This is a genomic window from Candidatus Pantoea carbekii (assembly GCF_000971765.1).
In the GTDB taxonomy this organism is placed as follows: domain Bacteria; phylum Pseudomonadota; class Gammaproteobacteria; order Enterobacterales; family Enterobacteriaceae; genus Pantoea_A; species Pantoea_A carbekii.
Genome location: NZ_CP010907.1, coordinates 1,002,501 through 1,060,171 on the forward strand (window position 1 = coordinate 1,002,501; position 57,671 = coordinate 1,060,171).

The window sequence follows — 57,671 nt, forward strand, 5'->3', positions numbered from 1 at the left end:
GCACATTATATTAGTGTGTGACTGCGTACCTTTTGTATAATGGGTCAGCGACTTATATTCTGTAGCAAGGTTAACCGTATAGGGGAGCCGTAGGGAAACCGAGTCTTAACTGGGCGTTGAGTTGCAGGGTATAGACCCGAAACCCGGTGATCTAGCCATGGGCAGGTTGAAGGTTGGGTAACACTAACTGGAGGACCGAACCGACTAATGTTGAAAAATTAGCGGATGACCTGTGGCTAGGGGTGAAAGGCCAATCAAACCGGGAGATAGCTGGTTCTCCCCGAAAGCTATTTAGGTAGCGCCTCGTGAATTCATCTTTGGGGGTAGAGCACTGTTTTGGTTAGGGGGTTATCTCAACTTACCAAGCCAATGCAAACTACGAATACCAAAGAATGGTACCACGGGAGACACACGGCGGGTGCTAACGTCCGTCGTGAAAAGGGAAACAACCCAGACCGCCAGCTAAGGTCCCAAAATCATGATTAAGTGGGAAACGATGTGGGAAGGCATAGACAGCCAGGATGTTGGCTTAGAAGCAGCCATCATTTAAAGAAAGCGTAATAGCTCACTGGTCGAGTCGGCCTGCGCGGAAGATGTAACGGGGCTAAATCGTGTACCGAAGCTGCGGCAATAGTACACCATGTGTATTGTTGGGTAGGGGAGCGTTCTGTAAGCTGTTGAAGGTGGACTGTGAAGTCTGCTGGAGGTATCAGAAGTGCGAATGCTGACATGAGTAACGATAAAGTGGGTGAAAAACCCACTCGCCGGAAGACTAAGGGTTCCTGTCCTACGTTAATCGGGGCAGGGTGAGTCGACCCCTAAGGTGAGGCTGAAAAGCGTAGTCGATGGGAAACAGGTTAATATTCCTGTACTTGATGTTATTGCGAAGGGGGGACGGAGAAGGCTAGATTATCTGGGCGACGGTTGTCCCAGTTCAAGCGTGTAGGCTGACTTTTTAGGCAAATCCGGAAAGTTAAAGCTGAGGCGTGATGACGAGTCACTAAGGTGATGAAGTAATTTATGCCATGCTTCCAAGAAAAGCCTCTAAGCTTCAGATAATATGAAATCGTACCCTAAACCGACACAGGTGGTCAGGTAGAGAATACCAAGGCGCTTGAGAGAACTCGGGTGAAGGAACTAGGCAAAATGGTGCCGTAACTTCGGGAAAAGGCACACTGGTATTAGGTCAAGGGATGTACTCCTAAGGTCGAAACCAGTCGAAGATACTAGCTGGCTGCAACTGTTTATTAAAAACACAGCACTGTGCAAACACGAAAGTGGACGTATACGGTGTGACGCCTGCCCGGTGCCGGAAGGTTAATTGATGGGGTAAACCGTAAGGGGAAGCTCTGGATTGAAGCCCCGGTAAACGGCGGCCGTAACTATAACGGTCCTAAGGTAGCGAAATTCCTTGTCGGGTAAGTTCCGACCTGCACGAATGGCGTAATGATGGCCAGACTGTCTCCACCCGAGACTCAGTGAAATTGAAATTGCTGTGAAGATGCAGTGTACCCGCGGCAAGACGGAAAGACCCCGTGAACCTTTACTATAGCTTGATACTGAATATTGAGTCTTAATGTGTAGGATAGGTGGGAGGCTTTGAAACATAGACGCCAGTTTATGTGGAGCCGACCTTGAAATACCACCCTTTAATGCTTGATGTTCTAATGTAGACCCGTAATCCGGGTTGCAGACAGTGTCTGGTGGGTAGTTTGACTGGGGCGGTCTCCTCCTAAAGAGTAACGGAGGAGCACAAAGGTTGGCTAATCCTGGTCGGACATCAGGAGGTTAGTGCAATGGCATAAGCCAGCTTAACTGCGAGAGCGACGGTTCGAGCAGATGCGAAAGCAGGTCATAGTGATCCGGTGGTTCTGAATGGAAGGGCCATCGCTCAACGGATAAAAGGTACTCCGGGGATAACAGGCTGATACCGCCCAAGAGTTCATATCGACGGCGGTGTTTGGCACCTCGATGTCGGCTCATCACATCCTGGGGCTGAAGCAGGTCCCAAGGGTACGGCTGTTCGCCGTTTAAAGTGGTACGCGAGCTGGGTTTAGAACGTCGTGAGACAGTTCGGTCCCTATCTGCCGTGGGCGTTGGAGAATTGAGGGGGGTTGCTTCTAGTACGAGAGGACCGAAGTGAACGCACCGCTGGTGTTCGGGTTGTCATGCCAATGGCATTGCCCGGTAGCTATGTGCGGAAAAGATAAGTGCTGAAAGCATCTAAGCGCGAAACTTGCCCCAAGATGAGTTCTCCCTGAGGTTTTAAACCTTCTGAAGGGATGTTGAAGACGACGACGTTGATAGGCTGGGTGTGTAAGTACAGTGATGTATTGAGCTAACCAGTACTAATATCCCGTGAGACTTAACCTTACAACACCAGAGGTTTTTAGTGATAGCAGAGAAATTTTGCTTATTCATATACATTGCAATGGTACTATGTTGACAATTTAGTATATTGCACTTATAATATAAAAGTTAAGTTAAATAAAAATTTGCTTGGTAGATTTAGCACGGTAGACCCACCTGATCCCATGCCGAACTCAGAAGTGAAATGCCGTAGCGCCAATGGTAGTGTGGGGCTTCCCCATGCGAGAGTAGGGAACTGCCAGGCATACAGAAAATAAATTGCTAGTATTGTATTACAAAATCGCTTCATTGTTCTTGTAAAGCATGCTTTACAAGAACAATGAAGCGATTATATTATACTTAAAATATTTGATATAAAATTATTGGGTTTTTAAATAGATCTAAAATGTTATACCTATACCAATCAATTTACGATTTATCTGAAATGAATTGAAAAGATGACCAGTGCTTTATATATTTTAAGTTTTTATTTGTTATCTTTGTTAATTTGAAAAATATATTTTGTTACTTTTGATAAATCAGATCTTCGTCGTTCATCAAACATTTAATCTATCTTTCGTTTAAATAAAATAAGAAAACGATATCATAATCCTCCATCTCCATTAGCATATTTTAGGTAACATTTCTTCTCTATATATTGAATTAGTACTCATAATACTAACATAGATGGAAATATTCTTTTAAAATTTCAGTGTTTTTTATATTAAGTTTAAAATAGACTGACAAATCAAGCTAACACAACATCTTGTATTATGTTCTTTATTTATTCTTGTTAATTTTTTATGAAAATATAGCAATATTTTTCAATTTATTAATTAGTAAATAATGAAACATCCAAACATAAAAACATTCATTTGCATTTTTATAAACCTCCTCTGTTCATTTACATATAGAATTATATGCATAATAAACAAACGTTAATTTATTTAAATAAAAAACACTAAGTATAAAGCATTCAATTAACTTGTTTAAATATAACATGTTACTCTTAATAAAAATTTTATAAAATTTACTAATAGTAAGTATTGTTTTATAAATTGAGTTTACGTTCTAAATAATGAATATCAGTACAACCATGATTAAAATTTTTATCAAACATGATTTTTAATTGCAATTCAATATTAGTTTTAATACCATCAATAATTAATTCTGCTAGAGCATTTTTCATCCGAGAGATTGCTATGCTACGATTTTCGCCATACGTGATTAGTTTGCCAATCATTGAATCATAGTATGGTGGAACACTATAACCGGAATATATATGTGATTCCCAGCGTACACCAAACCCACCTGGTGCATGAAAACGGGTAATCTTTCCTGGACTAGGCAAAAAAGTTTGAGGGTCTTCAGCGTTGATGCGACATTCTACTGCATGACCGCGTATGACTACAGCGTCTTGCTTAATCGATAATGGTTGACCTGCGGCAATACGAAGTTGTTCTTTAATTAATTCTATCCCAGTGATCATTTCAGTGACTGGATGTTCTACCTGAATACGAGTATTCATTTCCATGAAGTAAAAATTATCATTTTCGTATAGAAACTCAAAGGTACCTGCGCCGCGATAACCAATTTTGATACAGGCAGTTGAGCAACGTTCACCAATATAAGATCTCAGATCTGATGTAATGCCTAGAGCAGGTGCTTCTTCAAGTACTTTTTGATGTCGTCGTTGCATCGAGCAATCACGATCTGCTAGATAGATAGCATTACCTTGCCCGTCAGCCAGTATTTGAATTTCTATATGGCGAGGGTTATTAAGGTATTTCTCCATATAAACAATATCATTATGAAAAATAGCTTTTGCCTCTGTTTTAGTTATATGAATAGAGTCCTCCAATTCTTGTTCAGTACAAACAACTCGCATTCCACGACCACCACCGCCACTGGATGCTTTGATAATTACTGGATAGCCAATTTGTTTTGCAAGTGCAAAATTTTTTTTCATATCTTCAGGTAAAGGGCCATTAGAACCAGGGATAGTAGGTAAACCTACTTTTTTCATTGCATCGATAGCAGAAACTTTATCTCCCATTAAACGTATAGTATCTGCTTTTGGTCCAATAAATATAAAACCAGAACGTTCCACCTGTTCAGCAAAATCAGCGTTTTCAGAAAGGAAACCATAACCAGGATGGATTGCAACTGCACCGGTAATTTCAGCAGCAGAGATTAAAGCAGGTATATTGAGATAACTTTTAATTGATTGAGGTGGCCCAATACAAATAGCTTCATCTGCTAATAGTACATGTTTTAACTCGCGATCTACTGTAGAATATACTGCTACGGTTTTAATACCTAATTCTTTACAAGCACGTAAAATACGCAATGCAATTTCACCTCGATTAGCAATTAAAATTTTATCCAGCATGTTTGTACCTCGTTATTCGATGACCATCAAAGGTTCATCAAATTCAACTGGTTGTCCATTTTCTACTAAGATCGATTTTATAATACCTGATTTATCAGCCTCGATCTGATTCATCATTTTCATTGCTTCAACAATACATAAAATATCACCTACATTGACTTTTTGACCAATTTCTATAAAACTTTTACTTTCTGCATGAGAAGTTCGATAAAATGTACCAACCATAGGAGAGCGTACAATGTATTCGCTGATTTGCTGTTGAATTTTTTCACTTACTACAGGAGTGTTTGTTACCGTGCAAGATGCTCGTGGCACTCCAGATGTAGCATAATTTTTTTGTATAATAGGATAATTAAAGTTACCAGATGAACGGCTGATACGAATAGATTCTTGGCCGTCAGAAATTTCTAGCTCAGTAATACCAGATATTTCTACTAATTTAATTAATTTCTTAATTTTACGAATATCCATGAATATGTTTCCATACTCCATTAATAGGAATTTAATAGGCGTTTAATTGCAGTTTCTAAAGCCCATATGTATCCATCACTACCAAGTCCACATATAATTCCTTCAGATATGTCAGAAAGATAAGAATGATTGCGAAATAATTCGCGTGCATATATATTGGAAAGGTGCACTTCAATGAAAGGAATTTTTACTGCTAATAATGCATCACGTAACGCAATACTGGTATGTGTGAATGCAGCAGCATTAATAATTATATAATCTATGTTATTACTTCGAGCTGACTGGATACAATCAATAAGTTCACCTTCAGAATTTGATTGTAAATGAATCAATTTTACATTATGTTGATTAGCTTTGTGGGTTAAATCATTAACTATAGCTGGTAAATTTGTATCACCATATTTATCAGTTTCACGTATTCCGAGTAGATTTAGATTAGGTCCGTTTAAAAGTAATATATGAAATTTGTAAGCCATTTTACTGCTATCTCCTACAATGAATTAAGATAGTAATTAATGATTATAGATATCTTTTTTTACTCTATCTATCTTATTTAAAAGGTTTTTTACAAAATTAAATATTTATGAATTTTGTATTATATTTTACTACTGAATGAGACCTGTGCATATAAAACAAATTCATTGAATCTAATAAATAAATTAATTATCCAAATCATGATAGGTGTAATTTTCATATGCGCCTTATTTATTTTGATAGTAATTCGTCCTAACTATAACAATTTTAACAACTTTATTTAATAAAATTCTTAAAAACTAATTTAATTATTAAATGTAAGTTTAAGCATTCTTATCTTACATATTTTTTAGTAGCTTTAGGCATATCCACAAAATAGCAAGTGTATAATATATTCGCTGTCGTAAAGCATATTTTATTTACTAAACATACAATTTAATATTGGGTTACATAAAATTAATACTGTAATTTAATTTTACATAAAGTAAACGTATGAAAATTCCAGTAGATTAAGAAATTTGAAGTAAGAAACATTTAGCTTTAATTAGTATTATTGCTATTCTATTAATTTATCGGGATTTAAAAATTTTGTATATTTTGTATATCTTTATTAACAATTAGAAAAAAAGGAAGATAGCTGAACCAAATCAATTAGTATTTTTATTAGGTAGTTCACTGTATGTATAATTTCGACTTCATATTTTTGTTAGATATTAGAATATATTGTATTACTTAATATTGACGATTATAACTTATATATTAAGCAATTTATTATACGTTTGATTATAATTTCAATTTTATTTTTTTTATTGATTTTAATTTATTAGCTGATAGTAAAATATCTTAATTAAATTTGAAAATATGTATAATAAATAATTTAACGTTTTTCGTGTCATTATAAATCTTACAGATGCTAATATATAGAAAAAGTGATTTTTTTGTGCTACAATTATCCGGTGGTTTTTTTTAAAATTAAATTCGAAATATTGTTGTCTTTTAGGATCTTAAAGTATATTGTTAACTGATATTACTTATGATTATTTCTGCTAAGATTTATATAGTTTATTTAAAGCGTAATATTGATCTTTAATTTAAGGAATCTCTTTTAAAAATTAAATTGACATGTTAATCAACTTAATAAGGATGAAATGCTAAATATGTAAGTAAACACAACAAATTTTATATATGCTTAGGATATTTTTAAAAATAGCATGCCTTGTAATCACTTTATTTAATGACTAAATAAAGTGGGTTTTTTCTCTGCCAGTTTTTAGGATTATTGGTTAGTATGTTTAAGAAATTTCGCGGCATGTTTTCTAATGATTTATCCATTGATTTGGGTACCGCTAATACCCTTATTTATGTAAAAGGACAAGGGATCGTGCTAAACGAACCTTCCGTTGTTGCTATTCGTCAAGATCGAGCAGGTTCTCCAAAAAGTGTAGCCGCTGTTGGTTATAATGCAAAGCAAATGCTAGGTCGCACACCGGGCAATATTGCGGCTATTCGTCCTATGAAAGATGGCGTTATTGCCGATTTCTTTGTAACTGAAAAGATGCTTCAGCATTTTATTAAACAAGTGCATAGTAACAATTTCTTACGTCCTAGTCCAAGAGTATTGGTATGCGTTCCTGTCGGTGCAACGCAAGTTGAACGTCGTGCAATACGCGAATCTGCGCAAGGCGCAGGTGCGCGGGAAGTTTTTTTAATTGAAGAACCCATGGCTGCAGCAATTGGTGCTGGTCTACCAGTTTCGGAGGCGACTGGTTCAATGGTTGTTGATATTGGTGGAGGCACTACTGAAGTAGCTGTTATTTCATTAAACGGTGTTGTGTATTCTTCTTCTGTGCGCATTGGTGGTGATCGATTTGACGAAGCACTCATTAACTACGTGCGTCGTAATTACGGTTCGCTAATTGGTGAGGCGACTGCAGAGCGTATTAAACATGAAATTGCTTCCGCGTATCCAGGAGATAAAATGCGAGAAATAGAAGTACGAGGCCGTAATCTAGCAGAAGGTGTTCCGCGTAGTTTTACATTAAATTCCAATGAAATTTTAGAAGCATTACAAGAACCATTAAGTGGTATAGTAAGTGCTGTAATGGTTGCATTAGAGCAGTGCCCACCGGAGCTTGCATCGGATATTTCTGAGCGAGGTATGGTTCTAACAGGAGGTGGTGCTCTACTACGTAATTTAGATAGTTTATTAATGGAAGAAACAGGTATTCCGGTTGTAGTAGCCGAAGATCCTTTAACTTGTGTGGCACGTGGCGGAGGAAAAGCTTTAGAAATGATAGATATGCATGGAGGTGATTTGTTTAGCGAAGAGTAATAATTTTTTAGTTGCTTACATTCTATAAAATATATAGGACATCGTGTCTGTAATGATTGTTAAACCATTTTTTAAGAGAGGGCCTTCTTTACAGCGTCTTTTTCTGGCTATAATAATGGCTATTACCATTATTGTTGTTGATAGCCGTGTTAGCTGTTTTACTTACATCCGATCTTTTTTGGGCACATCGGTGAGTATATTTTATTTTTTAGCTAATGGATCAAAACAATTATTTGATATTATTTCTGAGATATTAACTTCTCAACAAGATCTCAAATTGGAAAATGAAGCACTACGACATGATCTTTTTTTGAAAAACAGTGATTTACTTATGCTAAAGCAATATCAACAGGAAAATGCAAATCTTAGAAATTTGCTTGGATTACCTTTACGTCAAGGCGAAAAAAAAATGGTGGCTCAAGTAATTTCTATGAGTACTAGTTCTTCTACTGCTCAGATTATTATTAATAAAGGAAGCATGCATGGCGTGTACGAAGGTGAACCAGTTATTAATGATAAAGGTGTTATAGGACAAGTAGCTGGAGTAAATAGTATAACTAGCCGTGTGTTGTTAATTTGTGATGTATCACATGCATTACCAATTCAAATATTTCGTAATGCCTTTCAAGCTATAGCGGTTGGTAAGGGTTACAATAAAGATTTACATATAGAACATTTACCTAATCATGCAGATGTTCAAGTTGGTGATTTATTAGTTACCTCAGGACTCGGTAGTCGTTTTCCTGAAGGTTACCCTGTAGCTTTTGTTTCTTCAGTGGAAATGAATGATCAAAAAAGTGCTTTTGCGATTATTCATGCACATCCGATAGTTAATTTGCAATGTCTTCGTTATTTATTATTATGGAATCCTAAGCATAGAAATAATGACGCATTATCACTTGATAGAATTCATTAATAGGTATTAAACAATTTAGCAAGAATGATCTATAAAAAATAGATTTTTTTATTTTTTAAAAAAATTATCTAAAAACAATATTCCTATAAACATGTACGGTAATTAGTTTTGACGCAATATTATAATTGTAAAAATTGGGTTATTTGGTTGTCTTTTTGTATTGCTCTAATTTTACAATCTATATCATACCCACAAGAAATTCATATGTTTCGACCTTTTTGGTGTTTGCTAATTCTTATTTATTGGGTCTTAATAATACCACATCAAATCAATGTAGGTTCTGGTTTTTTATTAGGTGTAGTTATTGATTTATTAGAAGGGTCTACACTTGGTATACACGCTTTATCGTTTAGTATTATTGCGTATGTAGTTGCTTTTAAAAATAATGCATTTAAAACTTTGGCGTTATGGCAGCAAGCATTAATAGTGTCATTACTTTCTATTTTAGAAAAAATCATTGTTTTTAGTTCAGAGTTTTTAGTTGTTAATCTTACCTTTCAACCAGAAATGCTTTTAAGTAGCGTTATAAATGGCATACTTTGGCCTTGGATTTTTTTATTATTAAGCAAAATTCTTCATCGATATAACTTATATTAAAAATAAAGCATTTTTTAGGAAGTTTAGAATTAGAAAAATACTACGCATTGTTAAATACGTTTATACATCATATAGTAAAGTTACTATTGTTTTTTTTAACAAACTTAAGATGACATACTATGCGCATATTATGAAATCTAAAATAAAAATCTAATTTCAATTTTTTATCAATTAATATATCAGCATAATGGATAATGGTTATAAAAACTATTTTAAATATTACATATATTTTGATACCTTAATATAGCAATATAGCGCTAATTTAAATTAGGTCAATCAGCTATTTTTATAATATTAGGTATTATTGCGCATATTCTTAGTTTATTTGCACTTAAATGTATATCAAATTACTTATATCAGATAACTGAAATAAGTTAAGCAATATATTATTATATACAATTTGCTACATTTATATGGTTAATTATATTCAATTATGAGTGAAAAAAATGACTTTAAGTTTAGTACATGAACAGTTATTAACTGTTAATAATATTAATAATCACAACCTTTCTTGCTCGCTAGAAAAGCTTGCCGAACGTCGAATAGACTATGGTGATCTTTATTTTCAGTCTAGTTTACATGAATCGTGGGTGTTAGAAGATAAAATTATTAAAGATGGTTCCTACCATCTTGATCAAGGTATTGGTGTTCGTGCTATCAGCGGGGAAAAAACAGGATTTGCTTATTCTGATCAAATTAGCATGCATGCTTTACAAGAGTCGGTCGACGCTGCACGTAGCATTGTAAATGAGCAAGGTGATTCTAAAATATGTGTCTCGCTAGAAAATGTATTGAAAAATTCTCTTTATGCGTCTATTAACCCACTGGATAGTTTACAGTGCGAAGATAAAATTGCCTTGTTATATCGCATTGATAAAGTAGCTCGTTCTATTGATCCATGTGTAAAAGAAGTTTATGTAAACTTAAGTGGTGTATACGAACAAGTATTAATTGCATCAACGGACGGCACATTAGCGACTGATGTACGTCCCTTAGTGCGCTTATCAATTAACGTGCAAGTAGAATATGGCAATAAACGAGAATCAGGTTCGAGTGGTAGCGGTGCGCGAACTGGTTACGAATTTTTTTTGAATGACGAAAATGGTGATGTACGTGCTGATGTGTTAGCACATGAAGCAGTGCGTATAGCTCTAATAAATCTTTCTGCAATTTCTGCACCGGCTGGTCTTTTTCCTGTGGTATTAGGTGCAGGTTGGCCTGGAATACTATTACATGAGGCAGTTGGCCATGGTTTGGAAGGTGATTTTAATCGAAGAGCAACGTCAGTTTTTAGTGGTAATATAGGAAAATTAGTAGCTTCTGAACTCTGTACTATAGTTGATGATGGTACTATTAAAGGTTTATGTGGTTCAGTAGCAGTGGATGATGAAGGTGTACCAGGTCAATACAATGTTCTTATTGAGAATGGTATTTTAAAAGGGTATATGCATGATAAACTTAATGCATATTTAATGACGATGAAACCAACAGGTAATGGTCGTCGCGAATCTTATGCTCATCTACCGATGCCACGTATGACAAATACTTACATGCTAGCTGGTAAATCTACTCCTCAAGAAATTATTGAAAGTGTTGACTATGGGCTTTATGCGACAAACTTTGCTGGTGGTCAAGTCGATATTACTTCTGGTAAATTTGTATTTTCTACATCAGAGGCATATTTGATTGAAAAAGGTAAAGTTACCAAACCAGTTAAACATGCTATGTTGATAGGATCAGGTATTGAAGTAATGCAAAATATTTCAATGCTTGGTAATGATTTAGTATTCGATAAAGGGATTGGAATTTGCGGAAAAGAAGGACAAAGTGTACCAGTAAGTGTAGGCCAACCTACTTTAAAATTGGATAAACTTACGATAGGTGGAACTAATTAAAATGATTCATCATAACTATAATCATTCCAAAATATATCGTTACAAATTTACTATTATATTATGATGGTCTTTTAAAAATCATCTGTTTAAGAAAACATCTTACCTTTATATATAATTTAATACTACCTAAATAAGTACTAATGATGTTATAAAATGATGCTAATTATCTAAAGATATAATTAAATATACCAATATTGATGTTCTGTTGATTATCTTTAATTATATAGCATATATACCCTATACTGTTCAACTATTTTGTTGGAGGATTGAAGTGAAAGTACTAACTCTAGCAAAAAAAATCGCGCGCTACATAATGATATATACTTTAATTATTACTACCGCGGTCATTATCTTTCGAATCTGGATTTTCTACACTGAGTCACCTTGGACGCGTAACGCTAAATTTTCTGCTAAAATCATAGCTATTTCACCTGACGTAACAGGATTTATCACTGATGTAAGAGTCCGTGATAATCAATTAGTAAAAAAAGGGGACACAATATTTTTAATTGATTGTCTTCGTTATCAAAAAGTACTTGATAAAGCTCAAGCTAATGTTGCATATTACCGAGCTTTAGTAAAAAAAAATTTAAAATTAATGCAATCTAATCAAGTTAATCATGCGATTTTATCCTGTAAAAATTTTGAACAGGCTTACAATGATCTATTAGCTAACAAATGTCAGTTACTAAAAGCAGTAGCTACACGTGATTTAGCATTGATTGATCTAAATCATACTACTATTAGAGCACCCTCTGATGGTTGGATAACCAACCTTAACGTCTATCAAGGTGAGTTTATTACTCGTGGTTCCGTTGCCGTTGCATTAATACAACAGCGTTCATTTTATGTGCAAGCATATATGGAAGAAACGAAATTATATGGTGTGCATCCAGGTCTTCGTGCTGATATTATCCCATTAGGTAGCAACATTATACTTCATGGAACTGTTGACAGTATTGCAGCAGGTATAACTAATAGCAGTAGCAGTATAGACAGTAAAGGTATGGCTAATATTGACTCAAATATTGAATGGGTACGTTTAGCACAGCGTGTTCCAGTACGTATTCATCTCGATAAACAATTAGAAAAACATTTTGTGGCAGGGACAACTGCTACTGTAATGATTCATGGTGTCAAAGCTCCTCGAACTAAAATAGTCCCTATGATGATACAATTCTTTAATCGATTACATGAATTTGGTTAAGGATGGAGATTATGTGGTGATAGATTTTTTACGTTTTCCCGTAAAATTAACCTTTTCATTGTTATTATCACTTATATTAAGCCTGTATCTTGATTTTGGAACATCACGTTGGGCACTAATAACTACTACTATTGTAGTAGGAAGTGTTGCTTTCGATACAGGCGGTAATCCTTACTCAGGGACTTTACGTTACCGAAGTATACTACGTATTATCGGCACTATCATTGGTTGCATTGCAGCATTTGTTATTATTATTTTTACAGTTCGAGCACCAGTTGTAATGTTGTTATTATGTTGTTTATGCGTAGGCTCATCTATTTGGCTTGCTTCTTTAATTAAAGTTGAAAATGTATATGCTCTAAGTTTAGCTGGTTATACTGTTCTAATCATTGTTATCAGTGCCAATAGCACTGGCAACTTAACAGTTGCACCACAATTTGTAGTAGATCGTTGTAATGAAATTTTATTAGGTATTGGATCTGCTATGTTTTCGGATAGAATTTTCGCAACTAGATCAATGAAAAAATTTGTTCATCAAGAAATTGATGACTTATTAGTTAAACATTGCAGATTATTTCAACTTTATTTTATAGATAATAAAAATAAAAAAAAAATCAAAGCAGCCTGGTATAGCTTAGCATGTCGTACTATTTCATTAAATGACAGACGGAGTCAACTAATGATGGAATGCATTCGTTGGAAGATTACTAGCCGTCGTCTGAAAATGCTTAATGTACTATCTTTAACTCTTCTTACCCATCTTGCTGAAAATTTTTCAAATCAAAATAACTATTACGTATCATCTTTTTTTTATACCTTATGCACAAAAAAAGTGAATAATATAAATGATGCACAAAAATATATTAAATTAATGTACAAAATGATTTCTATAAAAAGAAACACAATGCCACAAATAATAACAAGCTGGTTTAATACGATAATAAAATATTTGTTTTTTATTGGTAAATTAAAAAATAATAGTAGTATCAATCCGCTAGAAAAAAGTATTTTAGATAATATTGTAATCCTAGAGACAAGATGCCTTGAAAGTCGTCATATAATGATTAACTCGCTGTATGCCTTTTTAATAGTTGCGTTGAGTTTAATATTTTGGCTTTATACAGGTTGGAAAGCTGGTGGCGGATTTGTAGTAATGTTAGCAGTAGTTATTACTCTGGCTATGTGTATGCCAAATCCGATAATGATAGCGAAAGATTTTTTATACGGCATGGTACTATCTATTCCATTAAGCATGCTGTATTTTTGCTATCTTCTTCCTGCTACACAACAAAGCATTTTTTTACTTTTTATTGCTATTGGTATATTAGGTTTTATCGGTGGTATTTTTATACAATGTCGTCAAATTGGTACATTAGGATCGTTAATCGGTATGATTAATTCATTGGGATTATCTAATCCCATGAAATTTAAATTTAATGTATTTTTTAATAATGCAATAGGACAGTGTCTAGGTAGTTGCTTAGCAATAGTAGTCATTATATTAATTTGCAACAAATCTAAAAGATTTACTGATCATCAATTAGTCAACTCATTTATGTGTATTACATTAATGGAAATGATTAATTATAAAATGGTTAATCGTGAAAATCGTTTGATAACCTTATATAAACAATTGTTGCTTTTTATAGAAAATTTTCCTAGAGATCTTAAAAAACACTATATAGCACTAAAATTTATTATTGGATATCAGTATTTTTATAATGTTGAAATGCCAATTAATACTGATTTATCAATTTATCTCTATCAAATTGGTTGTAGGATCAACTACATTACTTCTACTGTTAATTGTAAAAAACGTATTTATCATTTCAAAGTTCTTTTAAAAATGCTAATTCTCTATCAAGAACAATTAAGATACCATAATGCAACCGAAAGTGCAAAAGCAGCGGTACAATATATCGTATTTATATTAAAAAAATATCAAAAAAATCTTATATAAAAATCGTAACTTAATTTTTTATTTAATAATTAATACTTATTGAAATTTTCAATATAATTTAATATTAAATTATATTAAAAGTTATAGATTGTATTTCAATTACTTTAATAATATCTCATGTTGATTACATGATTATAAAAAATTATATATTTCACGAACTCATTAATTACTTTATTTTTTGCTAATCTTGCGTGTTATATATACTCAACATGGTTTATTGTTAATCATCTATTCTTCATAGATTTGCCACGTATAAATATATTATAATTCTTAGATTCTTAGAAAAAGATCTTAAAAAAAATAACTTTGAAATCATACTAACTCTATAAATTAGATAATACTGTAATGAGTTGATTCTGTATTAACATAGTTGACATATAGTAATAAAAATTATGTTTTTATTGCATACAATGTATACAAATCATATCAAAGTAAAAATTTTTTACTAACTATTACAAGTTTAATACTGCTTAACTAAAATTCAACTTCTAATTATATGATTTAATTCTAGAACATGCGTATTTTTTTCTTACTCAATATATTTTAAAAGGCTAACAATGAATTGTGTCATTCTCAACATGCATATTAAATATAAATTTAGTAATTTTTATATTTAGTTTAATACCTCAATCCGTATCTAAGCAAAATATTACTACTAGCATTTATATTAAAAATATTTTTAGAATCAGCAGATAGAATGAACATTCTTCTTAGATTTTCGTATAACTTAGTAAATTTAATTAACATATTTAAGATATTTTGGAAAAATAGATACATATCATTGCAAGTTTTTTATTAGAAATAATAATTATATTTTTAAAATTAAAAATATAATTATTATTTCTAATAAAAAATGTTAAACATCGTTATCAAATTTATCATATTATATGAATAGCATTATAGAAATTGAAGAAGAGACAATCATTACAAAATTTTTGATAATTAAACTAGTATAATTTTATTATTAGTACTATAACTATTTTTTACATAAGTCATTTAATATATGTAATGCTCTCTTTAACCTTATCTATTATGATCAATAATCAAGGGAATTCAAATGAAAATTACTCTTCTCGGTGCTGCTGGTGGTATTGGCCAAACACTTTCTTTATTGCTGAAAATTCAATTACCCTCAGGTTCATCTCTTTCTTTATATGATATTACATCAGTAATTCCTGGTTTAGCTATTGATTTAAATCATATCCCTACAGGGGTCAAGGTTGAAGGTTTTAATGGAGCATATGCTATACCGGCTTTGCGAGATGCAAATATAGTACTAATTTCAGCAGGTATAGCGCGAAAACCAGGTATGGATCGTGCTGATCTCTTTCATGTTAATGCAAAAATTATTTATGATTTAATGAATCAAGTTGCTAGTATTGCACCGAAAGCATTAATTGGCATTATAACTAATCCAATAAACAGTATGGTAGTGGTTGCGGCAAAGGTATTAAAAAAAGCAGGAGTATATGATAAAAAGCGACTTTTTGGTATTTCTACACTAGATATCATGCGAGCAAATACTTTTGTTGCACAGTGTAAGAATAAACAACCAACAGAGATTGAAGTTTCAGTTATCGGTGGACATTCCGGTATTACCATTCTACCATTATTATCACAAATAAAAAATATACATTTTAGCAATCAAGAAGTCATTGATCTCACGAGACGTATTCAAAATGCGGGCAGTGAAGTTGTAAAAGCAAAAGCAGGGGCGGGTTCGGCAACGTTATCTATGAGTCACGCAGCAGCACGTTTTAGCCTCTCTTTAGTCCGTGCACTAAGAGGAGAAAAAAACATAGTAGAATGCGCCTATGTAGAAGGAAATGGAGAATATACAAATTTTTTTGCACAACCGTTATTATTAGACGAAAATGGTATCGCTGAATATCTTCCTATTGGAGTATTAAGTACATTTGAACAACTAACACTTAACAACATGTTAGAAACATTGAAAAAAGAAATTAAGCAAGGTGAAGAATTTGTAAGATAAAAATCTACCTTTTGATTAATTGATAATCATAAACTACCAGATTTAAAAACTTGATTTGTAGAAGATATGCTATTATTAGCAACTCCTGCTTTTTGTTCGATATTTTCAATACGTATTTGAAATGGTGGAAATGGCATTTCAATATTATTTTTTTCAAAACCGTGCAAAATTAATTGATGTAATTCATGACGTAATGGCATTCTATGTCCCATTTCAGCTGCATATACACGTAATTCAAATAATTGAATCCCTTGTTGTAAATCAACAAGAAACACATCGGGCATAGGCGTATTCAGCACATATGTACAATGAGCGGCTGCTTCTTTAAGCAGTTTTGTTATTTTATTACTATTTATATTCGCCGGTGCTGGAATAGTAAGCACTACTCGTGTGACCGAGTCCGAAAGTGACCAATTAACAAATTGTTCTGTAATAAATGCCTTATTAGGAACAATAATTTCTTTTCGATCCCAGTCAGTAATCGTGGTAGCACGTGTATTGATACGTGTAATATTTCCTGTGAGATCGCGAATTGTTACCGTATCATTAATACGAATCGGTTTTTCAAATAAAATAATTAAACCAGAGATAAAATTAGCAAAAATTTCTTGTAAACCAAAACCTAATCCTAATCCTAAAGCTGCTACAAGCCATTGCAACTTTGACCATTCAATACCAATCATTGAAAACCCAATTAAACTACCAAGTAACATTAATAGATATTTAGTCAACGTTGTAATAGCATAACCTGTGCCTGGTGATAAATTAATATGTTGTAACAGAACTAATTCCAATAATGCAGGCATATTACGTACCAATTGAGTGGTAATGATCAGTACTAAAATAGCTATTATGACAGCACCTAGTGTAATAGGTTGCAAACTTTTTACACCTTGAATGGTAGTACTAGCATCCCATAGCTCAATATTATCCAAAAAACTAAAGGCAGAATGGATTTCTGACCATAATGCAATTACGGATACAAAAGCTATCAGTGTGAGGATCGAACGCACAAGACGTAACGATTGAGCACTAATCTCATCAAGATCGATAACCGGCTCTTCAATTTCAATAGTATCAGAATTATTTTGCATTTGCTGTTCTTTTGCTTCTTCACTGCGTGCACGATTTGCTAAGATCTCAGCACGTCGTTGACGAGCACGGTCAAAAGCAATTCGACGTCGTTGAATTAACATCCATCGACGAATAATATAATAGACAATTAATAGAAAAAACCAAATTCCAACAGAGGTTTCCAAACGCGCTAACAATGCTTGTGCTGTTGTTAAATATCCAATTCCAGAGGCAAGTGCTGCAAGAAGTGGAATACCTATCATTATATTCCATAAAATACGGTTAACAAGATTATCGCCATTTCCTTCTTCATCGAGATAGAGTGGTATACCAGAACGTTTCAAACTAACAGTAACAATACTAAGTGCACCACAAATTAGCATAAAACACAGACGACCAAGCGATGCAGAAAATTGTGCATCGTCTAAATGAGCAAAAGTAATTAATAGCATAATTAATGGTACAATCAAGCCAACCGTAAGTGAATAGTAACGTGTAGCACGAACTACACTCATTTGAGGCCAACGGAAATGCACCAAAAATAATCCATCATGACGAGCAAAGGAAGCACTAATCATAAATGCCCAGAGCAATGGCAGGGTAGCAGTAATTCCCTCTCCAATAGCCATAGCAAACGGATAAGGCCAGGCATGTTGTAACCCATAGCCTAGTGTTGCCCAAAGAACAGGTAATGGCAAAGCAACCAAAATCGACCAAAATACAGTACGTAATGTCAGACCGAAATGATCCTGTGTAACTTTTCCCACTCGGTTAGCGGCACGTGCAATAAAATCATTATAATGTCGGCGCGAACTAATACTTATACCAACCAATAAACTCGCACCAATAATTGGAAGCACTGTTTCTTTTCTAGTAAACATCATTACTAAAGATTTACCAACTTGATCTAAGGTATCTAGCGATAATAAACGCCTTAAATCCTGAACAACTTGAACAGGATAATCAAATCCTATTGATCTGACATCTGCTGTCCAAAAAAGATAACGATGCGTTGCTTCTTTAACTTCACTTAATGCATCTTGTAATTGCGTATTTGATACTTTCAGCTTAGTGATTTCTAAAATTAATGTATCACAACCAGAAATCAATGAATTTAATAATTCATGCTGAATTTTAAGTTGAGCTTTAAGAAGCTTTTTTTGTTCTTTGGTAAAAAATCTACCATGATCCTGCTTCTCTTTTTGCAATACATGTTGACGATCAATCAAATTTTCATAACGTAGTCTTTGAACGCGGAGTTCACCCATCTCGTTATCGATTTGTTGTGACTTGGGGACTTCGGGTAAGCGAGATACCTGTGCACGTAATGCTTCACCTAATAGATTAGATGCACTTAAAAACTGCGATTGTTCACGTAGTGTACTTAATACCTGTAATACCTGTAAAATTTGATTTGTGGCTAAGCGCTGTCGAGAGGAAACTAAATCCATACGTTCTGCTTGCTGATTAAGATCAGAAGATAACTCACGATTAACACGAAATTGATCGCCGATTAAATGCGGTAAATTCTTAGTATTCTCAGCTAGTTGTTCAGTACGTTCGAGTGCTAATTCAGCTTCATGTTGACGTTGATTATTAAGTTGATTACGTAGTTTCTGTAAATAGTTGTCTAACTGGACCATTTTTTTTTGATGTACTTCAGAACGCATGCGAGCTAGTTCTTGTCGATTATTTGCTGACAATTGGGCTAATTCCAATGCATCTAAATGTGCTTTATTAGCGGCATTTTCTGCTTGATGTGCGTATATTTTTGCCTGAGCTAATGGTGTATTTAAAGATATTAAGCCTTTTTTTATACGGTGTTCGCTATCTACCATAGCCCGTCGTGCTTCAGTTTGTTGCTGTGGTAATTGCGATAATGAATTACTAATCTCACGTGCGCGATCTTGTTCTTGCTGTGCTTGGCGACTTTCTTCCAAGAGTTGACTGCTTACTTGCAGCATCTCCTGATCTAGTTCTGCATGATTCATGTTATCATGCACTATTTTAGTTTTGCCATTTAAATTAATAATCTGTTGTCGTAATTCACTTATTAATTTAGGAAAATCATCAATGACTTGTTGATACTGTTTAGTAAGTTCAATGGATTCATCTCTTTCAGAAAGAAACTTGAGAGCTGATTCTATAGATTGAATTTGCTCATTTTGAAAAAGAGTATTTTTAGCAGATTTGGCTATGCTTAACTCCTGTTCAAGTTGACTTATACTCGGAACATTTTCGTAAGCAGCAGATGTGCTAAACATAAAAAATAATAGTAAACATAAAAAAGCATACACTAAAGAATTTCTCAAAATTATTTTATGAAACGTGAAGAATGTTAATATGTTGAGATAATGCCACTGCTAAAGGTTGACCAAAATAGATTTTATCTTCTGGTTTCAGATTTTTTATTAGCTTTATAGTATTAGGTGTAAATAAATTAATTACTGTTGAACCAAGTTTGAAACAACCCATTTCATCACCTTTTAATAGAATTATCGCATCTTTATGATCAGCTGTTGGATAATGCCAATGTTTGGCTATATCTTTATGCGGTGAAGTTACAGTTCCAGCCCAAACTGTTTCTATACTACCTATTATAGTCGCTCCGATAAGGATTTGTACCATTAAGCCATAATCAGTATGAAAGACACAAATCACACGTTCATTACAGCAAAAAAGATTGGGGATATTGCGAGTGCTGATAGGATTTACTGAGTATAATCTACCAGGAATATAGATCATTTCGCTCAACACACCTCTACACGGCATATGTACGCGATGATAATCTTGAGGTGAAAGATAAATATTGATAAATATACCATTTAAAAAATGAGATGCCAGTGCGTTATTACCGGCTAAAAGGCCTGCTAAGTTATAGTACAAACCTTTTGCTTGAAAAATTTGATCGCCTTTAATATGACCTAGTTGGCTAATAGAACCGTCCGCTGGCATAACTAAAAAGCAATTATTAGAATTGATACGTCGTGCATCTTTTTTTAACCGACGTATAAAAAAATCGTTAAATGTATCATAACTAGCTGTATTATAATTATCCGCTTCTCTGATATTAATTGCATAAAAACGAACAAAAATATCAATAATTTTTTTCGTAAGCCAGCCACCTTTATAATTTGCTGCCTTTCCCGCAAGTCTAGTTAACCATTTTTTAGGTAAAAAATAATTCAGAACAATACGAAAACGATCAAACACTGAATCCTCCAAGTTTGAGTGACAGATCTTTCAAAAAAATAAATAGACTGTAATATTGATTATGATAAACACCATAAATATTACGTTGGTGTATTAACTTTATCAAAAAATATAAATTTTTTTAATAATGTTTTTTACAGTGTAATATAAGATAAATATCTTTATATTATAAAATATATTTATATATTATTTAACATTCAATATAATTTTAATAGGTTAAATTAGTATGTTGAAATAACATACAAGAACATTGAGGTGTGTATTACAATATTTAGGTACTAATTTAAAGTCTCGATTTTAAATAAAGAACTACTTAAATGCCTAATAATCAGAATTGTTTATTTATAATCTAATTAGATTACTATATTAATTTCGTATCAAATAATAATATCGCATTATTTAGTAATCAATATTCAATAATTTCATTTGCGTAATTCTCAATATTTTTGAAAGGACTGACAGATTTAACGAGTACAATTTTTTTATTAATTAAAAAATTTTTGCTATTTTAAAATGCGTATTAGTTTGTAATTTTATTTTATTTTTAGGATTGAATTACTTAAATTTAGAATGTAATTGATAAAGTGAAATATAAAAAAATTATGAATTAAACTATAATGAATATTATGGTGCATAGCTTATGAGAGGACTATGAAAAATCAAAAAAAAAACAATTTAATTTGGATAGATTTAGAAATGACGGGTTTAAATCCAGAATATGCCCGAATTATTGAAATTGCTACATTAGTAACTAATTCTGACCTCGAAATTCTTGCAGAAGGCCCAGTCCTTGCAGTATATCAATCTCAAGAACAACTAACCATGATGGATACCTGGAATATACGCGTTCATACTAGTAGTGGATTATTAGATCGTGTTGCATCAAGCAAGTATAATATTCATAGAGCAGAAGAAACGACTATTAAATTTTTAAAACAATGGGTTAAAGAAGGAACCTCACCAATTTGTGGAAATAGTGTCGGTCAAGATCGCCGATTCTTATTTAAATATATGCCTACATTAGAAGCTTATTTTCACTATCGTTATCTCGATGTTAGTACTCTCAAAGAATTAGCACGTTTATGGAAACCTCAAATTCTAAAAAACCTTAAAAAATTTAATAATCATAACGCATTAGATGATATACGTGAATCATTAGCTGAGTTGTCTTACTATAGAAAGAATTTTTTACAAATTTAATAAAATTAAATGATGATCACATGATATTAAGGTATTTCAATTTAAAATTTAAAGATATATTAAATATATAAAAATTTTAAGCAATCATTATAAAATAATGCCTAGCATAGTAGCACTCTATTACTACGTATGTAATATTATTAATAATATAAAAATATTCACATTGTCGCATTTACTCGCTTATTTGAGTACTAGACGATGTTAGTAATACAAAACACCTGTGTATATAGTGAAAATATGAGAATATTAACTGGCAGTTTTATTTTATATAATAGATTTTATAATCTATCTCTCATATATAAGATTCGATCTTTCATGTACATAATGATATACTGACTATGAATAACAATATGAAATTTTAGTTATTGAATATTTTAAATTTTTTAAGAAAATTTTCTTTAATTACATTACAATGAAATTCATAATATTTTTTTAAAATTAAAATTAGCAAATTTAAGAAAATAATTAATAACTGATACAGTACATATTATTCATATTTAAGTGTTACTGACATTATGATAAAAATTTATTATTATAAAAACGGCAACATATTAATTTTTATAAAAAACAAGAGATTATCCTGATATGGTAAAGCAATCAATAAATTTTGATAGGAGCAATTTACCACAATCTGTATTTAATGTAAAAACAGTAAAAGAATTAGAGTGTAAAGCGATTGATACTCTAGGCATTACCATGTATGAATTAATGCTACGTGCAGGACAAGCCTGTTATGAATTAGCACGAGCACAATGGCCCGAAGCAAGGCATTGGTTAATTGCATGTGGGCATGGAAATAATGGTGGTGATGGTTATGTCATTGCACGACTCGCACAGGCAGCTGGAATTAACATAACACTACTTTCATGTAACAGTAGTTCTAATCTCGTAAATCAAGAAGCCAATATGGCACGTAACGCGTGGTTATCAGCCGGAGGCATGATTTACGATCCTGATATTATATGGCCTGAAAACATCGATCTTATCATAGATGCATTACTGGGAACAGGTATAAATAGAGCACCAATAGCACCTTATAATCATATTATTAATATGATTAATGCGCATTGTGCACCAGTGCTAGCTGTCGATATACCTTCTGGTCTAATGGCTAACAATGGTATAACACCAGGCGTAGCAGTTATTGCGAACCATACATTGAGTATATTGGCGCTTAAACCAGGACAATTAATTGGAAAAGCTCGCGATTATGTTGGTGTTTTACATTATCATGATTTGGGTTTAGCTATTTTGCTTACGAACATCAAAGCACCTATTATAAGGTATAGTGAACAAGATTTAGTGCGTTGGATTAAACCACGTAGAAGTAGTATGCATAAAGGTGATAATGGTCGTTTGTTGTTAATTGGAGGTGATCTTGGTACAGCAGGCGCTATCCGCATGACTGCAGAGGCAGCTCTACGTAGTGGTGCCGGTCTTGTCTATGTCTTAACACATGAAAATAATGTTACACCTATTCTTACAGCTCGGCCGGAACTCATGGTAGATATACTAAATGAAAAACTTTTAAAAAAGGCATTAGCATGGGCAGATGTAATTGGTATTGGTCCTGGTTTAGGTCAGCGTAAATGGGGTCAGAAAGCTTTGAAAATAGTTTCAGGTAATAAAAATAAAAAGCCGATGATTTGGGACGCTGATGCACTTAATTGGTTAGCCAGAAATCATGATAACCGTCAGAATCGAATCATCACTCCACACATTGGTGAAGCAGCACGTCTATTAAACGTTAGCATAAGTGAAATTGAGAATGATCTTATATATTCTGCCAAAACTCTAGCACAACGATATGGAGGTGTAATAGTGCTTAAGGGTGCAGGTACGGTAATTGTTAGCGAAACAGGCAATGTGGTTATTATTGATGTAGGCAATGCAGGTATGGCTACTGCAGGCATGGGTGATATATTAAGTGGTATAATTGCATCTTTTTTAAGCCAAAAATTAAAATTAATTGAAGCAGCTTATGCTGGTTGTGTCGTTCATGGCGCAACAGCAGATGCAGTTTGCCATCAGCGAGGTATGCGAGGCATGTTAGCCACTGATCTATTAAAACTAATGTGGCAGTTTGTTAATCCAGAGACAGAGATCACTGAAAAATTTCAAATATGAACGCTTGTATTATTACTTTACCTAATGAAATCTCAACGTTAAATCTAGGTATGAAACTAGGTTGCGTTTGCGATAAAGTTTTAATGATGTATCTATACGGCGATTTAGGTACAGGTAAAACCACGTTTAGTCGTGGTTTTCTACGCGCATTTGGCTATAATGGGCATGTTAAAAGTCCTACTTATACACTGGTAGAATCTTACTATTTAGGTAGTATAACATTATATCATTTTGACTTATATAGGCTGAATAATATAGAAGAATTAGAATTTATAGGTATTCATGATTATTTTAATAGTAATGCATTATGTTTAGTAGAATGGCCACAATTAGGAATAGGCATATTACCTGAACCCGATTTAGTATTAACTTTGCGTTACGTCAATACAATACGAGAAGCTGAGATTTTTTCGCTATCAAAAGAGGGAAAAATAATAATAAGAAAATTTAAAAGAATTAAGGATTTGTTTTAATGTTAAGGATAAAAATTTTTCTGTTAATAATCTTATGCTCCTTCTCAAATTCTATTTTTGCTGCTATTTTATACGGTATCAATGTAGAAAATAGTGATACTTTAGCGGAAATAACTTTAAATTTTAAAGGCAAGCCGACATATTTTTTTTTCTTACGAGATCATCCTTATTGCCTAGTATTAGATATGCGCCAAAACGGCATGATTACAGGTTTGCCATATCATTTTAAGGGTAAAAATATCATCCAACGCATTCGCAACAGTCGCTTAAAAAGTAAGCAAAAAATCCGTTTAATTTTTGAACTTACTCACAAAGCAAAGACATATGTCAAAATTATACACAAAAATCATGCTTACCGAATGACATTTAAGATTCACGCTATTGAACGAATTAGACCTAATAGAAAGTTACAAAAGATCTCAAGTAACATAGAACATTTTAAATATCGTAAGATATTCTATAATAAACTAATTTCTACAAGATTTATTGACAATACATTGTATAATTTTAAAAAAAAGGTAAGAAGACATCGTAATTTAGTAATTGTAGCGATTGATGCAGGTCACGGCGGTCAGGATCCCGGTGCTTCTAGCCAAAAAGGTCTACATGAAAAAAATATAACTATTGTCATTGCACGCAAATTGAAAGCGTTGATGGATCGAGATAATATATTTAAGGGAATATTAACGCGCAATGGTGACTATTTTATTTCAGTCAAGGGTAGATCTGAGATAGCACGTAAATCACACGCTAATTTTCTTATTTCAATCCATGTCGATTCTGCACATAATCATTCAGTAACAGGAGCATCAGTGTGGGTACTATCAAATCGTCGTGCTAAAATTGAAATGGCCCATTTGTTAGCAAAAAAAGAAAAGCAATTAAAGTTATTGGGTGGTCTAGGTGCTTTGTTAATAAATAGACAAATTGATCAATATCTTAGCCAGACTATACTCGATTTACAATTTGATTATTCAAAACGGGTCGGTTACGAAGTTGCTTTAAAGGTTTTACAGCAATTAAATTATGTTACATCGTTGCATAAACGTTTACCACAACATGCAAGTCTTGGAATATTACGTTCACCCGATATTCCTTCTTTACTTGTTGAAATAGGTTTTATTAGTAACAGCAGAGAAGCAAGATTAATTAATACTAAGATATATCAGAAAAAAATTGCACAGTCTATTTATAAAGGATTACGTAATTACTTTTTAGTACATTCTATACAATCAATGATTGATAATCCATATTCGTCATTAAACAGCGTATAATTGGTTCATTTTTTTAAGCATGGTATTTAGTAATTTTAAAATCTAAATAAATCACGAATGAATTATATTTCAACAATAATGCAAAAGATATTGTGAAAGATAGTATAGTACTTTAGAATTTTAAATTGTTTTAAGTATATCTTAATAAAAGCAGCAAATAGCAGACATAACTGGATAGAAAATACTAAAAAAGTAAAGAGAATTATTCTTCTAAATTTATGATCGAAATATGTAAAAGGATCATGATGTTACCGATAAAAATCTTATCACCTCAACTAATTAGCCAAATTTCTGCAGGCGAAGTAGTAGATCGTCCAGCATCAGTTGTGAAAGAGTTATTGGAAAATAGTTTAGATGCAGGTGCTACGCGAATTAACATTGAGATTGAAAAAGGTGGCACTAAACTGATTTATATTCGCGATAATGGTTGTGGTATACCGAAATCTGAACTTGCAATGGCGTTAGAGCGATATGCAACAAGCAAAATATCATCATTAGAAGATCTAGAAAATATTATTAGTTTTGGGTTTCGTGGTGAAGCACTTGCCGCTATTAGTGCGGTTTCAAGATTAACTCTTACCTCACGTACATCCGAGCAAGATGAAGGATGGCAAAGTTATATAGAAGGCAATGCAACAAAAATAATGTTAAAACCGGTAGCGCATCCGATTGGCACCTCTTTGAAAATTTTTGATTTGTTTTATAATACGCCAGCAAGGCGTAAATTTATGCGTACTGATAAGACGGAATTTATGCATATAGATGCAGTGATTCGTCATATTGCGTTAGCTCGTTTCGACGTAACGATATCATTATCGCATAATGGAAAATTAATGCGTCAGTACCACTCTGTCAGTGAAACAGTACATTTTAAAAAACGACTCCGCACAGTTTGCGGTATCAATTTTGTAAGACATGCACTGCGTATTGATAGGGGATATAATTCGTTATCATTAAATGGTTGGTTAGCTAATTGGAATACTTTGTATAAATTCATGAATTTAAAATATTGCTATGTTAATGGACGCATGATTAATGATCATGTTATTAATCACGCAATTAAACAAGCATATCAAACATGCTTTGGCGATAATCGTCAAGCGTCATATGTGTTATACTTAAATTTAGAACCAAATCAAATTGATGTCAATGTACATCCTGCTAAACGCGAAATTCGTTTTTATCAAACACGTTTTGTACACGATTTTATCTATCAAGCTATAGTGAAAACACTACAAAGTACAATTGCCACACACTCACCTATCATATACTCTAACAATCAAAAATTAACCTGCCAACCCATAAATCATCCATTAGATATTAAAAATAATGATTGTACTCAATCATTATCTTCTCGTATTTTAGATAGTAGCACAGAAGTAAGCGATCAAGTTTTTAACATTAAAGTTCATCAGCAAAAATTAAATAAAATATTATTATTACCATCTATGCATCTTAAAAAAGATGAAAAAATACCAGAAATATGCTATATACCAAATTTCGGTCGTTTATTAAGTATTGTACAAAAACGTTATGCGTTATTAGAACAAAATGAAATTTTTCAACTACTCTCTCTAGCTACTGCTGCATGTTTATTACAACAGACTCAGTTTCAAATTAAAGGAGTAAAAATAGAAGTATATTATTTACTTATACCTATAACATCAGAAATCACAATCAAGCAACAAGCTATTATAGATATATATACGGAGCTTTTAAGCCTTACGGGTATTAATGTAAAGAAAGAAGATCGCTATATAACTCTTTTTTCTGTTCCTTTCCCTTTACAAAAACAAAACTTACAATTTTTTATTCCAGCTTTGTTGGATTATCTTGAAGAGCAGAAAAATATTTCTATATCCTCTCTGATTGAATGGTTAGCGAATTATGTCAATTTTAAAGATATTCAATGGAATCAATATGAAGCAATTTTATTATTAGAAGAACTATCCTATCTTCGTCCAGAATTACTCATATCACACTCTTCAAATACTTCATGTCTAGTAAAAACAATTGATATTGAAAAAGCAATTAAAGCATTACAAAATGAGTAAAATAAATCATATTTACCTACAGAAAGCAATTTTTTTGATGGGACCAACAGCTTCTGGAAAAACATCACTTGCAATTTCGTTGCATCAAAAACTACCAATAGAGATTATCAATGTTGATTCTGCTTTGATTTATCGTGACATGAATATTGGTACTTCAAAACCATCGCTACAAACACTAAAACTTGTTCCTCACCACCTGTTGGATATTCGTGATCCAGCAGAAATTTATTCTGCTGCAGAATTTCGTCGTGATGCCTTAGCAATAATGGAAAATATTATTCAAAAAGGTAAAATTCCATTATTAGTCGGAGGAACAATGTTCTATTTTAAAGTTTTGCTTGAAGGATTATCTCCACTACCTGCAGCTAATTATCAAATACGTCAGAAAATAGAGAGAATCGCGGCAAAAAAAACATGGTCATATTTGTACCATGAACTATGTAATATTGACCCTCTTACTGCCAATCGTCTTCATCCAAATGATACACAAAGAATTTCCCGGGCGCTGGAAATTTTTTTTGTATCTGGTAAAACTTTAACAGAATTAAAAAAAAACAATATAAAAAAAATACCTTATAAAATATATCAGTTCGCAATTACTCCAGAAAATCGTAAAATATTGCATCAACGTATCGCTCTGCGCTACCATCAAATGTTAGCATCAAATTTTGAAGAGGAAGTTTATAGTTTATTTAAAAGGGGTGATCTACATATTAATATGCCCTCTATTCGATGTGTAGGTTATCGCCAGATGTGGTCCTATTTATCTGGAGAAATTAATCATGATGAAATGACTTATCGTGGAATTTATGCTACTCAACAACTCGCTAAACGTCAAATGACTTGGTTACGCAATTGGCCTAATTTGAATTGGTTAAGCAGTGAAAATATACATTTAGCATGTGATGCAGTGCTACGTGTATTGAATGAAAAGAATGCGTAATTATATCAAATTGATATATATCGATATATTTAATTTAATTCGGTTGTCTGAACTACAATTCTTCTTAAAATAATTAAACAATATACATAATTTAAGGACAAGATGAATGGCTAAGGGGCAATTATTACAAGAACCGTTTTTAAACGCATTACGTCGCGAACGTGTGCCAGTTTCGATTTATTTAGTAAATGGGATTAAACTTCAGGGACAAGTGGAATCGTTTGATAAATTTGTAATCTTATTGAGAAACACAGTTAGTCAAATCGTTTATAAACACGCTATTTCTACAGTAGTTCCTTTGCGTCCCGTATCGCATCATAGCAATTATACAAGCGGATATAGTAATTATCAATATCGCACTATTATAGACAGTTAAAATATTTATGGTTAATAACAATGGATTAAAAATAACTGATGAGATCATATATACTTTGGGTACGTTACTAAAGTTAATTAAATTAAGAGTGGAAAAAAGCATGATAGTTTATTTTTGTTTTTTTTAATATTTTGAAGAGAGGTTATTGCTTGTTTAACCATTTTAATGCGGGTGAACAGACCATACTAGTACATATATGGTTTTCACAAAGTAAAACACCAGAAGATTTAGAGGAGTTTAAAACTCTTGCTGCTTCTGCATGTTTACCAAGCTCTCTCGTAATTACTGGTCGTCGAAAAGCACCGCATCCTAAATATTTTGTTGGTGAAGGAAAAGCTTTAGAAATTGCTGATGCAGTAAAAATGCAAAAAGTATCTGTTGTATTGTTTAATCATGCTTTAACAGCTACTCAAGAACGTAATCTTGAAAGGTTGTGTTCTTGTCGTATTATGGATAGAACTGGTTTAATTCTCTACATTTTTGCTCAGCGTGCACGTAGCAATGAAGGTAAATTACAAGTTGAACTAGCTCAATTAACATATTTTATGAGTAGATTAGTGCGAGGATGGACGCATCTTGAACGTCAAAAAGGTGGTATTGGTTTACGAGGAGGACCTGGTGAAACACAAATAGAAATAGATCGTCGTTTACTCCGTAATCGCATGGATCATATTCTACGTCGTCTTGAACGTGTAGAAAAACAACGAACACAAAGCAGACAAGTACGTAATAAAGCAGATGTGCCAACATTGTCGCTAGTAGGCTACACCAATTCTGGAAAATCCAGCTTATTCAATGCACTAACATCTGATAATGTTTACACAGCTGATCAATTATTTGCTACACTTGATCCTATGCTACATCGTCTAGATGTGGCAAATGTAGGCAAAGTAGTAATAGCAGATACAGTTGGTTTTATTCGGGATCTTCCCCTTGAATTAATTGTAGCATTTAAGGCTACATTAAAAGAGATCAGTCAATCAATGTTATTATTACATATTGTCGATTCGGTTGATCCACGTCTGAATGACAAGATTCAGCAAGTTAATAAAATTTTGGCAGAGATTAAAGCTGACAAGATTCCCATGCTCTTAATTATGAACAAAATCGATCTCTTCAAAAACTGTGAAGCACGTATCGATCGTGATGAAAGAAATAAACCCATTTGTGTATGGCTTTCTGCTCGTACAGGTATAGGTCTTCCATTGTTATTTCAGGCGTTGTCTGAACATTTAGTTTCTGAAAAAACTAAATACAATTTATGTTTACCACCACAATTAGGTTATTTGCGTAGTTATTTTTATGCATTGCAAGCAATTGATACAGAATGGGTTAAAGAAGATGGTAGCATGATTTTACAAATACGTATACCGGTTGTCGAATGGTTACGCCTTTGTAAACAAGAACCGTTATTAAATAGTTATCTGATTTAATAAATCACTATTGATTAATAAATTAATATTCATTTATATAACATAAAGATACGATAAAATAAAAAACGGAGTAAGGCAATGTTTTGGAATCAGCCTGGAAATAATATATATCATCGCGACCCATGGGGAAGTAATAATAATCCAGGCGGAAACTCTGGGGGAAAAAATAATCAGGGACCTCGTAATCAAACTCTACCAGATCTAGATGATATTTTCCGTAAGTTAGGAAAAAAAATTTGCGGTCTAGGAATCAGCAAAAATAATAAAAATCAATATGATACTAAAAATAGTAGCAAATTAATATGTATTGTTATTATAACAGTAGTCGTTACATGGATAATGAGTGGTTTCTATACGATTAGAGAGGCAGAACGTGGTGTTGTAACACGTGTTGGAAAATTTAGTTATTTGGTGGAACCTGGTCTAAATTGGAAACCAACTTTTATTGATCTAGTTCATACAGTGAATGTAGAAGCAGTACGTGAACTAGTAGCTTCAGGTGTAATGTTAACATCAGATGAAAATGTAGTGAGAGTAGAAATGAACGTTCAGTATCGTGTGGTTAACCCCGAACGTTATTTATACTCCGTAACTAATGCAGACAATAGTTTACGTCAAGCTACAGATAGTGTACTTCGGAGCGTCATTGGTCGTTCTACAATGGATCGTATTTTAACTGAAGGTCGTACTATAGTACGAAGTGAAACTCAACGTGAGATTGACGAAATTATTCGCCCTTACGATATGGGAATTATATTACTTGATGTTAATTTTCAGGCTGCACGTCCGCCAGAAGAGGTAAAAGCCGCTTTTGATGATGCAATTGCTGCTCGTGAAAATAGAGAACAATATATACGAGAAGCAGAAGCTTATGCAAATGAAGTACAGCCGCGCGCCAATGGTCAAGCACAACGTATTCTTGCAGAAGCTCTTGCTTATAAAGAACGTACAGTATTAGAAGCACAGGGCGAAATAGCACATTTTAACCGCATACTTCCAGAATATAAAGCGGCTCCTTTAATTACGAAAAAACGTCTCTATATCGAAAGTATGGAACGTATACTTCATCTTTCACGAAAAGTGTTGATTGATAACAGTGCAAATCATGTTACATTATTACGGCTCGATCAGTTATTCAATGAAAATAAAAAGATTAATAATAAAAAAACGCGGAACAATATTAACGTGATTAAACAATCTCCATTATCATCTTTAGAACACAATACAAAACGGCAAGAAACTACATCGTACAATGCGAATGATATTATGAATAAACGTCGCATTAATGCCTTGCGTCACGACATATCACGTGAGCCAAGGAAATAATTGATGCGTAACTTAATGATTAGCATTATTCTTTTTCCATTAATAATATTATATTTCTCCTTGTTTATAGTCGAGGAAGGTCAACGAGGTATTGTGCTGCGTTTTGGTAAAGTGCTACGTAATAATCACAATCAATCTGAGGTTTATGCACCAGGTCTTCACTTTAAAATCCCATTCGTTGAAACAGTAAAATCGTTAGATGCTCGTATTCAATCTATGGATAACCAAGCTGATCGTTTCGTAACTAAAGAGAAAAAAGATTTAATTATAGATTCTTATATTACATGGCGTATTAGTGATTTTAGTCGTTATTATTTGACAACTGGCGGTGATGATATTACTCAAGCTGAAATGCTATTAAAGCGCAAGTTTAGCGATCGTTTGCGTTCTGAAATGGGACGTTTAAATGTCAAAGATATTGTAATCGACGCTAGTGGAAGATTAGCAAATAACGTCAAAGATGCTTTGAACTCTGGCAGCGATGATGAACCAGAAAATCAGCCTATAAATGTATTAACTTATGAGCAAAAAATGAGTCTTACAAGTATAAACAATAGTAATGATTTTCATCCTAAATCCAACAGTATGGCTGCATTAGGTATTCAAGTAGTAGATGTACGTATAAAACATATCAATTTACCTACTGAAGTATCTGACGCCATTTATAATCGTATGCGTGCAGAGCGTGAAGCAGTAGCACGTCGACAACGCTCACAAGGAAAAGAAGAAGCGGAAAAATTACGTGCCCAGGCCGATTATCAGGTTACACGCACATTAGCAGAAGCAGAGCGCACAGCACTAATTACACGGGGTGAAGGTGATGCTAAAGCAATGAAGTTATTTGCTAATGCTTTCAAGCAAGACATAGATTTCTATGTTTTTATTCGTAGTTTACGTGCTTATGAGCAAAGTTTTTCTTGTTATCAAGATGTGCTGATTCTAAATCCAACAAGTGATTTTTTTCGTTATATGAAACCACCTTTATAAAATTAATACTATCTATTCGAATTTCTTTTAATATCGATATACTACAAAACCATATCTTATTTTTTATTGAAAATAAATGTTATTTTAAACATTGATATTTATTAATACACTAAGAAATTTTAGGATGGTTTTGTGAACTTGTAATACAAATTTTATCCTAAAAATACTGAAATTAAAAATCTGAGATGGTAAAATCTATTTTTAAGCAATTGGTAATTTTAAGAAATGGGTACAAACGTCGTTATAGTAGGCACACAATGGGGTGATGAAGGAAAAGGGAAAATTGTTGATCTTCTAACAGAACGTGTGAAGTACGTTGTGCGTTACCAAGGTGGTCATAATGCAGGTCATACACTTGTTATAAATGGCAAACAAACTATTCTTCATTTAATTCCATCAGGTATACTACGCAAAAATGTTATTAGTATCATTGGAAATGGTGTAGTGCTATCTCCTGAAGCGCTCATGAACGAAATTAAAAATTTAGAAAAAAGTAATATACCAGTACGCGAACGTTTAGTCATTTCTAAGGCTTGTCCGCTAGTTTTACAATACCATGTTGCAATGGATTTAGCTCGCGAGAAAGCTCGTGGAAATAGAGCTATCGGTACTACTGGTCGAGGGATTGGTCCAGCTTATGAAGATAAAGTTGCGCGTCGTGGTCTTCGGATAATTGATCTTTTTAATAAAAAAATTTTTGCGATTAAACTTAAAGAACTAATTGATTTTTATAACTTTCAATTAGTTCATTATTATAAAGAAGACGCAGTTGATTATAACAAAGTTTTAAACAGTGTTTTAGAAGTTATAGATATACTTATTAGCATGGCGGTAGATGTAAGTGAATTACTTGATCGAGCTCAAAAACGAGGTGAATTAACCATTTTTGAAGGTGCGCAAGGTACGTTACTCGATATTGATCACGGCACCTATCCGTATGTAACTTCTTCTAATACCACTTCCGGTGGTGTTACAATGGGATGTGGTATTGGTCCACGTTATATCAATTATATACTAGGCATTGTAAAAGCTTATTCTACTCGTGTAGGTTCTGGTCCATTTCCAACAGAATTATTTGATGAGATAGGTGAGTGGTTGTGTGTAAAAGGTAAAGAATTTGGTGCAACTACTGGTCGTCGTCGACGAACTGGTTGGCTAGATGGAGTTATTTTACGACATTCAGTGAAAATCAATTCACTTTCTGGTTTCTGTATTACTAAACTAGATGTATTAGATGGCCTAAAAGAAATTAAAATTTGTATAGCTTATAAAATGTTAGATGGTCGTGAAGTAACTACCACGTTAATGTCTAGTGAAGAATGGGAACATGTTAATCCAATTTATGAAATAATGCCTGGATGGCAAGAAAGTACTCTTGGTGTAAAGACTTTAGATGGCTTGCCTGCCGCTGCCCGTAATTATATAAATAGACTAGAAGAGATAACGGGTGTCCCAGTTGATATCATTTCTACTGGTCCAGATCGGAGTGAAACTGTGATTCTTCGTGATCCCTTTAATATATAATATTTCTTGGCCGGATTTTTGCGTCCGGCTTATATTTATTTGATCTACTTGTTACTCTAAGTGAACTAATTTGAATTTTAACGTTTTATAAAGAAGCTAACTCATGAAAAAAAGAGTTTTCAAATAATTATTTGAGAATATATTAAAATTTTAACCATTTAAATATTATAATTTAATAATCTAAAGATATAGATATATCTGCTAGATATAAAATTTAGCCAATCGTGTTCGCATCAATTTCTAACTTTTGCATTTAATTAACAAAATAACGCATTACTAAAGTTAAGAATAGAATATACGTATATCATGATGATACAGTTAAAATCCATTAACTAAGCCAACGGAATTTGTTTAGGCATAGGTTTAAAAAAGTTGTGATTAGTAAGTCGTGTGAGATAATAGAATTATTGTAACTAGTAAATTTTATAAGATATACAATCACGCTAACTCAGTATTTAGTGTGTGTATAAAAAAATATATAGTTGAATTATTTCTCGAAAATTATGTAACTATAAATTGGCCGATTTGGTGAAAATAGTGACTTGCTATACTATGTTATTGTCTAAACCACCGGTGGGAATTGAAATTAAATAACATCGGAAAAATATTATGTCAAAAGATCCTTTTGAGGATAGAGAAATTAAAAAATCCCATCATCCTATTCCAAGTCGGGAATTTATTTTAGCGTTGTTAGAAAAACGCAAAAAATCAGCTACTCGTGATGAAATTGCAAAAGAATTAAATATTACTACTAAAGAACGAGAAACACTCCGACGTTATTTACGTGCTATGGAACGTGATGGACTCTTAGTCTTTACTCGTCCTCAGCGCTATTTTTTACCAGAACACCCTGATCTAATACGTGGTAAGGTTATAGGTCATCGTGATGGTTATGGTTTTTTGCGTGTTGAGGGAGATAAAGATGATTTCTATTTATCTAATAAGCAAATGAAATTTTGTTTACATGGAGATTTTATTCTTGCACAAATTATTAGCACAGATAGCAAAGCTCGTCGTGAAGTAAGAGTAATACGTATTTTAGAACCACGTAATAGCTATATTGTAGGACGTTATTGTACTAATTCCGGTACTAGTTTTGTAGTACCAGACGATAATAGATTGAATTTTGATGTTCTTATTGCACAACAAACAAACACAGATAGTTTAAAGACAGGTTTAATAGTAGTAGTAAAAATCATGCAACGTCCAACTTATCGTACAAAAGCAATAGGTGAAATTACTGAGGTGTTAGGTGACAGTAGCAATATGGGAACTAATTTGATCGTAGATATGGCACTACGTACTTATGAAATTCCATACACTTGGTCAGAGAAAGTAAAAAAAGAGGTAGATAACTTTAAGCTGAATGACGATATACCGGAATGCGAAAAAAAAGATCGTATTGATCTTCGTCATTTACCGTTTGTTACAATTGATGGAGAAGATGCGCGTGACTTAGATGATGCAGTGTATTGTGAAAAGAAATCTGATGGTACTTGGAAATTGTGGGTTGCAATTGCCGATGTGAGTTATTATGTGCGTCCTGGTAGCATGCTTGACAATGAAGCATATAAGCGAGGTACTTCTGTTTATTTTCCGTCTTGTGTAGTTCCAATGTTGCCCGAAGTGCTTTCTAATAACCTTTGTTCTCTTAATTATCATATGGATCGATTATGTATGATATGTGAAATGAATATATCGGCTAAAGGAAAGCTGATTGATTATAAGCATTATGAAGCAGTTATAAAGTCATATGCTTGTCTTACTTATAATAAAGTTTTTAGTATTCTAAAAGGTGATTCAGCATTACGTTCTCGCTATAAGGAATTGGTAAAACATCTTGAAGAACTTTATTGCTTATATCAGACATTAGAAATAGCAAGAAAAAAACGTGGCGGTATTTCATTTAAAACAGAAGAAGCTAAGTTTATTTTTAATGCAGACAAACGTATTGAGCGTGTAGAAAGGACTATGCGTAACGATGTACATAAACTAATTGAAGAATGTATGATTCTAGCTAATATTGCATCAGCAAGTTTTGTAGAGAAAAATGAAGAGCCTACTCTCTTTCGTGATCATGATCGTCCTAGTGTTGACAGCATTAATAGTTTTCATTCTGTATTAAAAGAACTAGGATTAAGTCTTCAAGGTGGTCTCAAACCACAACCTATTGATTATGCGGATTTACTAACAAAAATTGCTGATCGTCCAGATGCGGAAATGTTGCAAACTATGCTATTACGATCAATGAAACAAGCTGTTTACGATCCTGAAAACCGAGGCCATTTCGGTTTAGCATTAACTTCATATGCGCATTTTACTTCACCAATTCGTCGTTATCCCGATTTATTACTACATCGTACTATTAAATATTTATTACTAAAAGAAAAAATTAATTTAATTGGGCAAAATACTACTCCTACAGGCGGTTATCACTACAATTTACAACAGATGTTAAAACTTGGTCAACATTGCTCAATGACCGAACGTCGGGCTGAAGAAGCAACACGTGATGCTTCAGATTGGTTAAAATGTGATTTTATGCAAAATCAAGTCGGTAATATATTTCATGGAATAATCTCTAGTGTAACTAACTTTGGTTTTTTTGTGCGTCTTAATGATTTATTTATTGATGGTTTAGTGCATATTTCTACTTTGAATAATGATTATTATAATTTCGATCAGGTTGGTCAGCGTTTAATTGGTACTTCTGGCGGTAATATTTATCGACTTGGAGATTCAGTAGAAGTAAGGTTAAATGCAGTACACATGGATGAACGTAAAATTGATTTTACGTTAATAACTACCAAAAATCTTGTACATAGAAAGTGCAAAAACATAAACAAACGTGATCAAAAAATTATTAAAAAAGTACATAGAAATTGTAAAAATTTAAATAAAAACATCTTATAAAAAGATTGAATATCATTATTAATTATCTTAAAAATTTTTAAAAAATATAAGTATTATATTTTAATTAAAATTAATTAAGGATAAAAAAATAAATATTTTTGAAAACTAATGAAAACAAATATTTTAAATTCTGATTTAAAAATGCATAAAATAATTTTTAGTATTCATTGCGTATAAATTTTATTAAAAAGACAGTCTCAATAATTTCAAAAAGTTTTTATTATTTAGAGAACATATGGCGCATATTAAAATGACTAAAGATTATCATGAAAATAGATTATTGGAGTTATTAGAATCTATAACAAATCCATTGCTGCTAATTCTTGATTGCATAACTGATCCACATAACTTAGGTGCTTGTTTACGTTGTGCTGATGCAGCAGGTGTACATGCAGTAATTGTACCGAAAGATCGTTCTGCACCAATTAATGCTACAGTGAAAAAAGTTTCTTGCGGTGCAGCTGACAATGTTCCATTTATTCGTGTAACTAACTTAGCACGTACTATGCGTTTGCTTTTAGCACATAATATTTGGATTATAGGCACTACTGAAAAAGCCTCTAGTACTCTTTATCAGAGTAAATTAATCGGTTCTATAGCTCTAGTGATCGGTTCAGAAAGTAAAGGAATACGCCGTTTAACTCGAGAACATTGTAACCAACTTATCAGCATACCTATGTTAGGTAAAGTGTCCTGTTTGAATGTATCAGTTGCTACTGGAATTTGTTTATTCGAAGCTATTCGTCAACGTAATACTTAAGTTTTCTATTTAAGAATAAAAATATAATTATGTATGCACATATAGCTTATTAGTATCAGAATTAAATTCTGAATTATTTTTAATATATGGAGTATGTACATCAATTAACTATATTGATAACTATTCTTATAGTTATTTTGACATTGATACAATATACTCTAAAACTAGAAAATAACTATTATCATGGTATAAATTGTTTAGTAATGAGGTTATTATATTTAATTTATATTAAATTTTATATTTAAAAAGATAAGATTAAATGAGATAATTATTCTCTATAATTTATTTTTTATTATAAATTACACTATAATATGATATAATCACAGTATATTATACTGTAATTTATTTAAAATTAGGCGATAATATTGATGTTTTTCAAATTTGTTTGAAAATTCATATCGGAATAAATATATAATTTGATTTATATTAAAATCATAGGCATAATAAAATTTAATTTTAGACTATTCTTGCAGAATAAATATGTCCTAACATGGAATATTTATGATATTTTTTTTTTAAAGTTCCTTGCTTCCGCTAGTTAAGGTTAATCTTTAACAGAGTAAGCTGCGTAATCCATAAGGAGCACTTAATTTTATGCGTCATTATGAAATTGTATTGATGGTTCATCCCGATCAGAGTGAACAAGTATCAGGTATGATTGAACGTTATAGTAATGCTATTGCCGATACGAAAGGAAAAATTCATCGAATAGAAGATTGGGGTCGACGTCAGCTAGCGTATCCAATCAAAAAACTGCATAAAGCACATTATATTTTAATGAATATAGAAGTATCTCAGAAAATGATTGATGAATTAGAAACTAATTTTCGTTTCAATGATGCTATTATTCGTAGTATAATTATACATGTTAAACATGCGATAACTAATGCTTCTCCGATAGGTAATAAATCAAAAGATGAACGCCGTGAACGTCAGGAAGAGTTTACAACCCACTTCGTTGTGGATGAATTAAATTATAGAGATTCTAAATAGTAGTTAGAATATTCATGTAAAAAAATTATCTTAGTTTGTCTGGTGGAATGTATAAAATTACTATACGAAATATTAGTCAATTAAGAATTCTCCAGCATCATTTTATGTTAGAAAATCATTGAACAAAAAAACTCGTTGTTATAAAAAACTTAGTATAATATTTAATTATTAGCGTTACTATTTTCAAACGACTACTCAAAGTATGTAGTGAAGTTGAAAACTTAACTAGTTCGGGATTTTAATATTTTTGATCAAATACATACAAGTTTTTTAGAATTATAATATATACTGAGCCGGGTTAATTAATAAATTCAGGAGATTATTTGAATGGCACGTTATTTCCGTCGGCGTAAATTTTGTCGTTTTACTGCTGAAGGTGTAAAAGAAATTGATTATAAAGATATTGTAACATTGAAAAATTATATCACTGAGAGTGGAAAGATTGTACCTAGCCGTATTACTGGCACTAGTGCGAAATATCAACGTCAGTTAGCTCTTGCTATAAAACGTGCTCGCTACTTATCTTTGTTACCGTATACCGATCGTCATCAATAGTGATAATAATGCTTACAACGATTTTAAAGGATTAAGTATGGAAATTATTCTGCTCAGTATAGTATCAAAATTAGGTAATGTGGGAGATCGCGTAAAGGTTAAGGCAGGTTATGCACGTAATTTTTTAGTTCCAAAAGGTAAAGCCATTCCTGCTACTAAAAATAATGTTGCATTATTTGAAGCTCGCAAACTTGAATTAAAAGCAAAATTAGCTAAAGTTTTAGCTAATGCAAGAGAACGTGCAGAAAAAATCAACGCATTGCATACTATTACTATTAGTGCTAAAGCAGGTAATGAAGGTAAACTTTTTGGTTCTATTGGTTCACGCGATATTGCTAATACTCTTATTGGACAAGGTATTAATATAGCTAAAAACGAAATTCGTTTACCAAATGGTGTCTTACGTATGATCGGTAAACACGAAATTAGTTTTCATTTACAACATGATGTATTGGCTAAATTAATCGTGAATATTGTACCAGAATAACTATTATTCTTAATATAATATCGTGATTCTTTTACTTTTGATTAGATGGAATAATTATTTTTTATAACATTTGCTATGCAAATAAAATAACTGTTTAAAACATTAGCAACATTGCACATGCTAAACACATATAATAAAATTACAGTTTCATTTATTTTATAGAGATTTTTAAAATATTATTGTTAATAATTTTCAATTACATTTTTATGCATTTAGTTGCAAAATAAATTGTGCAAATCGATATATGGATCTATTACATCTACTTGTAATACATATTGTATTTTTATTAGTTCATATTTTATACAGTTATATATATCGTATAAATCTTTTATCTAACATGATTAGAATAGTAGAATTCATATTAAATTAACTATCATCTTAAAAAATTACATTAACAATTTCGCTATTGCAGTCTAACAGGCAAACGTATTAAAATACGGAGGATATTCAAGATGTTAAATAAAATTTGCCAGTTATCATATGATGCAGGCGATATTATAATGCGAATATATAAAGATAACCAATTTTTTAGTATATCTCAAAAAGTTGATCATTCACCCGTTACCTTAGCAGACATAGAAGCACATAAAGTAATTACGAAAGGTCTTAAAAAAATATCTCCAGAAATACCTATACTATCCGAAGAAGATCCACCATTTTGGGAACAGCGTCGATATTGGAAGACATACTGGCTTGTGGATCCGCTTGATGGAACAAAAGAATTTATTAAGCGAAATGGAGAATTTACTGTTAATATTGCTCTTATCGAAGAAGGTAAACCAGTATTAGGTGTAATTCATGCGCCTGCATTAGGTGTTACCTATATGGGTAATGTAGATAAAGCTTGGAAACAACAAGACGGTCATAAAACACAAATTCAAGTTCGAGAAGCAAGACCTCCATTAGTTGTGATAAGCCGTTCACATGCAGATGTCGATACAGAGCTTAAGGATTACTTAAAACGGTTAGGTACACATCAAACTATAGCGCTTGGTTCATCATTGAAATTTTGTTTTGTAGCAGAAGGTAAAGCACAGCTTTATCCACGTTTTGGATCTACAAATATTTGGGATACTGGTGCAGGACATGCAATAGCTGTTGCTGCAGGTGCACATGTATATGATTGGCAAGGTAAAACATTAGATTATACACCGAAAAAGTCATTTTTGAATTTAGGTTTTCGTGTTTCGTTATTTTAAATACAAATATTTATCCATTTAACTTTGTTATTTTTATTGTTTTTTACGATATTAAAAAAATTGATTTTTTAATATCGTAAAAAACTTAGTTAAATATAAGATTAATAAATCTTTCATATAAGGTAATATAATTATTAATTTAAGAGAACAAAGAAATAAAGGATATTAATTAGTAAAAATTAAAAAATTTTTACTAATTAATATCTAATAACTGCTTTTATGTATAAACTATATAAGTTTATGAGAATACCTATTATAATTATTTTATAGTTTGTATTTAATGTTACAATTTTATAAAAATAATGCTACATAAGAGGAAAAAATTTTTTGTTTAATTAGTAATAAATAAAATTGATCATTATTTATAACATATTATTTTAAACAACATCATTATATATGCTTTAAATATATTCTTAAATAAAAAATCTTTTTTGATTTTTATCAACACTAAATGATGAGAATACTTATTTTAATTGTATATATTTATTATTTAAATAATCAAAATTAATAATATTCTACACTCTCATATTGCTAAAATAGCATTGAATATTATTTATTAACTGATTTATATTCTGTAATAAATAGAGTAATAATGCTATTACATATCAATTTAATTAATATAATTGGTTATGCTTAAAAAATATTATCTTTAGTTTTTTATGCACGTTAGATCATATATATATCGAATATATCTAAAAAGATACGACAGAAATCAAAATGTAATCCCTTATATATAGCAATAGAGGGACATATTATGATTAATATACTACAACGAATTTATATTTGTTTTTTAAGTTTTCTATTACTTGTTATTCCTCTTGTTACAAAGGGCTCAACAATTAATATACAAATACAAGGTGTAAGTGAAGATTTACAAAAAAAAATTAAAGAATGCTTATCTAATGTTTCTGTTAAAGAAATAAAGAACAATAGTCGTTTTCAGAATCATATTTTAAATATAATTAAGACAGGACTACGTGTAGTAGGTTATTATGAACCAAAAATTAAATTGAAATATTATTTCAATTTAGAACATAAAGATTCTTTAATGCTAGTGATTCACATTATTTCTGGTCAACCCATAAGGATTGCTGGAAGTAAGATTATCATAAAAGGCGAAGCAAGTACAAATTTTGACTATCAAATGTTAGTAAAAAAGAGCAGACCTAAAATTGGCAGTAATCTTAATCATATTGATTACGAAACATTTAAACATAATCTTTACATTCTATCGCAACGTAATGGTTATTTTGATGGTTATTTTAAAAAGAACCGATTATGTGTATTTGTTAAAGAGCATAAAGCCTTTTGGGATATTGATTACGATAGCGGATCACGCTATAATTTTGGCTATGTGAATTTTAAAGGTTCACAAATTAAAGAAATGTATTTAAAAAATTTAATGCCATTCAAAAGAGGTGATCCGTACAGATCACAAATCTTAGCAGAGATAAACCATCGACTTTCTTTAACTGATTGGTTTAATTCTATAATTATAGAACCAAAATTTGACAAAAATTCTCAGACGAAAATACTATCTTTAAATGCTTTTGTATCACCGCGTCTTAAAAATATCATCGAAATAGGTATTGGTTATTCTACAGATACTGGGTTATACCTAAAAGGTACATGGAAAAAACCGTGGGTAAATAACAATGGTCATTGTCTTACTTATAGTATCTATAGGTGCTTGTTAGGAACAACAATTAATCTTCATTATAAAGTACCGCTTTTAAAAAATCCAATAGAACAATACTACGACTTTTCTAGCACTGTAAAATATACTATTTTTAATATAATGAGGTCAGATAGCAAAATATTAGCTGTATCACGTTGTTGGTATAATCCAATTGGTTGGAAAAAATCAATAAATCTACGATGGAGTGTAGATAGTTTTATTGAAGATAATATTTATAGGAGTACTATGCTACTCTGTCCTATTTTTAGTTTAAATCATGCTTTTTCTTGCTGTGGATTAATGCCTCAATGGGGACATTCACAAATTTATTGGATGGAAATATCTAATACTTCTTGGGGTTCAGATGTCGATTTTTTGATTTTACAAGCACAAAACGTATGGATTCGTACACTTAACGAAAAAAATCGATTTTTAATACGAACACATTTAGGTTGGATTAAAACTAAGCATTTTAACAAAGTTCCACCGAATTTACGTTTCTTTATTGGAAGTGATCATAGTATTCGTGGATATAAATGTAAAAGTATTGCACAAAATGCCACAGAGAAATTGATAGGTGCATCAAAAATTATCACTAATTCCTTAGAATATCAATATAATTTTACTAATAAATGCTGGAGTGCAATATTTATTGATGCTGGTGAAGTAGTAAACGATATCATGCAAAGTAATGTCAAAATTGGTATAGGTTTGGGTGTACGATGGTTATCGCCATTAGGGACAATGAAATTTGATATTTCAAGTCCATTAACCAATGTAAAAAAACATGATTTTCAATTTTATATAGCACTTGGACCTGAGTTATGATGCTTTATAAAAAAGTCCTCATTATTATTAGCATCTTTGTATTATTATTAATTTTTTGTATTTTTTTCTTAATTAGTACTACTTATGGTTTAAATTTTTTATTAAAAAACATAGAAAATTGTAATGTAGGTTTTTCAGTTCAGCAAATTAAGGGTAAGTTATCTGATTTTACGCTTCACGGCATTCAATATAATACTCCAGGTATCACTTTTTATGCAGATCGTCTACATGTAACTCTTAGCTTTAGTCGTTTATTATATAACTCATCACTATGTATTAGTGATATATCAATTCACAACGTAAAGGTAGCAGTTGATGCAAAAAAAATTATTAATGTTTATGATAATAATCAACTAAAAAAAGATAGGAATAATAATAAAAAGATAAACATATGCTACCCTATTACCTTGAATCACTTGAAATTACACAATTTAAATCTTGAATTTGATAATAAACAGCTATATGTTTTTGATTTAAGCACAAATATAAATTTTCAAAATCATACAGTAAAAATATCACGCACCTATCTTAAAAACTGTTTTATTTTTTTTCCAAAAAAAAATAAATTTTTAAATAGAAAACAAATAGATTTACAATCAAATAAAAAATTATTCACAAAAAAATTACACGCAATATTATCTAAGCTTTTTTTTTCAAAATTACCCTATTTTAAATTACCTTTAGATATTACTGTTGAAGAAATATTAGCTGAAAAAATATTTCTTACGTCAGATACTAAAGTATCAATTATACAATTACTATTACAGGCTCAAATTATAAATGATCATCTACGTATTCAAAAATTGAATATTTTTTGTCCGCAAATACAAGTAAAAGCTCATGGAGATGCTATGCTTGCTAATAATTGGCCAGTAAATTTAACTTTAAATGCTAAATTAAATGTTGATTCTGTTAAGCAACAAAACATTCAATTTAATATTTATGGTTCAATATATAATATTTTAAAAATAAATATAAATTTATTAGGTCCATTTCAAGCAAAACTTGTTATTCAAGCACAACCTTCTGTAAAGGGTTTTCCATTATCAGTAAATGTTAGAAGTAACATGATACGCTGGCCTTTAACTGGTCATCTAGAATATCAGATAAATAATTTTAATTATCAGTTCAAAGGAAAATTAACCAATTATTCAATGTCATTATCTAGTATTGTACGAGGAAAAGGAGTGCCAATAGCTCACATATTAGCATACGGTTCAGGGAATTTACAGAAATGTCAATTTGATAAACTATATATTACCATGCTACAAGGAAAAATTAGTTTAAGAGTATTTGCGGAATGGGAGACAATGTTAAAATGGCGTAGCGAACTAATATTATCTAACATTAATATTTCCACACAATTCCCAAATTTTCCAATAAAACAGCTTCAAGGTAAAATTTTGACATATGGTAGCTGGAATGGCAGAAATCGTTGGAAATTTAATATGCCATTATTAGCTCTGAAAGGTCGATTGTATCAGAAAGTTTTTAATTTTTATGCATTGTTAAAAGGCAATTATTTAAATCAATGGAAAACTAACGTTCACTTAACTTTAAACCAAAATTATTTAGACATAAAAGGAGAACTAAAAAAGATAATTAATCTTAATGTAAATATCAATGCGCAAAAACTTGATAAATCCTTACCAGGTTTCAGTGGGGTTGTGCAAGGAATTATAAAAGTACATGGTACTTGGAAAACTCCTAAATTACTGACCTATTTTACTGCGGCTAATTTTCGTTGGAAACATATGAAAATAAAACGATTAGCGCTAAAAGGATATATAAAATCTAATTCGCAGCATGAACAACTTGTTGGTAAAGTACAACTATATATACACAAATTAGAACAAAAGAATTTCAAGCTCAATCTATTAACACTTAATGCTGGTGGTAATGAAGATAAACATCGAGTCAAACTTAATGTTAAAGGTACTCCAATTTCCTTGCAGTTATCTGTGAATGGTAATTTTGATCGAAAAACAACGAATTGGAGAGGGGAAATAAACAATACATATTTTCACACGCCCATCGGTACATGGCATTTAACACAGTCGATGCTAATTAACTACTTTAATAAACAGCACAGTACTAGTATTGGATCGCATTGTTGGAAAAACCTCAATGCGACGGTGTGTATACCAGAAAAAAGCGAAATAGGTGCAAATGGACATTCACGCTTAATTTTGAAAAATTTCAATTTAACTACAATAAAATCTCTATGCTATGATGGTATCAAATTGCATGGATTATTAAGTGGAAATGCAAGTATTTATTGGACTATAAATGATATAATGCCAACTATTATTTTTTCGTTGCAAGGGAGCAATATAAGAATTTATAAAAATGTTATAGGAAATAAAGATAATAATAAATTACCTATTGTCTCTTTTAAAAAAATAAATTTTAAAGCAATGTTAAATAATAATTACCTTAGCATGAATTGGTTTTTGCGTATGGTTAATAATGGTGAACTAAAAGGTGAAGTAAAAATAAGTGACCTCAAGGAACATCGTTATCTTTCAGGGATTGTTAATATTAACAATATCGATATAGCCAGCATTAGTAAACTAATTATTCGACTCGAAAACGTTAAAAGTAATATTAGTGGTCAATTAAATCTAAAAGGTGATTTTAAACATCCCAAATTATTTGGTAAATTGAGTTTAAGTCATACATTTACAAGTAATAAATTGATACCAATTGATTTGTGTGCGATAAAATTAAAATTATTATTCAATGGAATGTGCTTCAAGCTTACTGGCGTTGTGCAAACCATGCAGGCAGATATTCATCTTCAAGGTTATGCTAATTGGAGTCAGTTTGATAAATGGCATTTTCGTAGTATAATTACAGGTAAATGTATTAGTATTACATTGTCATCTTTAGTACGTATGGATATATCTCCAAATGTAATTTTTGAGGCAACACCAAAAGCGTTAAATTTAAAAGGTAGTATTAATATTCCTCGAGCATATATTAAATTTCAACAATTACCAAAAAACAATGTTACCATTTCAGCAGATGAAGTGATATTAGATAGAGATTTACAAATAATTAAATCGAAAATTACTTTAAATTCAATCCATAGTGCACTAATGATTCAGCTTGGTAAAGAAGTGAATCTTTCAGTCTTCGACTTACAAGCAAAATTACATGGTAATCTTAAATTAATACAAGATAAAAATGGGATTGATTTGCATGGACATATCAATATTCCTTCTGGCCGTTATCATGCGTATGGACAAGATTTACTAGTACGTCGAGGAGAACTACAGTTCGTCGGACCTTTAGATCAGCCGTACATTAATTTAGAAGCCGTCCGAAATCCTGACGCTACTGAAAATAACGTAGTAGCTGGATTACGTGTAAACGGATTAATTGATGAGCCAAGAGTAGAAATATTCTCTAATCCAAAGATGTCTCAACAAGAAGCGCTTTCTTATTTATTACGTGGCCAGGGATTTAAAAATCATGAGGATAGTAATGAACTTGCTTCAATTCTTCTAAAATTAAGTATGACACAAAGCAGTAAAATTCTAGATAATATTACACATACTTTTTTAGGTATTAATCATCTCGTGTTTGATACAATAGGTGTTGGTGATAGGCAGAAAGTACAGATAAGTAGTTATATATTACCAAATTTACAGGTCAAATATGCTATAGGTATATTTAATTCGTTTGAAAAATTCACTTTACGTTATCGAATGATGCCTAGGTTGTATTTAGAAGTTATCTCAGGCATAGATCAGGCATTACATTTAATTTATCAGTTTGAATTTTAATAGAAAAAGATTATTTCTGAATTACTTAATATTTTTGATTATTTCAATTTTATAACATATTGTTTTTTAGATTTTATTTGACTTTATTCTAAAGTCAAATTGAATGTGCATTCAATATGCCTACTGTAATTAATAGATAATATTCAATATATTATTGTGAAAATTAATACAGGTTGATGAAAATGTTTTTTTGATTGAAAATAATGTAAACAACAGTGCTGTTATATCAAAAAGCACCGTTGTTTTTAAATAAAAAGTGATTTTTTTAAATTTATTACTTTTTAGCACGTTCAAAAGAAGATACCATTTCATCTTTAGCTTTGTTAGCGTTAACCCAACAATTAACTTTGACCCACTTGCCGTTTTCTAAATCTTTATAATGTTCAAAAAAATGAATTATTTTCATACGTAATTGATCTGACAAATCATTTATGTCTTTAATATGCTTATATTCTCCTGTTATTTCATCATGTGGAACGGCAATTATTTTAGCGTCTTCTCCAGATTCATCGTTCATTTTCAACATACCAATTGGACGACATAGTATAACAGAATAAGGTTTTAAAGGATAAATAGTTGGTACGAGGACATCGACTGGATCACCATCCAAAGACAAAGTATGATTAATATAACCGTAATTGCAAGGATAAAACATAGCAGTAGGTATAAATCGATCTACAAATAATACACCAGATTCTTTATCCACTTCGTATTTAATTGGATCAGCATTAGTTGGAATTTCAATGATCACATAGCAATCTTCCGGAAAGTTTTTACCTGCAGGTATATTATTCACATTCATCTAGTTTTCCTTTTTTATATAAGTTTAAATTTCAAAAACAAGCATTATAGCCAATCGACTTGAGCAATATGTAAACCGTTTTTAATATTTTTAAGTTCTGTAACTAGTTATTTAATAGTGGAAAAGAGAGATACTATTCCTGCAGCAATTAATGGGCCCACTGGTACTCCATTAAAAAACGCCACTCCAATTGCTGTACCGATCAACAGTGCTCCTGTTATTGTTGGTTCTACACTTATAAAGTTAACCCCTCTACTACCGAGCCAACTAACCAAAACACCTATAAATATCGATATGATTGACTGACAGCTTGTAAAACATGTTAAAAAAGATGAAATAGGTATAGAACCACTTATTAACGGTGATATTACTGCTATACTAAGAAGAGTTATAGCTACTTGCAAACCTTGTTTTTCTATATATTCAAAAAATTGAGATAAAGGTGTCAACTTAATGACAAGAAGTATTAACATAGCAATAGTAAAGGTGGTATTTTGTGCAAAATAACTTAAAATAGCAAGCATAATAAGAATTATTATAGAGATATAATTAGGCATAATTTAACCAAATCCATAAAAGTTTTCTAAAAATTGCGTTTTTAATGCATTTTTTAAAGTATTTATAATGAATAGTTGCTAATATTCATGCAGAATGTGAATTAATTAATTTTATAATTACGTAATTAGTTACCATAAAAATGGTAACTTTATAAAAATTAATGGGAAATAATATTTTTATCTTTAATTAATAATCAATTATTTTAAATAACATTTTACATTTTATGTCATTTTTTAACTAAATAATGATATTTAAATGGTATTAAATCAATGTAAATTTTTTAAATTTAATTATATACATCTTATATAGTTTATCTAATATATTAATCAAGTTTAATAATTAGCAAACATGAGAGCGACTTTTATTGTTTAATAATTTAAAAAATTAGTGTCATTGTTAGAAATTTTTGCTATTTATTTAGTAATTCTACAATATTACATATTTTATATTATGAATAAAAATTATTTACTATCTACTTTAAAATTTAACAAATAAGAATAAATATTAAAATTATATAACCTATTAATAATTTGTAATATTTCTTACAACATATCAAAAATTGATATTAAGTCACTATTATTAATTTTCTTTGTAATCAATTTTAACATTAATTGATATTTTATGAACGCATGTTATGCTTAAATAAAAATGAATGAAAACATCCTAAAAAATTATTTACTTAACTTATACTAGTGATAAAGATGCTAATATATTTAACAGTTAAAGCAATATATTCATAGAAAATTGATCAAATTATTAATTAATACTTTTGCTCTTAATAATATTATACTTATAATATTTTCTTACTTAATTATGAAGTTAATTTTTCTTAATGTATGGTATTGCAACATAATATCTAAATCTGATAAATTTAGTAAATTTATTTAATTGAATTAGGCAGGCGCATGGATATCTCGAGTCAAATTAAAGAACAACGCAAAATATTAGAACATTCTGTTTCACATGCATTATCTTTGGCAAAAAATAATACTGATGGAGCAGAAGTAGCCGTTACTAAGACAATCGGTATTAATGTAAAAACTCGTTACGGGCAAGTGGAAAATATTGAATTTAATAATGATGGAGCACTCGGTATTACTGTTTATAATCAACATCGAAAAGGCAGTGCTTCTTCTACTAATCTTAATGTTGATGCTATTAATAAAACTGTACAAGCTGCTATTGACATTCAACGTTATACCTCTTCTGATCCATGTGCTGCACCAGCAGATTTAGAACTTTTAGCCTTTAAATCAGTAGATCTCGATCTTTATCATCCATGGAATATTGACATTGACTCTGCTATTAAATTAGCTTCAAATGCTGAAAAAATATCATTAAGTATGGATAAACGCATTACTAATACTGAAGGCGGAACTTTTAGTGGACATGCAGGTGTGAAAGTGTTTGGCAACAGTCACGGTATGCTAGAAAGCTACTGTTTTAGTAACTATGTATTATCTAGTTGTGTAATTGCTGAAGAAAATAATAAGATGGAACGCGATTATGCTTATACTATTGGTCGTTCTATAGATGATTTAAAGGATGCTGATTGGGTTGGTAAGGAATGTGCTCGCCGTGTATTATTACGTTTATCGCCGAGAAAATTACCTACTATGAAAGCACCAGTACTTTTTGCATCTGAAGTAGCAGGTAGTTTATTTAATCATTTAGCGTGTGCAATTAATGGAAGTAATGTATATCGTAAATCTACTTTTTTATTACACGCACTCGGTAAAAAGATTCTACCAGAATGGCTAACTATTTCAGAAAAACCTCATATAAAAAAAGGATGGGCATCAACACCGTTTGACAGCGAGGGTGTTCGTACACAGGATCGCGATATAGTTAAAAATGGTGTGTTACAAAATTGGTTGATGAGTAGTTATTCAGCACGAAAATTAGGTTTGCAAAGCACTGGTAACGCAGGTGGTATTCATAATTGGGTTATTACTCCAACAAGTTCTAATTTTGAAGAAATACTTAAGCAGATGGATGAAGGTTTAGTAGTAACAGAACTAATGGGACAAGGTGTTAATGCTATTACTGGTGATTATTCACGCGGAGTAGCAGGTTATTGGGTTAAAAATGGTAAATTTCAGTATCCTGTTAGTGAAATAACTATTGCAAATAATTTAAAAGATATGTGGTTAAATATAGTAAATATTAGCAATGATATTGAAACTCGCCATAATATATATTGTGGGTCAGTACTATTGGAAGAAATGCAGATCGCTGGACAATAAATAACTTATTCTAAATAAATTTTATGCGGTTACTTAATTTTTAAAATTATAGTTGAAGTATTTAATAAGTAAACTGGTCGTGTTATTTTTATGTAAACATAATCATTTATTATTGATAAGGACCTAAAATGAATTAATATTTATGATGCATTCAAGAAGTACCCTTAATGAGTTTAAGAAAGGTGCTTATTGAATGCGCTTTTTTTATTGCTTAGATAAATTTATTGTAAGATATATAATAATGATGTACCATATGTACGATTATTATACGCAACTGAATAAATTTAAATTTTCGAAAAATAATAAAATCATTATAAAATATTAAAGTAATATTAATACATTTTACACTTTTCTCTCGGCTAGAAATATCTTCAACTGATTATGCTTCTTGAGGAGTAATTAGACTTATTATAAATATTTTACCTTGTTCAGCATGGATTTTTACTTTAGGAGAGTTGGCTTTGTAGTTAATGAATAGTTGTAAATGAATATTTATTGTAATCGAAGAATCATACCAAAGAATTAAATAAGTTTGTTTTTTCCTAAACGAATTTCGTTACATAATTTTTAATTTATTAATTGTTATTGCAATTTTTTGAATGTGTTTAATAAAATCTAATGTAGGAAAGGGACTAGTTAATAGTACATTACTTTGATAAACAGTAACTGAATAATTTACTTAGTTTTTAATTTGATTTTTTATTAATATTTTAGTTATAGGTAGCTTTAATGTAACATTATCTATCTGCAGACCTATAGTCCGTAGACCGTGAATAATTTTAGCAAAAATAAGCCTTTTTCTCTAGTTAATATAACTACACAATTCTGTCAGTAATAATCATTAGTATCAATACAATTTTTTATTGAACATTATCTTTGATACGAAAATAAACTATCATTAATTAAATTACATAAACAGTTCAGAGCAAACATATGTTTATTCTATCATATTATGAAATATAGATTTTTATATCGCGATCACTTAATAGACTCGTTAATTTTCTCGATCGTAGCCTAAGTGAATACTAAAATATATCATATTTTGAGTCAAAAAAAATTAAATATTTTTAATAAAATGAAGTGTGTCACCATGAATTGAAATAGCTAATAATACATTGTAAGTCTGTTTCAATGCGCGAATTTACTAAGCATAAATTTCATGCGGTAAGCATATGATTTAAAATAAATGCTAGTAACTTACATTATCGGTATCTATTGTTGATGTAGGGAAAGTAATTCACTTAGGGTTTTAAAACAGTAGTTAATCAGATTAGCTGAAAATCCTATATATTAGCTATGTATGCACTGTCCGACTACTACAGTTAAAATTTTTTACAAAGATCATCATATCAGCAAAAAAATAGAATTTTGTAATATTTAAGAAAAAATTTAAAATTTTTTTCCGTATAGCATTTTAAATTTTTTATGCAAAAGATAGTTGATTTGATCTATTAAAATTATAGAATTATTAAAATATAATTTTTTATAACCATAGATCTTATTTTTCAGTAAGATAAACTTAAAAATTTTATGAATAAAATATAAAGAATAAATTTATTTACCAAAATGGTATTCAATAACTTAATTTTTAAATTATAATATTATTTACTATAATCAATAATAAAACGCAAAATTCATTATATCTAAACAATTTTAAAATTAGTATATAGTGCATAAATCTATGATATAAAAGGTATAAAACTATTGTTAGTATACTTCTTCAAATTATTATTAATACTATTATTAATAGTAATTTAGTTTGCTAACTATTATAAAATATTCTATCAAATACATAACAGTCATTAATATTGTAGCAATATATAAAATAAAAGAATGCGAATTTTAAAAAAATTTAAATATCGATTTAAAATAGCAATATTAAAAGATTCTAATTTATTTAAAATGAATATTCCAACATACTTAACAGTAATAATTTAATATACTTTATTTATGAAATAAATATATTAAATTCAAAAAAAATTAAAACTATATAAATAAATTTTTTATGATTTTATTAAAAATTGACCATGTTATGGTATTAGAAAAATATGTTATCAATGTAATAATTTTGATCTTTAACTATCTTTCTAGCATAAGCCAGATATGAATCTTATTCAATAAATTATTTCAATAATGTTATTTTTTAAAATTTTAATATTATTGAAATATAATAATGCAAGTAATTTAAATACGAAACTAACTATATATATCATAAACATAAATTTATCAAATTTATATTGAATTAATTGATATAACTTGATAAACAAGTTTATTTCAATGATAAGTTATTTATTTTATTTTTACTAAAATAAATCGATCGTATTTTTATATATTAAAATTTTTAAAAAAATCAAACCATTAAATAAAAATAATTTATATGTAAAATAATTAAATAATTTAATATTATCATAATATTTAAATTAAAATAATTGTCTGATATATATTTATTATTTTTACAAAAATTATATTACTTGATAAATTTCATTTTATATAAGAGAGAAACTTTCTCATTCGAAAAATAAATTTGAGAAAATCTTTAGCATTTAATCTTTCATGAAAATAAAATTATGATACAGTTAAAGCAAGAAGAGAATTATAGTAAAATACTTTATATTGTTCCTACTCCTATTGGTAATCTAGGCGATATTACTCAACGAGCTTTGACTATACTTTCGAACGTTAATTTAATTGCAGCAGAAGATACACGTCATACAGGCCGTTTATTGAAGCATTTTTCCATTAAAACACGACTATTTTCACTTCACAACTATAATGAAAAAAAGAAAGCAGAAATATTATTAGCAAAATTACATAAAGGAGAAAGCATTGCTTTAGTATCTGATGCCGGAACACCATTAATCAACGATCCAGGTTATAATTTAGTACGTTTTTGTCATCAAACAGACGTACCGGTCGTGCCGTTACCCGGTGCTTGCGCAGCAATTACAGCATTAAGTGCAGCAGGATTAGCATCTGATCGTTTTTGTTATGAAGGTTTTTTACCAGCAAAAAAAAAGGCACGTTGTAATGTGTTATCTATTCTTAGTAATGAACCACGCACGCTAATCTTTTATGAATCAACTTATCGTTTGATTGATAGTTTACAGGATATGGTAACTTACTGGGGAAGTAAAAGATATATAGTATTAGCACGTGAATTGACAAAAACATGGGAATCAATATATGGTGCACCTGTAGGAAAATTGCTATCATGGGTTTTAGAAGATAAAAATCGCTGTAAAGGTGAAATAGTATTAGTTGTCGAAGGTTATAAAATTGATCAAGAAGAATTATCGGTAGAAACTTTACGAACTCTAAAATTATTAAAAAAATTCCTGTCTTCAAAAGACGCTATAGCAATTACAGCAAACATTCATAGCGTAAAAAAAAATTTACTGTACAAATATGTTATAAAGCAAAAAAATTGTGACAAATAATTTAATATAAGCTATTATCTACAATGAAACTGACTAGACAGTCGCTGCTTTTTCATAAAGTTATTGAGTAATATATGTATAAGGAAGGAGAGGAAAGTCCGGGCTCCATAGGGCATGGGTGCCAGGTAACACCTGGGAAGCGAGAGCTTACGACTAGTGCAACAGAAAATAAACCGCCAGAGATCTTTTTTATTTAATTTAGATCAGGTAAGGGTGAAAAGGTGCGGTAAAAGCGCACCGCATGACTGGTAACAGATCATGGCATGGTAAACTCCACCTGGAGCAAGACCAAACAAGGTTTGAATGTATGGCCCGTACTTGACCTGGGTAGGTTGCTTGAGCTAATAAGCGATTATTGGCCTAGATGAATGACTGTCCACGACAGAACCCGGCTTATCGGTCAGTTTCACCTGTGTTCCTTATACACAAATAGCTAACATTTTACTACTTTTAATCTATGCGCATAATGTATTGTCTTATGCTAAATAATATATTAATTATAATAGTAGTTTTTTTTAAAGAGCATATAAATAGATATAATCATAAGATTGATGATATGCGTTATATTAGTTAATCTCTTATAAAATTAAGAATAAGTAAAAATATTATTATAAATAATAAACCGAACCTAAAAGCTTGGTTCGGTGGCATGCGTAGCACAATAACAATAGATTTAAATAGCTGATCTAATTACACGCCAGGTACTCCATAGACTAAATACTCTTTTGATCCATCGTATTATACGGCTTGGACTACGCACAGTCCAAATCGCTAATGCACTGCCAATAACAGTTAAATAGGGACGCATACTAACAAGACTAATCCAATAACGATCGTATTTTTCAGTTTTAATATGCCAGTCACAACATGATTTTTTAAGATCAACTCTTTGTTGTTCAATGATATTTAAAAATTTGCAAATAGGTACCTTATATTCATATTGATTAACATTCATGAACGATACTCCTTTAGCAACTGACGATCTATGGTTAGTTCTCTACGTGTATGACGAAGCAACGTTAAACGACGTGATTGATGAAGCGTCCATATACCTAAAGCTATTGCTAACGTAAACAATACAGCAGTGGTGATAACTATTGTAAGAAAACGGTAGTGTTCGTTTACTGTCATAATTATTAATCCCATCAAACTTATTAGCCCAACAGTAAAAAAAAGTAAAGTAAAACTAATCATGATTAGCAACTTTATTAGGTGTATTTTTTCCTCTTCTATTTCGCTTATAGCCAGTTGTATACGTGTTTCTGCCATTTTGACTAGCATAGTTACTATACGTTGACCAATATTAAACATTGTTTTGGCTGGTCCTTGCCTTAACCTATCATCATTCATGATTAACGCCGTGAAATTAGAATACCAATGATAATACCAAGTACTGTACTAATACCAATACCGTTCCAAGGATTGTGACGCACATAGCTATTTGCTTTTTTTACTGCTGTAAGAGTAGCTTTGGTAATGCGTTCGCCAGATTCACTAATGCGATCATATGAGCTGTCAAGAGTATTACGCGCTTTATGACATAATTTATTTAATTCACATTTTGCTTTATCTAGGGAGTTTTTCAATGATGTTTCTCTAGCCATGTGATTCTCCTTATAGTCTGAATTTAATTAATAGATCTTTAAGTTGCTGAGGATCATATTAATTCATATATATAAATATATCGTAAGCAAGAGAAGAATACTGACTAGTAGTCAGCTACTACAAACATAGTATATTTTCTTCTATCTTCTCTTAGTATTTCTCTTATTTAAGCATAGACAAATGAAAAAAAAATTCAAAAAACACGAGAAGATAGCTATGAATTATTCAATATTCAGATTGTGTTCAGATAGTCGAAATAATTTTTTTAAAATTCTAAACCTTTAAAAGGAAACCAGACTTTATATAATTTCAATAATTTCAGCCATACTATAATGCTTTGGTTAATTAGAGAAACATATTACTAATTTTTATTCATCTTATTTAATTATTCTGAAAATAATATACTATCTCGATATTACGTTTATCTTATTTATATAAATTAAGATAAGTGTTTATGATTCGTTTCAATAAACAGTAAAAGGAAAAACGTATAAAATATACACTGAAGCAATAATGTATAGAAAATAGTAATTCAATCATTAAATCAAAAATGCAATCTTTTAATTTATTATTTAATAAATAGAAAAAATGAAATTAAATATATACTTATTTATGATATTTTAAGATATTAAACTTTAATTTAATTGTTATATATTAATAACTAAAATTATATTTTTTACATAATGTATAATAAATTAGAATTTTTTAAATAATTAATTACATTTTTAAAATAGATAAAATAAATAAGAAATATGAAAAATATTTTTCATATTTCTTTCATATAGTAAAATTTATATTTTATATGCTAGTTCTTATATTGTACTTATGTTGATGATATTCTTCTGCGAGCTCAAGTAATCGAGTAATCAGATCTCTATAGCTAATACCTGCTACTTGCCATAATTTCGGATACATACTAACATCAGTAAAACCTGGTAATGTATTTACTTCATTTACTATAATGTCTCCTGTCTCTGTGAGAAATATATCTACACGCGCCATACCTGTACATTCTAATATTCGAAACGCTTTAATTGCCACTGAACGAATTTTCTGACTCACTGCATCATTGATTACAGCAGGTATGACTAACTGCACATCATCTGGATTAATATATTTAGTTTTATAAGAATAGAAAGCATCTTTAGCTATAATTTCACCACACGGACTTGCTTGGGGAAAGGCATTACCTAGGATTGCACATTCAATTTCACGTCCTTGAATATTTT

At 31.0% G+C, this 57,671-nt stretch carries 38 protein-coding genes, 2 rRNA genes, 1 other RNA gene and 1 pseudogene (2 of these 42 cut by a window edge); 31 read left to right on the top strand and 11 right to left on the bottom strand.

Annotated elements, in window-relative coordinates:
- Together BMSBPS_RS03650 and rrf are read left to right on the top strand one after the other, a co-directional pair.
- A 23S ribosomal RNA gene (locus BMSBPS_RS03650) occupies positions 1-2,373 on the top strand; it begins 540 nt to the left of the window's first position.
- A 125-nt stretch (positions 2,374-2,498) separates the two neighbouring features.
- Positions 2,499-2,614 (top strand): 5S ribosomal RNA (gene rrf, locus BMSBPS_RS03655).
- 786 nt (positions 2,615-3,400) lie between these two features.
- On the opposite strand, the gene accC is transcribed toward rrf, so the two are convergent.
- Genes accC through aroQ form a run of 3 tightly spaced genes read right to left on the bottom strand, consistent with a single transcriptional unit; the run spans position 3,401 to position 5,688 of the window.
- Entirely contained in the window at positions 3,401-4,741 is a 1,341-nt protein-coding gene (accC, locus tag BMSBPS_RS03660; protein WP_022564249.1) for an acetyl-CoA carboxylase biotin carboxylase subunit, read from the bottom strand.
- 12 nt (positions 4,742-4,753) lie between these two features.
- A complete protein-coding gene (gene accB, locus BMSBPS_RS03665) occupies positions 4,754-5,212 on the bottom strand; it encodes an acetyl-CoA carboxylase biotin carboxyl carrier protein (RefSeq protein ID WP_044169956.1) in 459 nt (152 codons plus the stop codon).
- A gap of 20 nt (positions 5,213-5,232) precedes the next feature.
- A complete protein-coding gene (gene aroQ / locus BMSBPS_RS03670; protein ID WP_022564251.1) occupies positions 5,233-5,688 on the bottom strand; it encodes a type II 3-dehydroquinate dehydratase in 456 nt (151 codons plus the stop codon).
- 1,286 nt (positions 5,689-6,974) lie between these two features.
- Here aroQ and mreB point away from each other — a divergent pair.
- The 7 genes and pseudogenes from mreB to mdh all read left to right on the top strand — a co-directional run bounded on the left by mreB (position 6,975) and on the right by mdh (position 16,586).
- Positions 6,975-8,018, top strand: a complete 1,044-nt coding sequence (gene mreB, locus BMSBPS_RS03675) for a rod shape-determining protein MreB (RefSeq protein WP_022564252.1) — start codon at positions 6,975-6,977, stop codon at positions 8,016-8,018.
- A gap of 52 nt (positions 8,019-8,070) precedes the next feature.
- Positions 8,071-8,931: pseudogene (gene mreC / locus BMSBPS_RS03680) on the top strand (rod shape-determining protein MreC); the annotation flags it as partial.
- A 111-nt stretch (positions 8,932-9,042) separates the two neighbouring features.
- Positions 9,043-9,531 (top strand): rod shape-determining protein MreD, encoded by a 489-nt coding sequence (gene mreD, locus BMSBPS_RS03685; protein WP_022564254.1) that lies wholly within the window; start codon positions 9,043-9,045, stop codon positions 9,529-9,531.
- A 446-nt stretch (positions 9,532-9,977) separates the two neighbouring features.
- Positions 9,978-11,426: a metalloprotease TldD gene (gene tldD, locus BMSBPS_RS03690; RefSeq protein ID WP_022564255.1), complete on the top strand. Its 1,449-nt coding sequence runs from the start codon at positions 9,978-9,980 to the stop codon at positions 11,424-11,426.
- Positions 11,427-11,739: 313 nt separating this feature from the next.
- Positions 11,740-12,633 (top strand): p-hydroxybenzoic acid efflux pump subunit AaeA, encoded by an 894-nt coding sequence (gene aaeA / locus BMSBPS_RS03695; protein ID WP_044170071.1) that lies wholly within the window; start codon positions 11,740-11,742, stop codon positions 12,631-12,633.
- A gap of 16 nt (positions 12,634-12,649) precedes the next feature.
- Complete coding sequence (locus tag BMSBPS_RS03700) at positions 12,650-14,593, top strand: FUSC family protein (protein WP_046201220.1); 1,944 nt, start codon at positions 12,650-12,652, stop codon at positions 14,591-14,593.
- Between the two features lie 1,057 nt (positions 14,594-15,650).
- Positions 15,651-16,586 carry a malate dehydrogenase gene (mdh, locus tag BMSBPS_RS03705; protein ID WP_022564258.1) on the top strand — a complete coding sequence of 312 codons (936 nt, stop codon included), beginning with the start codon at positions 15,651-15,653 and terminating at the stop codon, positions 16,584-16,586.
- Between the two features lie 26 nt (positions 16,587-16,612).
- Here mdh and mscM read toward each other — a convergent pair whose 3' ends face one another.
- Positions 16,613-19,957 (bottom strand): miniconductance mechanosensitive channel MscM, encoded by a 3,345-nt coding sequence (mscM, locus tag BMSBPS_RS03710; protein WP_071880135.1) that lies wholly within the window; start codon positions 19,955-19,957, stop codon positions 16,613-16,615.
- Positions 19,958-19,979: 22 nt separating this feature from the next.
- Positions 19,980-20,873 (bottom strand): archaetidylserine decarboxylase, encoded by an 894-nt coding sequence (gene asd, locus BMSBPS_RS03715; RefSeq protein WP_022564260.1) that lies wholly within the window; start codon positions 20,871-20,873, stop codon positions 19,980-19,982.
- A 651-nt stretch (positions 20,874-21,524) separates the two neighbouring features.
- Between asd and orn the strand changes: the two genes are divergently transcribed.
- From orn to tamB, 19 genes are all read left to right on the top strand, one after another.
- On the top strand, positions 21,525-22,073 hold the full coding sequence (gene orn, locus BMSBPS_RS03720) for an oligoribonuclease (RefSeq protein ID WP_022564261.1): 549 nt from the start codon (positions 21,525-21,527) through the stop codon (positions 22,071-22,073).
- Positions 22,074-22,658: 585 nt separating this feature from the next.
- The gene (nnr, locus tag BMSBPS_RS03725; RefSeq protein WP_046201185.1) at positions 22,659-24,200 is read left to right on the top strand and encodes a bifunctional ADP-dependent NAD(P)H-hydrate dehydratase/NAD(P)H-hydrate epimerase; all 1,542 of its coding nucleotides are present in this window, start codon (positions 22,659-22,661) and stop codon (positions 24,198-24,200) included.
- Positions 24,197-24,673, top strand: coding sequence for a tRNA (adenosine(37)-N6)-threonylcarbamoyltransferase complex ATPase subunit type 1 TsaE (tsaE, locus tag BMSBPS_RS03730; protein ID WP_022564263.1), 477 nt, complete (start codon positions 24,197-24,199; stop codon positions 24,671-24,673). Before nnr ends, tsaE begins: the two co-directional genes overlap by 4 nt.
- Entirely contained in the window at positions 24,673-25,947 is a 1,275-nt protein-coding gene (locus tag BMSBPS_RS03735) for an N-acetylmuramoyl-L-alanine amidase (protein WP_022564264.1), read from the top strand. The genes tsaE and BMSBPS_RS03735 overlap by 1 nt, the downstream gene beginning before the upstream one ends.
- 242 nt (positions 25,948-26,189) lie before the next feature.
- The gene (mutL, locus tag BMSBPS_RS03740) at positions 26,190-28,001 is read left to right on the top strand and encodes a DNA mismatch repair endonuclease MutL (protein WP_235375455.1); all 1,812 of its coding nucleotides are present in this window, start codon (positions 26,190-26,192) and stop codon (positions 27,999-28,001) included.
- Positions 27,994-28,944: a tRNA (adenosine(37)-N6)-dimethylallyltransferase MiaA gene (gene miaA / locus BMSBPS_RS03745; protein WP_046201187.1), complete on the top strand. Its 951-nt coding sequence runs from the start codon at positions 27,994-27,996 to the stop codon at positions 28,942-28,944. Before mutL ends, miaA begins: the two co-directional genes overlap by 8 nt.
- Before the next feature lie 106 nt (positions 28,945-29,050).
- Positions 29,051-29,320: an RNA chaperone Hfq gene (hfq, locus tag BMSBPS_RS03750; RefSeq protein WP_022564267.1), complete on the top strand. Its 270-nt coding sequence runs from the start codon at positions 29,051-29,053 to the stop codon at positions 29,318-29,320.
- Positions 29,321-29,469: 149 nt separating this feature from the next.
- Positions 29,470-30,753, top strand: a complete 1,284-nt coding sequence (gene hflX / locus BMSBPS_RS03755) for a ribosome rescue GTPase HflX (protein WP_022564268.1) — start codon at positions 29,470-29,472, stop codon at positions 30,751-30,753.
- Between the two features lie 78 nt (positions 30,754-30,831).
- Positions 30,832-32,079 carry an FtsH protease activity modulator HflK gene (hflK, locus tag BMSBPS_RS03760; protein WP_022564269.1) on the top strand — a complete coding sequence of 416 codons (1,248 nt, stop codon included), beginning with the start codon at positions 30,832-30,834 and terminating at the stop codon, positions 32,077-32,079.
- Between the two features lie 3 nt (positions 32,080-32,082).
- On the top strand, positions 32,083-33,066 hold the full coding sequence (gene hflC, locus BMSBPS_RS03765; RefSeq protein ID WP_022564270.1) for a protease modulator HflC: 984 nt from the start codon (positions 32,083-32,085) through the stop codon (positions 33,064-33,066).
- Positions 33,067-33,291: 225 nt separating this feature from the next.
- Positions 33,292-34,590, top strand: coding sequence for an adenylosuccinate synthase (locus BMSBPS_RS03770; protein ID WP_022564271.1), 1,299 nt, complete (start codon positions 33,292-33,294; stop codon positions 34,588-34,590).
- Positions 34,591-35,199: 609 nt separating this feature from the next.
- Positions 35,200-37,503, top strand: a complete 2,304-nt coding sequence (gene rnr / locus BMSBPS_RS03775; protein WP_082085725.1) for a ribonuclease R — start codon at positions 35,200-35,202, stop codon at positions 37,501-37,503.
- A 235-nt stretch (positions 37,504-37,738) separates the two neighbouring features.
- Entirely contained in the window at positions 37,739-38,263 is a 525-nt protein-coding gene (gene rlmB / locus BMSBPS_RS04410; RefSeq protein WP_022564273.1) for a 23S rRNA (guanosine(2251)-2'-O)-methyltransferase RlmB, read from the top strand.
- A gap of 594 nt (positions 38,264-38,857) precedes the next feature.
- Positions 38,858-39,256 (top strand): 30S ribosomal protein S6, encoded by a 399-nt coding sequence (gene rpsF, locus BMSBPS_RS03785; RefSeq protein ID WP_022564274.1) that lies wholly within the window; start codon positions 38,858-38,860, stop codon positions 39,254-39,256.
- A 327-nt stretch (positions 39,257-39,583) separates the two neighbouring features.
- Positions 39,584-39,811, top strand: a complete 228-nt coding sequence (gene rpsR, locus BMSBPS_RS03790; RefSeq protein ID WP_022564275.1) for a 30S ribosomal protein S18 — start codon at positions 39,584-39,586, stop codon at positions 39,809-39,811.
- A 37-nt stretch (positions 39,812-39,848) separates the two neighbouring features.
- The gene (gene rplI / locus BMSBPS_RS03795) at positions 39,849-40,298 is read left to right on the top strand and encodes a 50S ribosomal protein L9 (protein ID WP_022564276.1); all 450 of its coding nucleotides are present in this window, start codon (positions 39,849-39,851) and stop codon (positions 40,296-40,298) included.
- Between the two features lie 452 nt (positions 40,299-40,750).
- Positions 40,751-41,497, top strand: a complete 747-nt coding sequence (cysQ, locus tag BMSBPS_RS03800; protein ID WP_022564277.1) for a 3'(2'),5'-bisphosphate nucleotidase CysQ — start codon at positions 40,751-40,753, stop codon at positions 41,495-41,497.
- A gap of 754 nt (positions 41,498-42,251) precedes the next feature.
- The gene (gene tamA / locus BMSBPS_RS03805; RefSeq protein ID WP_046201188.1) at positions 42,252-44,003 is read left to right on the top strand and encodes an autotransporter assembly complex protein TamA; all 1,752 of its coding nucleotides are present in this window, start codon (positions 42,252-42,254) and stop codon (positions 44,001-44,003) included.
- Positions 44,000-47,794: an autotransporter assembly complex protein TamB gene (tamB, locus tag BMSBPS_RS03810; protein ID WP_046201189.1), complete on the top strand. Its 3,795-nt coding sequence runs from the start codon at positions 44,000-44,002 to the stop codon at positions 47,792-47,794. The genes tamA and tamB overlap by 4 nt, the downstream gene beginning before the upstream one ends.
- A 274-nt stretch (positions 47,795-48,068) precedes the next feature.
- On the opposite strand, the gene ppa is transcribed toward tamB, so the two are convergent.
- Complete coding sequence (ppa, locus tag BMSBPS_RS03815; protein ID WP_022564281.1) at positions 48,069-48,596, bottom strand: inorganic diphosphatase; 528 nt, start codon at positions 48,594-48,596, stop codon at positions 48,069-48,071.
- A gap of 107 nt (positions 48,597-48,703) precedes the next feature.
- The gene (locus BMSBPS_RS03820; RefSeq protein ID WP_022564282.1) at positions 48,704-49,153 is read right to left on the bottom strand and encodes a DUF441 domain-containing protein; all 450 of its coding nucleotides are present in this window, start codon (positions 49,151-49,153) and stop codon (positions 48,704-48,706) included.
- A gap of 906 nt (positions 49,154-50,059) precedes the next feature.
- On the opposite strand from BMSBPS_RS03820, the gene pmbA reads away from it, so the two are divergent.
- The 3 genes from pmbA to rnpB all read left to right on the top strand — a co-directional run bounded on the left by pmbA (position 50,060) and on the right by rnpB (position 55,249).
- On the top strand, positions 50,060-51,400 hold the full coding sequence (gene pmbA / locus BMSBPS_RS03825) for a metalloprotease PmbA (protein WP_022564283.1): 1,341 nt from the start codon (positions 50,060-50,062) through the stop codon (positions 51,398-51,400).
- 2,567 nt (positions 51,401-53,967) lie between these two features.
- Entirely contained in the window at positions 53,968-54,837 is an 870-nt protein-coding gene (rsmI, locus tag BMSBPS_RS03830; protein ID WP_022564284.1) for a 16S rRNA (cytidine(1402)-2'-O)-methyltransferase, read from the top strand.
- A gap of 25 nt (positions 54,838-54,862) precedes the next feature.
- Positions 54,863-55,249: RNase P RNA component class A (gene rnpB / locus BMSBPS_RS04470), an RNA gene on the top strand.
- Positions 55,250-55,510: 261 nt separating this feature from the next.
- Here the strand turns inward: rnpB and BMSBPS_RS03840 are convergent.
- From BMSBPS_RS03840 to ddlA, 4 genes are all read right to left on the bottom strand, one after another.
- On the bottom strand, positions 55,511-55,792 hold the full coding sequence (locus BMSBPS_RS03840; protein ID WP_022564285.1) for a YqjK-like family protein: 282 nt from the start codon (positions 55,790-55,792) through the stop codon (positions 55,511-55,513).
- The gene (locus tag BMSBPS_RS03845; RefSeq protein WP_200895189.1) at positions 55,789-56,187 is read right to left on the bottom strand and encodes a phage holin family protein; all 399 of its coding nucleotides are present in this window, start codon (positions 56,185-56,187) and stop codon (positions 55,789-55,791) included. Before BMSBPS_RS03845 ends, BMSBPS_RS03840 begins: the two co-directional genes overlap by 4 nt.
- Before the next feature lie 2 nt (positions 56,188-56,189).
- Positions 56,190-56,441, bottom strand: coding sequence for a DUF883 family protein (locus tag BMSBPS_RS03850; protein ID WP_022564287.1), 252 nt, complete (start codon positions 56,439-56,441; stop codon positions 56,190-56,192).
- Positions 56,442-57,240: 799 nt separating this feature from the next.
- Positions 57,241-57,671, bottom strand: the 3' end of a protein-coding gene (ddlA, locus tag BMSBPS_RS03855; RefSeq protein WP_022564288.1) for a D-alanine--D-alanine ligase. It continues 679 nt past the right edge of the window; 431 of the gene's 1,110 nt are visible here — the last part of the coding sequence; its start codon lies off the right edge, out of view — the gene reads right to left on this strand; the stop codon is at positions 57,241-57,243.

Bases quoted from the DNA above. Each gene is read 5' to 3' on its own strand.
- BMSBPS_RS03735 (WP_022564264.1), top strand. From the start codon at position 24,673: ATGTTAAGGATAAAAATTTTTCTGTTAATAATCTTATGCTCCTTCTCA.
- aroQ (WP_022564251.1), bottom strand. From the start codon at position 5,688: ATGGCTTACAAATTTCATATATTACTTTTAAACGGACCTAATCTAAAT.
- tsaE (WP_022564263.1), top strand. From the start codon at position 24,197: ATGAACGCTTGTATTATTACTTTACCTAATGAAATCTCAACGTTAAAT.
- BMSBPS_RS03820 (WP_022564282.1), bottom strand. From the start codon at position 49,153: ATGCCTAATTATATCTCTATAATAATTCTTATTATGCTTGCTATTTTA.
- rplI (WP_022564276.1), top strand. From the start codon at position 39,849: ATGGAAATTATTCTGCTCAGTATAGTATCAAAATTAGGTAATGTGGGA.
- hflK (WP_022564269.1), top strand. From the start codon at position 30,832: ATGTTTTGGAATCAGCCTGGAAATAATATATATCATCGCGACCCATGG.
- mutL (WP_235375455.1), top strand. From the start codon at position 26,190: ATGATGTTACCGATAAAAATCTTATCACCTCAACTAATTAGCCAAATT.
- miaA (WP_046201187.1), top strand. From the start codon at position 27,994: ATGAGTAAAATAAATCATATTTACCTACAGAAAGCAATTTTTTTGATG.
- mreB (WP_022564252.1), top strand. From the start codon at position 6,975: ATGTTTAAGAAATTTCGCGGCATGTTTTCTAATGATTTATCCATTGAT.
- hflC (WP_022564270.1), top strand. From the start codon at position 32,083: ATGCGTAACTTAATGATTAGCATTATTCTTTTTCCATTAATAATATTA.
- BMSBPS_RS03770 (WP_022564271.1), top strand. From the start codon at position 33,292: ATGGGTACAAACGTCGTTATAGTAGGCACACAATGGGGTGATGAAGGA.
- tamB (WP_046201189.1), top strand. From the start codon at position 44,000: ATGATGCTTTATAAAAAAGTCCTCATTATTATTAGCATCTTTGTATTA.
- pmbA (WP_022564283.1), top strand. From the start codon at position 50,060: ATGGATATCTCGAGTCAAATTAAAGAACAACGCAAAATATTAGAACAT.
- rlmB (WP_022564273.1), top strand. From the start codon at position 37,739: ATGGCGCATATTAAAATGACTAAAGATTATCATGAAAATAGATTATTG.
- mdh (WP_022564258.1), top strand. From the start codon at position 15,651: ATGAAAATTACTCTTCTCGGTGCTGCTGGTGGTATTGGCCAAACACTT.
- tldD (WP_022564255.1), top strand. From the start codon at position 9,978: ATGACTTTAAGTTTAGTACATGAACAGTTATTAACTGTTAATAATATT.
- ppa (WP_022564281.1), bottom strand. From the start codon at position 48,596: ATGAATGTGAATAATATACCTGCAGGTAAAAACTTTCCGGAAGATTGC.
- accB (WP_044169956.1), bottom strand. From the start codon at position 5,212: ATGGATATTCGTAAAATTAAGAAATTAATTAAATTAGTAGAAATATCT.
- BMSBPS_RS03845 (WP_200895189.1), bottom strand. From the start codon at position 56,187: ATGAATGATGATAGGTTAAGGCAAGGACCAGCCAAAACAATGTTTAAT.
- rpsR (WP_022564275.1), top strand. From the start codon at position 39,584: ATGGCACGTTATTTCCGTCGGCGTAAATTTTGTCGTTTTACTGCTGAA.
- BMSBPS_RS03840 (WP_022564285.1), bottom strand. From the start codon at position 55,792: ATGAATGTTAATCAATATGAATATAAGGTACCTATTTGCAAATTTTTA.
- BMSBPS_RS03850 (WP_022564287.1), bottom strand. From the start codon at position 56,441: ATGGCTAGAGAAACATCATTGAAAAACTCCCTAGATAAAGCAAAATGT.
- hfq (WP_022564267.1), top strand. From the start codon at position 29,051: ATGGCTAAGGGGCAATTATTACAAGAACCGTTTTTAAACGCATTACGT.
- rpsF (WP_022564274.1), top strand. From the start codon at position 38,858: ATGCGTCATTATGAAATTGTATTGATGGTTCATCCCGATCAGAGTGAA.
- rnr (WP_082085725.1), top strand. From the start codon at position 35,200: ATGTCAAAAGATCCTTTTGAGGATAGAGAAATTAAAAAATCCCATCAT.
- tamA (WP_046201188.1), top strand. From the start codon at position 42,252: ATGATTAATATACTACAACGAATTTATATTTGTTTTTTAAGTTTTCTA.
- accC (WP_022564249.1), bottom strand. From the start codon at position 4,741: ATGCTGGATAAAATTTTAATTGCTAATCGAGGTGAAATTGCATTGCGT.
- orn (WP_022564261.1), top strand. From the start codon at position 21,525: ATGAAAAATCAAAAAAAAAACAATTTAATTTGGATAGATTTAGAAATG.
- nnr (WP_046201185.1), top strand. From the start codon at position 22,659: ATGGTAAAGCAATCAATAAATTTTGATAGGAGCAATTTACCACAATCT.
- rsmI (WP_022564284.1), top strand. From the start codon at position 53,968: ATGATACAGTTAAAGCAAGAAGAGAATTATAGTAAAATACTTTATATT.
- cysQ (WP_022564277.1), top strand. From the start codon at position 40,751: ATGTTAAATAAAATTTGCCAGTTATCATATGATGCAGGCGATATTATA.
- aaeA (WP_044170071.1), top strand. From the start codon at position 11,740: ATGATATATACTTTAATTATTACTACCGCGGTCATTATCTTTCGAATC.